This window comes from Micromonospora sp. NBRC 110009, from assembly GCF_030518795.1.
Classification (GTDB): Bacteria; Actinomycetota; Actinomycetes; order Mycobacteriales; family Micromonosporaceae; genus Micromonospora.
On the sequence record NZ_CP130427.1, the window covers coordinates 4,968,254 to 5,023,308 of the forward strand.

Annotated in this window: 55 protein-coding genes and 2 pseudogenes (2 of these 57 running past the window's edge); 25 read left to right on the forward strand and 32 right to left on the reverse strand. The window is 75.6% G+C overall.

Annotation, left to right across the window (positions count from 1 at the left end; all coding sequences use genetic code 11):
- From Q2K19_RS23575 to Q2K19_RS23655, 17 genes are all read right to left on the reverse strand, one after another.
- Positions 1-862 carry the 5' portion of a LacI family DNA-binding transcriptional regulator gene (locus Q2K19_RS23575; RefSeq protein WP_302763788.1) on the reverse strand. 146 nt of this gene lie to the left of the window's left edge, so 862 of the gene's 1,008 nt are visible here — the first part of the coding sequence; the start codon lies at positions 860-862; its stop codon lies beyond the left edge, outside the window.
- 109 nt (positions 863-971) lie between these two features.
- Positions 972-1,742: a hypothetical protein gene (locus Q2K19_RS23580; RefSeq protein ID WP_302763791.1), complete on the reverse strand. Its 771-nt coding sequence runs from the start codon at positions 1,740-1,742 to the stop codon at positions 972-974.
- Positions 1,743-1,760: 18 nt separating this feature from the next.
- The gene (locus Q2K19_RS23585) at positions 1,761-2,237 is read right to left on the reverse strand and encodes a hypothetical protein (RefSeq protein WP_302763793.1); all 477 of its coding nucleotides are present in this window, start codon (positions 2,235-2,237) and stop codon (positions 1,761-1,763) included.
- The gene (locus tag Q2K19_RS23590; RefSeq protein WP_302763796.1) at positions 2,234-3,157 is read right to left on the reverse strand and encodes a carbohydrate-binding protein; all 924 of its coding nucleotides are present in this window, start codon (positions 3,155-3,157) and stop codon (positions 2,234-2,236) included. Before Q2K19_RS23590 ends, Q2K19_RS23585 begins: the two co-directional genes overlap by 4 nt.
- A 10-nt stretch (positions 3,158-3,167) precedes the next feature.
- The gene (locus Q2K19_RS23595) at positions 3,168-3,782 is read right to left on the reverse strand and encodes a phage tail protein (protein WP_302763799.1); all 615 of its coding nucleotides are present in this window, start codon (positions 3,780-3,782) and stop codon (positions 3,168-3,170) included.
- Entirely contained in the window at positions 3,763-6,450 is a 2,688-nt protein-coding gene (locus tag Q2K19_RS23600; RefSeq protein WP_302763800.1) for a putative baseplate assembly protein, read from the reverse strand. The genes Q2K19_RS23595 and Q2K19_RS23600 overlap by 20 nt, the downstream gene beginning before the upstream one ends.
- Positions 6,447-6,890, reverse strand: coding sequence for a GPW/gp25 family protein (locus Q2K19_RS23605; RefSeq protein ID WP_302763801.1), 444 nt, complete (start codon positions 6,888-6,890; stop codon positions 6,447-6,449). The genes Q2K19_RS23600 and Q2K19_RS23605 overlap by 4 nt, the downstream gene beginning before the upstream one ends.
- On the reverse strand, positions 6,887-7,225 hold the full coding sequence (locus Q2K19_RS23610; protein ID WP_302763802.1) for a hypothetical protein: 339 nt from the start codon (positions 7,223-7,225) through the stop codon (positions 6,887-6,889). The genes Q2K19_RS23605 and Q2K19_RS23610 overlap by 4 nt, the downstream gene beginning before the upstream one ends.
- Complete coding sequence (locus Q2K19_RS23615) at positions 7,225-8,796, reverse strand: phage baseplate assembly protein V (protein ID WP_302763803.1); 1,572 nt, start codon at positions 8,794-8,796, stop codon at positions 7,225-7,227. Before Q2K19_RS23615 ends, Q2K19_RS23610 begins: the two co-directional genes overlap by 1 nt.
- 58 nt (positions 8,797-8,854) lie before the next feature.
- Positions 8,855-9,622, reverse strand: a complete 768-nt coding sequence (locus Q2K19_RS23620; RefSeq protein WP_302763804.1) for a CIS tube protein — start codon at positions 9,620-9,622, stop codon at positions 8,855-8,857.
- Positions 9,622-10,782, reverse strand: coding sequence for a hypothetical protein (locus Q2K19_RS23625; protein WP_302763805.1), 1,161 nt, complete (start codon positions 10,780-10,782; stop codon positions 9,622-9,624). The genes Q2K19_RS23620 and Q2K19_RS23625 overlap by 1 nt, the downstream gene beginning before the upstream one ends.
- A 424-nt stretch (positions 10,783-11,206) precedes the next feature.
- Positions 11,207-11,689, reverse strand: coding sequence for a phage tail protein (locus tag Q2K19_RS23630; RefSeq protein ID WP_302763806.1), 483 nt, complete (start codon positions 11,687-11,689; stop codon positions 11,207-11,209).
- Between the two features lies 1 nt (position 11,690).
- Positions 11,691-12,917: a phage tail sheath family protein gene (locus Q2K19_RS23635; protein ID WP_302763807.1), complete on the reverse strand. Its 1,227-nt coding sequence runs from the start codon at positions 12,915-12,917 to the stop codon at positions 11,691-11,693.
- 17 nt (positions 12,918-12,934) lie between these two features.
- Entirely contained in the window at positions 12,935-13,615 is a 681-nt protein-coding gene (locus tag Q2K19_RS23640; protein ID WP_302763808.1) for a peptidase associated/transthyretin-like domain-containing protein, read from the reverse strand.
- Positions 13,612-14,220 (reverse strand): glycine zipper family protein, encoded by a 609-nt coding sequence (locus Q2K19_RS23645; protein ID WP_302763809.1) that lies wholly within the window; start codon positions 14,218-14,220, stop codon positions 13,612-13,614. The genes Q2K19_RS23640 and Q2K19_RS23645 overlap by 4 nt, the downstream gene beginning before the upstream one ends.
- 13 nt (positions 14,221-14,233) lie before the next feature.
- The gene (locus Q2K19_RS23650) at positions 14,234-14,578 is read right to left on the reverse strand and encodes a hypothetical protein (RefSeq protein WP_302763810.1); all 345 of its coding nucleotides are present in this window, start codon (positions 14,576-14,578) and stop codon (positions 14,234-14,236) included.
- 102 nt (positions 14,579-14,680) lie between these two features.
- On the reverse strand, positions 14,681-15,454 hold the full coding sequence (locus Q2K19_RS23655) for an LppM family (lipo)protein (RefSeq protein WP_302763811.1): 774 nt from the start codon (positions 15,452-15,454) through the stop codon (positions 14,681-14,683).
- Between the two features lie 212 nt (positions 15,455-15,666).
- On the opposite strand from Q2K19_RS23655, the gene Q2K19_RS23660 reads away from it, so the two are divergent.
- The 3 genes from Q2K19_RS23660 to Q2K19_RS23670 all read left to right on the forward strand — a co-directional run bounded on the left by Q2K19_RS23660 (position 15,667) and on the right by Q2K19_RS23670 (position 18,402).
- Positions 15,667-16,584, forward strand: a complete 918-nt coding sequence (locus Q2K19_RS23660) for an aminoglycoside phosphotransferase family protein (protein ID WP_302763812.1) — start codon at positions 15,667-15,669, stop codon at positions 16,582-16,584.
- Positions 16,585-16,634: 50 nt separating this feature from the next.
- Complete coding sequence (locus Q2K19_RS23665; RefSeq protein ID WP_302763813.1) at positions 16,635-17,054, forward strand: NUDIX hydrolase; 420 nt, start codon at positions 16,635-16,637, stop codon at positions 17,052-17,054.
- A 169-nt stretch (positions 17,055-17,223) separates the two neighbouring features.
- A complete protein-coding gene (locus Q2K19_RS23670) occupies positions 17,224-18,402 on the forward strand; it encodes an FUSC family protein (protein ID WP_302763814.1) in 1,179 nt (392 codons plus the stop codon).
- 8 nt (positions 18,403-18,410) lie between these two features.
- Here Q2K19_RS23670 and Q2K19_RS23675 read toward each other — a convergent pair whose 3' ends face one another.
- Together Q2K19_RS23675 and Q2K19_RS23680 are read right to left on the reverse strand one after the other, a co-directional pair.
- A complete protein-coding gene (locus Q2K19_RS23675; protein ID WP_302763815.1) occupies positions 18,411-19,103 on the reverse strand; it encodes an alpha/beta hydrolase in 693 nt (230 codons plus the stop codon).
- A 129-nt stretch (positions 19,104-19,232) separates the two neighbouring features.
- Positions 19,233-20,222, reverse strand: coding sequence for a LacI family DNA-binding transcriptional regulator (locus tag Q2K19_RS23680; RefSeq protein WP_302763816.1), 990 nt, complete (start codon positions 20,220-20,222; stop codon positions 19,233-19,235).
- Between the two features lie 117 nt (positions 20,223-20,339).
- On the opposite strand from Q2K19_RS23680, the gene Q2K19_RS23685 reads away from it, so the two are divergent.
- Together Q2K19_RS23685 and Q2K19_RS23690 are read left to right on the forward strand one after the other, a co-directional pair.
- Positions 20,340-21,557, forward strand: a complete 1,218-nt coding sequence (locus Q2K19_RS23685; RefSeq protein ID WP_302763818.1) for an MFS transporter — start codon at positions 20,340-20,342, stop codon at positions 21,555-21,557.
- Positions 21,558-21,657: 100 nt separating this feature from the next.
- Positions 21,658-21,990 carry a hypothetical protein gene (locus tag Q2K19_RS23690; protein WP_302763820.1) on the forward strand — a complete coding sequence of 111 codons (333 nt, stop codon included), beginning with the start codon at positions 21,658-21,660 and terminating at the stop codon, positions 21,988-21,990.
- Positions 21,991-22,003: 13 nt separating this feature from the next.
- On the opposite strand, the gene Q2K19_RS23695 is transcribed toward Q2K19_RS23690, so the two are convergent.
- A complete protein-coding gene (locus Q2K19_RS23695) occupies positions 22,004-23,596 on the reverse strand; it encodes a glycosyltransferase 87 family protein (protein ID WP_302763822.1) in 1,593 nt (530 codons plus the stop codon).
- A gap of 45 nt (positions 23,597-23,641) precedes the next feature.
- Complete coding sequence (locus Q2K19_RS23700; RefSeq protein WP_302763823.1) at positions 23,642-24,262, reverse strand: LysE family translocator; 621 nt, start codon at positions 24,260-24,262, stop codon at positions 23,642-23,644.
- A gap of 105 nt (positions 24,263-24,367) precedes the next feature.
- Between Q2K19_RS23700 and Q2K19_RS23705 the strand changes: the two genes are divergently transcribed.
- Positions 24,368-25,300: a LysR substrate-binding domain-containing protein gene (locus Q2K19_RS23705; protein ID WP_302763824.1), complete on the forward strand. Its 933-nt coding sequence runs from the start codon at positions 24,368-24,370 to the stop codon at positions 25,298-25,300.
- A 34-nt stretch (positions 25,301-25,334) separates the two neighbouring features.
- Positions 25,335-25,556, forward strand: a pseudogene (locus tag Q2K19_RS23710) (hypothetical protein); the annotation flags it as partial.
- A gap of 3 nt (positions 25,557-25,559) precedes the next feature.
- Here the strand turns inward: Q2K19_RS23710 and crcB are convergent.
- The 3 genes from crcB to Q2K19_RS23725 all read right to left on the reverse strand — a co-directional run bounded on the left by crcB (position 25,560) and on the right by Q2K19_RS23725 (position 27,768).
- Positions 25,560-25,922, reverse strand: a complete 363-nt coding sequence (crcB, locus tag Q2K19_RS23715) for a fluoride efflux transporter CrcB (RefSeq protein WP_302763825.1) — start codon at positions 25,920-25,922, stop codon at positions 25,560-25,562.
- The gene (locus Q2K19_RS23720; RefSeq protein WP_302763826.1) at positions 25,919-26,398 is read right to left on the reverse strand and encodes a FluC/FEX family fluoride channel; all 480 of its coding nucleotides are present in this window, start codon (positions 26,396-26,398) and stop codon (positions 25,919-25,921) included. Before Q2K19_RS23720 ends, crcB begins: the two co-directional genes overlap by 4 nt.
- A gap of 149 nt (positions 26,399-26,547) precedes the next feature.
- A complete protein-coding gene (locus Q2K19_RS23725; protein ID WP_302763827.1) occupies positions 26,548-27,768 on the reverse strand; it encodes an MFS transporter in 1,221 nt (406 codons plus the stop codon).
- Positions 27,769-27,902: 134 nt separating this feature from the next.
- On the opposite strand from Q2K19_RS23725, the gene Q2K19_RS23730 reads away from it, so the two are divergent.
- From Q2K19_RS23730 to Q2K19_RS23750, 5 genes are all read left to right on the forward strand, one after another.
- Positions 27,903-28,352: a MarR family winged helix-turn-helix transcriptional regulator gene (locus Q2K19_RS23730; protein WP_302763828.1), complete on the forward strand. Its 450-nt coding sequence runs from the start codon at positions 27,903-27,905 to the stop codon at positions 28,350-28,352.
- Between the two features lie 130 nt (positions 28,353-28,482).
- On the forward strand, positions 28,483-29,808 hold the full coding sequence (gene paaK, locus Q2K19_RS23735; protein WP_302763830.1) for a phenylacetate--CoA ligase PaaK: 1,326 nt from the start codon (positions 28,483-28,485) through the stop codon (positions 29,806-29,808).
- Between the two features lie 37 nt (positions 29,809-29,845).
- Positions 29,846-30,232 (forward strand): hydroxyphenylacetyl-CoA thioesterase PaaI, encoded by a 387-nt coding sequence (gene paaI / locus Q2K19_RS23740; RefSeq protein ID WP_302772728.1) that lies wholly within the window; start codon positions 29,846-29,848, stop codon positions 30,230-30,232.
- 46 nt (positions 30,233-30,278) lie between these two features.
- Positions 30,279-31,385: a nucleotide disphospho-sugar-binding domain-containing protein gene (locus Q2K19_RS23745; protein ID WP_302763831.1), complete on the forward strand. Its 1,107-nt coding sequence runs from the start codon at positions 30,279-30,281 to the stop codon at positions 31,383-31,385.
- 66 nt (positions 31,386-31,451) lie between these two features.
- Entirely contained in the window at positions 31,452-32,018 is a 567-nt protein-coding gene (locus tag Q2K19_RS23750; protein ID WP_302763833.1) for a dienelactone hydrolase family protein, read from the forward strand.
- A gap of 136 nt (positions 32,019-32,154) precedes the next feature.
- Here the strand turns inward: Q2K19_RS23750 and Q2K19_RS23755 are convergent, their stop codons facing one another.
- Entirely contained in the window at positions 32,155-34,464 is a 2,310-nt protein-coding gene (locus tag Q2K19_RS23755; protein ID WP_302763835.1) for an AAA family ATPase, read from the reverse strand.
- 240 nt (positions 34,465-34,704) lie between these two features.
- On the opposite strand from Q2K19_RS23755, the gene Q2K19_RS23760 reads away from it, so the two are divergent.
- From Q2K19_RS23760 to Q2K19_RS23770, 3 genes are all read left to right on the forward strand, one after another.
- Entirely contained in the window at positions 34,705-37,647 is a 2,943-nt protein-coding gene (locus Q2K19_RS23760; protein WP_302763837.1) for a helix-turn-helix transcriptional regulator, read from the forward strand.
- A gap of 115 nt (positions 37,648-37,762) precedes the next feature.
- Complete coding sequence (locus Q2K19_RS23765) at positions 37,763-38,533, forward strand: DUF5995 family protein (protein WP_302763839.1); 771 nt, start codon at positions 37,763-37,765, stop codon at positions 38,531-38,533.
- Positions 38,534-38,610: 77 nt separating this feature from the next.
- Complete coding sequence (locus Q2K19_RS23770) at positions 38,611-38,832, forward strand: hypothetical protein (protein ID WP_302763840.1); 222 nt, start codon at positions 38,611-38,613, stop codon at positions 38,830-38,832.
- A gap of 4 nt (positions 38,833-38,836) precedes the next feature.
- Here Q2K19_RS23770 and Q2K19_RS23775 read toward each other — a convergent pair whose 3' ends face one another.
- Positions 38,837-39,385 carry a CGNR zinc finger domain-containing protein gene (locus Q2K19_RS23775; RefSeq protein WP_302763841.1) on the reverse strand — a complete coding sequence of 183 codons (549 nt, stop codon included), beginning with the start codon at positions 39,383-39,385 and terminating at the stop codon, positions 38,837-38,839.
- Positions 39,386-39,505: 120 nt separating this feature from the next.
- On the opposite strand from Q2K19_RS23775, the gene Q2K19_RS23780 reads away from it, so the two are divergent.
- From Q2K19_RS23780 to Q2K19_RS23790, 3 genes are all read left to right on the forward strand, one after another.
- Positions 39,506-40,372: an alpha/beta hydrolase family protein gene (locus tag Q2K19_RS23780; RefSeq protein ID WP_302763842.1), complete on the forward strand. Its 867-nt coding sequence runs from the start codon at positions 39,506-39,508 to the stop codon at positions 40,370-40,372.
- Positions 40,373-40,536: 164 nt separating this feature from the next.
- Positions 40,537-40,971, forward strand: coding sequence for a hypothetical protein (locus Q2K19_RS23785; protein WP_302763843.1), 435 nt, complete (start codon positions 40,537-40,539; stop codon positions 40,969-40,971).
- A gap of 99 nt (positions 40,972-41,070) precedes the next feature.
- A complete protein-coding gene (locus Q2K19_RS23790) occupies positions 41,071-43,176 on the forward strand; it encodes an APC family permease (protein WP_302763844.1) in 2,106 nt (701 codons plus the stop codon).
- A gap of 20 nt (positions 43,177-43,196) precedes the next feature.
- Here Q2K19_RS23790 and Q2K19_RS23795 read toward each other — a convergent pair whose 3' ends face one another.
- The 6 genes from Q2K19_RS23795 to Q2K19_RS23820 all read right to left on the reverse strand — a co-directional run bounded on the left by Q2K19_RS23795 (position 43,197) and on the right by Q2K19_RS23820 (position 48,403).
- Positions 43,197-44,156, reverse strand: coding sequence for a TIGR03557 family F420-dependent LLM class oxidoreductase (locus Q2K19_RS23795; RefSeq protein WP_302763845.1), 960 nt, complete (start codon positions 44,154-44,156; stop codon positions 43,197-43,199).
- Between the two features lie 181 nt (positions 44,157-44,337).
- Positions 44,338-44,544 carry a hypothetical protein gene (locus tag Q2K19_RS23800; RefSeq protein WP_302763846.1) on the reverse strand — a complete coding sequence of 69 codons (207 nt, stop codon included), beginning with the start codon at positions 44,542-44,544 and terminating at the stop codon, positions 44,338-44,340.
- 117 nt (positions 44,545-44,661) lie between these two features.
- On the reverse strand, positions 44,662-45,867 hold the full coding sequence (locus Q2K19_RS23805; RefSeq protein ID WP_302763847.1) for a low temperature requirement protein A: 1,206 nt from the start codon (positions 45,865-45,867) through the stop codon (positions 44,662-44,664).
- 213 nt (positions 45,868-46,080) lie between these two features.
- Positions 46,081-46,824 carry a helix-hairpin-helix domain-containing protein gene (locus Q2K19_RS23810; protein WP_302763849.1) on the reverse strand — a complete coding sequence of 248 codons (744 nt, stop codon included), beginning with the start codon at positions 46,822-46,824 and terminating at the stop codon, positions 46,081-46,083.
- 246 nt (positions 46,825-47,070) lie between these two features.
- Positions 47,071-47,430, reverse strand: coding sequence for a TcmI family type II polyketide cyclase (locus tag Q2K19_RS23815; protein WP_302763850.1), 360 nt, complete (start codon positions 47,428-47,430; stop codon positions 47,071-47,073).
- A 160-nt stretch (positions 47,431-47,590) separates the two neighbouring features.
- Positions 47,591-48,403, reverse strand: a complete 813-nt coding sequence (locus Q2K19_RS23820; protein WP_302772730.1) for an AfsR/SARP family transcriptional regulator — start codon at positions 48,401-48,403, stop codon at positions 47,591-47,593.
- 432 nt (positions 48,404-48,835) lie between these two features.
- Here Q2K19_RS23820 and Q2K19_RS23825 point away from each other — a divergent pair, with 432 nt between their 5' ends.
- The 7 genes and pseudogenes from Q2K19_RS23825 to Q2K19_RS23855 all read left to right on the forward strand — a co-directional run.
- The gene (locus Q2K19_RS23825; protein WP_302763852.1) at positions 48,836-49,168 is read left to right on the forward strand and encodes a TcmI family type II polyketide cyclase; all 333 of its coding nucleotides are present in this window, start codon (positions 48,836-48,838) and stop codon (positions 49,166-49,168) included.
- On the forward strand, positions 49,165-50,865 hold the full coding sequence (locus Q2K19_RS23830) for an acetyl-CoA carboxylase carboxyltransferase subunit alpha (RefSeq protein WP_302763854.1): 1,701 nt from the start codon (positions 49,165-49,167) through the stop codon (positions 50,863-50,865). Before Q2K19_RS23825 ends, Q2K19_RS23830 begins: the two co-directional genes overlap by 4 nt.
- Positions 50,866-50,967: 102 nt before the next feature.
- Positions 50,968-51,444: an acetyl-CoA carboxylase biotin carboxyl carrier protein gene (gene accB, locus Q2K19_RS23835; RefSeq protein ID WP_302763856.1), complete on the forward strand. Its 477-nt coding sequence runs from the start codon at positions 50,968-50,970 to the stop codon at positions 51,442-51,444.
- Positions 51,444-52,787, forward strand: a pseudogene (locus Q2K19_RS23840) (acetyl-CoA carboxylase biotin carboxylase subunit); the annotation flags it as partial. The gene accB and the pseudogene Q2K19_RS23840, both read left to right, overlap by 1 nt.
- A gap of 515 nt (positions 52,788-53,302) precedes the next feature.
- On the forward strand, positions 53,303-54,010 hold the full coding sequence (locus tag Q2K19_RS23845; protein ID WP_302763857.1) for an SRPBCC family protein: 708 nt from the start codon (positions 53,303-53,305) through the stop codon (positions 54,008-54,010).
- Positions 54,007-54,414, forward strand: a complete 408-nt coding sequence (locus Q2K19_RS23850) for a cupin domain-containing protein (protein WP_302763859.1) — start codon at positions 54,007-54,009, stop codon at positions 54,412-54,414. The genes Q2K19_RS23845 and Q2K19_RS23850 overlap by 4 nt, the downstream gene beginning before the upstream one ends.
- Positions 54,411-55,055 carry the 5' portion of a beta-ketoacyl-[acyl-carrier-protein] synthase family protein gene (locus tag Q2K19_RS23855; protein ID WP_302763860.1) on the forward strand. 624 nt of this gene lie beyond the right edge of the window, so the window shows 645 of its 1,269 coding nt (coding positions 1-645); its start codon is at positions 54,411-54,413; its stop codon lies off the right edge, out of view. The genes Q2K19_RS23850 and Q2K19_RS23855 overlap by 4 nt, the downstream gene beginning before the upstream one ends.

Consider the following 55,055-nt stretch of genomic DNA (forward strand, 5'->3'; position numbering starts at 1 on the left):
CCGGGGACACGTCGGCGGCGATCGGCATGTCGTCGAAGCCGACCACGGAGACCCGCTCGGGCACCGGCACCCCGCGGTCGCGGAGCACGCCCAGCGCGCCGACCGCCATCGAGTCGTTGAGCGCGACGACCGCGGTGAGCCCCGGCACGGCGTCCAGCAGCTCCGCGCACGCCCGCGCCCCGCCGTCGCGGGTGAAGTCGGCGTACCGGATCCACTCCGCCGGCAACGGCGCCGACAGGCCGTCGTGGAGGCCGGCCAGCCGGTCGGCGGTGGTGGTGAGCACGCCCGGGCCGGAGATCACGCCGACCGTCCGGTGCCCGAGCCGGCGCAGTTCCCGGCCGAGCAGCCGGGCGCCCTCCTCGTTGGCCGGCAGCACCGCGTCACCCCGGTGCCGGTGCCGGCCGACCACCGCCACCCGCCCGCCGGTCGCCGCGTACGCGCCGAGCCGCTCGTCGATCAGCGCGTTGACGCCCGGGTCGTGGTAGCCGGAGCCGGCCAGCACGATCGCGGCCACCTGCTGGGCGCGGAGCATGTCCACGTACTCCAGCTCCCGTGCCGGATCCCGGTAGCTGTTGCAGATGATGACCAGCCGGCCCTGCTCGGTGGCGACCCGTTGCAGCCCCCGGGTCACCTCGGCGAAGTACGGGTCGGAGACGTCGTGCACCACCACGCCGACCACGCTGCGCTGCGGCCGGGCCAGCAGTTGGGCGTGCGCGTTCGGCACGTACCGCAGCTCGGCGACGGCCTTGAGCACCCGCGCGCGCAGCGCCTCCGCGACCGGCTTGCTGCTGCCGTTGATGACCCGCGACGCGGTCGCGGGGGAGACGCCCGCCCGGCGGGCGACGTCGGCCAGCGTCGGCATGCCACTCCCTTGCTCACCCGGTCGCCGAGAGGCTACCGCAGCAGCCCCCGGAAAGCCCTTGCCGCATCGGTGGACCTCGCTCCGTCCGTCCGACGGGCCACCACCGGCATCACCGGGTCGAGGCGGTGGGCCGGGAGGTGGTGGCGGTGGCCCGGCCGGCCTTGACGATCGCGGGGATCGAGCCGATCAGCAGCACCAGGGCCCAGATGATCGCCACCACGGCGAAGAGCAGCGCGCCGAGGTCGTCGGTGATGCTGACCAGGATCCCCGGCACCAGCCGGTGCAGGAACTCCAGCACCACCGTGCAGAGCAGCGTGGTCAGCGCGAGCAGCACCAGCCCCTTGTTCTGCAGGAAACGCGGCTGGGCGAGCAGCAGCAGTCCACCCCAGACCAGCTTGAGCAGCAGCACCAGACCGAGCAGGCCGGCCGCCTCGCCGACCGGGAAGAACCCCCACACCGCCAGGTACGCGAGGGTGCCGAACGGCACCGCCAGGAACAGCGACACCATGACGGTCAGCTCGACGAAGGCCACGATCAGCAGGACGACGGAGACGATCAGCAGCACGATCGAGAAGACCAGGGTGGCCACGCCCTGCACCCGCCCCTGGATCCGGTCCGGCACCACCAGGCTCAGGCTGAACAGCCCGGTGGTCCAGAGTGCCACCACGTCGATCAGCGCCAGGTAGCCGGTGCCCCGGCCGGATGGCTCGCTGACCGCGCCGACGTCGCCGAGCTCGACGCCGAGCCGGCCGGCGCTGTCCCGCAGCGCGCCGCCGGCGTCCCCGCCGCCGGTGAGCAGCGCCGCGCCCAGTTCCAGCCCCACCACCAGCGCCACCGCGAGCAGCGCCAGCAGCAGGAACGGTTTGCGCAGCTCACCCATGGCGTACCTCCCCGCCGGTCAGGACCGGGCGACGGTGACCGTGCATCCGCCACCTCCCGGGCAGCCCAGGGCGACCTCGGTGGCCCGGTCCACGGCCACCTTCGCCACCGCCGTACCGTCGTCGCCGGGCTCCACCTCGTCCCGGACGGTGACCTTCGCGTCCCCCGGCGCCGGGGCGGCCACCGCGAAGGGCGCCCCGCTGCGCAGCACCAGCGTGCGTAGCCGGCCCGGGTCGGCGACCCGCAGCAGGCAGCCGGTGCTGAAGCTGACCACCGTGCCGTCGGCGGACGCGCGGGGTGCCGGGGCGGGCGGTGCACAGTCGACCCCGACCGTGGCCGGGTCGACCGTGCTGTTCCCGCCGCCCAGCCGGGTCAGCCAGCCGGGCCGGGCGGCCGGGTCCCCGCGGTCGTGCCGGCCCCCGCCGACCGCCACCAGGTAGAGCACCACCAGCAGCCCGGCCAGCGCCGCCAGCAGCAGCTTCTGCCGTCCGCTCACGGCTGGAGCACCTCGGTGAAGCGGAGCTGGTCGACGCCGGCGAAGTACCGGTCGGTGCCCTGCGTCTTGCTGACCGCCACCAGGGTCACCGTGTGCGGGCCCTTGCTCAGGCGGACCGTGCCCACCTCGATCCAGTCGGTCTTCACCACCGCCGGGGTGAAGCCGAAGAAGGTGTCGCCGACCTGCCGGCCGTCCACCAGGAAGATGGTGTTGGCGTAGTCGAACGACGTGGTGCGCACGGTGGAGAACCGCCAGGTCCCGTCGGCCGGGACGGTCACCGTGACGGTCACCCGGTCGCCGACCGACCGGCCCTGGAAGAAGAGCTGCGCGTCGCCGGACCAGGTGACCAGGCAGCAGTTCTTCTGTTCGACGACGGTCGCCGCCACCGGTCCGGTCGACTGGACCGTCGCGCCCGCCACCAGGCTCTCCGCCTCCAGGGTCACCTCCTGCGCCTGCGGCGGTGCCGGCGGCGGGTCGTCGCCGCGGGTCACCAGGAAGACGACCACCCCGGCCACCACCAGCACCAGCGCCGCCGCGGCGGCGATCCACGGCCACGGGGTGCGCTTCGGGACCACCGCCGCCTTGACGTCGTACGTCACCCGGCCGCTGGAGCGGGAACTCTCCTCCGGCGCGGTGTTCGCCGAGTACGCGAACCCGGTCATGTCGTAGCGCCGGGGCGGGGTGCCGGCCGGCACGACCAGCCGGACCAGGAACGAGACCGAGCCCTGCCCGGGCACCACCCGCTGCGGCTCGGCGACCGTGAACCAGCTGCGCTGGCTGCCCTCGCCCGGTGCGACGTCGAAGACCACGGTGTCCGGCGCCGCGCCCGGGTTGGAGACGGTGAAGGTCAGCTCGCCGTTGTTGCGGGCGTCCAGGGTGAACTGCTCGGCGGCGGCGACGACGGCCCATTCGGTGGTCATGACAGCTCCTCTACGGCTGCTCACGGGGGACGGGGGTGGGTACGTGCGCCCGGCCGACCGCGCGGACCTCGGCGACTCCGGTCGCCGGCCCGGCGGTCGGGTCTGCGGCGGGGTCCGCGGGCGGCCCGGCGACGATCTCGACGGTGACGGCGGCGGGTTTCTCCGCCTCGACGATGCGGGTGATCACGGCGAGCTGGTCGGCGGCCGCCGGCGGCACCCGGACCACCACGTGGAACGGCCGCTCCGCCGGCTCGTCCAGCACGAAGCCGGTCACCCCCGTGGCCAGCTCCAGCGCGGTCCGCATGCCGTACGGGGTGCCGCGCCAGCGGGCCAGCAACGCGCCGTGCGCGACCAGGTCCCGCAGCCGCCCGACCGGCAGCGGCAGCGGCGCGTCCGTCCGGGGCGCGGCGACCACCTGGTCCATCGCCACCCACCGGGTCAGGTACGCCACGAACCCGTCCGGCGTCCGGTACGGCGCGAAGAGCGCGTCCACGTCGGCGAGCACCGCCTCGTCCGGGGCGTGCAGCGCCTCCATCACGTCCAGCAGCGCGCCCAGCACGCTGCCCGGCCCGGCGGCCCGCTGGTAGGCGGCGGGCAGCAGCCGCTCAATCGCCGCTCGGCGCATCCTGCCGCACCACCTCGATGTCGTGCTCGCCGGAGCAGAGCAGCCAGGTGTCGGGGACGGTGACCACGTCGGCGGTGGCCTGGTTGGCGCTGGCCGTCCAGTCCACGGCGTCGCCGCTGCGGTACACCCCGCGTTCCCCGCCGGCGAGGATCAGCCGTCCGGCGCCGCCGGGGCCGGACGGCGCCGTGGCGGCGATCGCGTCCACCGGGACGAACCGGGTCCGGTCCCGCAGCGGCAGCCCGCAGTTGACCATCACCGGCTGCCACTGCGGCTGGGCGGCCAGGGTGTCCAGCCGCACCACCCCGCCGCTCTGCGTCGCGGCGACCGCCAGGCTGCCGCTGAAGGCGAGGTCCCGGCAGGTGCCGCCGATCCAGCCCGCCTGCACCGCCTGCCACTTCACGTCCGACTCGAACAGTCGGGTGCGGTGGCAGCCCTGCCCGGGCTTCTTCGGATCCGGCTCGCCGGCGCCGCTCCACAGCAGGGTGGCCGGGCCGTCGTACTGGACGGCGAGGACCCGGTTGTCCACGTTGGCCAGGCCGACGTGGGTGAAGGTGCCGGGGCGGCCGGAAGCGGTGGAGAGGTACACCCCGAACCCGGCCTGGGCGGCCACCGCCACCCCCGGTGCGCCGCGCTCGGAGACGAACGCCCGGACGGCGTAGAAGCCGCGGTCGGCGTCGGCCGGATCGACCAGGATCTGCAACGGCACCGCCCCCGGCAGCAGGGAGACCTCGTAGAGCCCGGTGTCGGTGGCGAGCAGCAGCGCCCCCGCGCCGTCCCGGTCGATCCAGGCCAGGTCCTGCACCCGGGAGTCCAGGTCGGTCAGGAGCGTCCAGGTCTCCCCGAGGTCGGTGCTCAGGTGAACCCGGGAGCCGCCGGAGTCGCGGGCGGTGGCCACGGCCACCGAGCCGGCCCGGGGCACGATGCCGGGGCGGGCCGGGGCGGGGGCGGGGACCACCCGGACCACGCTCTCCCCGTCGAACCGGCCGGCCGGCTCCCAGCCGGCCCCGGCGTTGGTGGAGCGGAACAGCGTCGGGCCCCGCCCGGCGTACCAGGTGCCCGGCTGGTACTGGTCGACGGCGAGGGTGCGCACCTGCGCGTCGGGCGCCTCGTCCACCACGAACCGGACCGACTCGACGTAGCGCACGCCCGGCTCGGCGTGCTCCAGCATCCGGTACACGTTGGAGGCCCGCAGCGGCTCGCCGAACGCCCAACCGGCCGGGTTGAGCGGGGTGGGCAGCGGGCTGAGCGTCTGGTGCAGCCGGTCGTGGATGCGGCGGCGCACCGCGTCGACGTCCTCCTCCCGGCGGACCACCACCCGGGCCCGGATGGAGACCGCCTTGTAGCGGGCCCAGCCGGCCCGCACCGCGGTGCCCAGGGCGCGCCGCCGCTCCAGGTCGGCCGCCACCCCGCGGCGGGCCTCCTCCACCTCGTGCTCACGCAGCACGCGCACCGGCAGCCGCCCGCCCGGGCGGGCCTGGTCCGGCACGTACGGCACCAGCACCACCTCGACCTCGCCCGGACGGGCGAAGCTGTAGACGGCGGCCCGGGTGAACGCCCGGGCCCGGGCCACCGCCCCGGAGCCGGCGGCGAGGATCTCGTAGTCCCGCGCCGTGACGGCCCGCTGCTGGGCGAAGAACTCGTACGGCCCGCGCGCCAGCGCCGACTCCAGCGCCTCCAGGTCCCGGCCGCCGCCGGCCGGCTCCGGGTTGTCCACCTTCACTCCGGGCAGCGGGTCGCGCAGGCTGGTCAGGGTGCCCGCCGCGACGTTGCCGGCCGGCCCGCCGCCGCAGCGGTACCAGAGCCGGATCTGCCGCCCGGCCGGCGGCACCGCCGCCACCGTCGTCGGCCCCGCCGGCCCGCCCGCCGCCGCGCCGGGGATGCCCGCCGGACCGCCCGGCTCCGGGCCGGGCGCCCCCTCGACGCCCGGCCCGGCCCCGGATCCGCCCGGCGGCCGCAGGTCCAGCGCGGGCGCGAAGGTGACCACCCCGGAGGCGCGGTCGACCAGGAAGACCTTGGCCTGCGGGCCGACGCCGGCGAAGCTGTCCACCGGCCGCCAGATCTCGTACGTGCGGCCCTCGTGCTCGCGGGCCGCCGCGCCCAGCTCCACCGAGCCGGTCGGCACCTCCACGCCGAGCAGCAGGTCCAGCGCCTCGGCGGTACGCGCCAACGGCGGCCGGGCCGCCCGGAAGACCTGCCCCGCCTGGCCGGTGCCGGTACCGAGCAGTTCGGCCTCGACCACCTCGCAGTGGTGCATGCGGACCGTCACTTCGGTCTCCCCGGCGGGCAGCAGGGCCGGCTCGGTGGTGACGAAGACGACCGGCCGAGGATCGGCGCCGCGGGCGGCGGCGACCCGGGTGCCGGCGGGGATGCGGACCGGATCCCGGTCCGGGCCGGTCCGGCTGAACCGGACGTCCACCCACGCGGCGGTCGGCGGGTGCCGGCTGACCCCGAGCAGGTTGAGGAACGCCACGTACGCCTTCTCCGGCAGCTGGTTCAGCCGGTAGATCATCACCTCGGTGAGGTACGCGAACGCCTCCAGCAGCGCCATCCCCGGATCGTGCGCGGAGAGATCCGTCCAGTCGGGGCAGGACCGGCGGATCCGTTCCCGCGCCTCGGTGACCAGGTCGAGGAAGGCACGGTCGTCGAGGTGCGGCACCGGCAGCGTCATGGCGTCTTCTCCTCGGCGTGGTCCCCGGCGTCCGCGTCCGGCAGCAGGTCGACGGAGAAGACCAGCTGGCCGGGGGAGAGGCTGGCCCGGACCCGGTAGTCCAGGCGGATCACCAGGCGCCACGGGTCGTCCGGGTCCGGCCCGGCGTCCACGTCGATCACCTCGACCCGGGGCTCCCACCGGCGGATGGCCTGCTGGACGTAGTGGATGGCCAGCCCGGCGGTGGTGTCGTCGTTGGGCGCGAAGACCAGCCGGTGCAGCCGGGAGCCGTACCCGGGGCGCATCAGCCGCTCGCCGGGCGTGGTCGACAGCAGCAGGTACAGCGCCTGGCGTACGGTCTCGTCGCCGTCGGTCATGGCCAGGCCGCCGGCGGCGGTCAGCGCGAGACCGCCGGCGCGTCCCGCGTCGAAACCGGCGCCGACGAAGCGGAAGGCCCTCATTCGTCCGCCCCCAGGAAGGTCTGCCGCGGATCGCGGACGGTGTGGTGGACCAGCCCGGGCGGAGTGCCGTCGGTGAGCCCGTCCAGATGGGACAGCACCACCCGGCGACCGTCCACCCGCAGCCAGGAGCTGTAGCCGACGGTGACCTTGAGCGTCTTGGCGCAGGGTTTGATGGTCGGCCCGTAGTTCGGGCAGGCGGTGATGTCCCGCCCCTCCGGGTCGGCCTCCACCAGCACCGGCACGCCCTGCACGGTCAGCCACTGCTGGGAGGGGCGGTTGGCCACCCGGCCGTCGTGGTCGCAGGCGATCAGCGAGTCGCGGTGGATCCAGCGCATCAGCCACCTCCGTGGGCGCGGGCGAGGGTACGGGCCTGTGCGGCGGCGGTGTCGGTGTCCTCGGCTGCCGGCGCGTGCCGGAAGTCGACGGTCCGGGCGCGGACCACCATGGCCCGGCCCGGCGCGGAGAGCACCAGGTCGCCGGCCGCGTGCACGGTGGTCAGTTCGGGGCGCAGCTCGACGAAGCTGCCCGCGTCGGTGGCCAGCCGCAGGGTGCGCCCGTCGTCGTCGATGACGATCGACTGGCCGGTGCCGGTCCGCATCGACCAGCGGCGGGACCGCCCGGACACGATCCCCGCGTCGTACGGCTCGACCGCCCCGAAGAGTGAGCCGAGCACGATCCCGGACGCCGGCTCACCGCCGGGCAGCGCCACCAGCACGGTGTCGTCCGGGTCGGGCAGCGCCACGATGCCCTTGCCCCGGCCCGCGCCCGGGCAGACCACGGCCAGCCAGCCGGCGTCCAGGTCCCCGTACGCCGGGAGCGTCACCCGGGCCCGCCCCAGCCGGTCGGGGTCGTCGACGTCGGTGACCGTGCCGAGGGTGACCGTGGCCGGGGCGGGCGCGGCGGCCGGCGGCGGCTCGGGCGGGGCGGTGGAGAAGCGGGTCAGGTGGCCGTTCGCGTCGACCGTGTGCACCACCTCGGTGAGCACGTACACCCCCGCCACCGGGGCGGGGACGCCGGCCAGGGCGACCCGCCGGCCGGGACGCAGCGCCGGGTCGCCCTCGGCCGTCCCCTCGGCGGTGACCAGCGCGGCGACCCGGGCGTCCAGCCGGGCCTGGGCCAGCGCGGCCAGTTCGTCGTCGCTGCGGCCCGGCTGGTCCACCGCGGTACGCACACCGTCGGCGCCCACCTCGCCGGGGTCGGGGCGCAGCGGCACCTGCCGGCCGGAGCGGGCCTGGTCGGCCTGCTGGCGCAGCGGCTCGGCCCGCTGCGGGTGCCAGCCGAGCGCGACGCTCTCCCCACCGGCCCGGTCCAGGTTCTCCGCGATGCGCAGGGCGTGCACGGTCGCGCCGAGGGTCAACGGCACCGGCTCGCCGTACCCGTCGAGGGTCAGCAGGCGCAGCCGGTCGCCGTCCACGGCCAGGTGCAGCCCGGCCCGACCGGTGACCTCGCGCAGCAGTTCCAGGTCGGTGTGCCGGTGCTGGAGCAGCCGGTCCAGGCGGGGCCCGTCGGTCTCCGCGTCGACGGTGAGGCCCAGGTCGGCGCAGAGCGTCCCGGCCAGGTCGGCGGCGGTCACCGACTCGAAGACCCGCAGCTCCTGCCGCTTGCGCAGCCGGTGCAGCGGGTCGTACGCCCGGACCCGCAGGAGGGCGGCGCCGTCGGCGGCGTACTCCACCTCGACGCAGGTCACCTCGCCGGTGAACAGGGCGTCGGGCTGACCGTTCAGGCGTACGTCGAGGTCGGCGCCCGGGCGTACCGACGGGTCGAGGGCGGCGCCGCCCGGCGCGGTGGCGAGGGTCAGCTCGCACTGAGTGGGCTGGTCGAGGCGGGCGGCGACCCGGACGCCGCGCAGCCGACCGGCCCCGGCGAGCGGGGCACCGTCGACGGTCACGGTGGCGGCCCGGTTCACGGCGCACCGCCCGTCCCGGCCCGGCGGCCCCGGCTGTGGCGGCGGTGGGGGTGCGCGGTCACGGCGTCCCACCTCCCGGCCCGGCGGGGCCGGCGGGCGGCGTGGGGGCGGTGGCGGTGACCGGCGGGACCGCGAGGGCGGTGCCGGCGGGCACGGTCAGCGGGTCGATGATCCGGTTGTGCTCGGCGAGCAGCCGCCAGCGGAGCGGCGACCCGAGCGCGTCGTGGGCGAGCAGGTCGAAGCGCACCCCGGAGAAGCCCGGCTCGGCCGCCCCGTCGGCGGCGGCGACCACCGCCGAGCCGGGTGGCACGGTCGGGGTGCTCGCGGCGGCCAGCTCCTCCTCGAACCCCTCCCGGGCGGACTCCGCGGACTCGGCCACCCGGACCAGCTTCAGCCGCAGCCAGGAGCGGCGCGGCGTGCCGGTGAGGGTGAACGCGTCGAAGCGTTCGGCGATCGCCACGACGACGCCCGGCACGTTCCAGGTCTTGCCCCACACCAGCCGCACCAGCGGCGGACGCAGCCAGCCGTGCTCGCTGGCGGAGTTCTCCGCCAGCAGCCACAGCGGACGGGTGAGCGCGCGGACGTCCTCGGGCCGTACCTGGGACTCCACGAAGTCGATGTCGAAGAGCAGGTCCAGCACCAGCTCGGTACGGCCGCCGCCGGTGAAGACCAGCGGGTCGTCGGCCAGGCCGGCGCCGGTGAGCCGGCCGTCCGAGGCGCCCCGGGGGCGTACCCCGGCCAGCCGGGTGACCTGCACGGTCTCCGGGTTGAGCAGGCAGTCCACCCGGGTCCCGGACTCGTCCACGAGGAAGGCGACGCGCTCCATCAGTCGCCCGCCTGTTCACGGTCGAGCCGGCGCAGGTGCGCGGCGTCCGCGGCGCCCGCCGCCGGCAGCCACAGCTCCCGGTCGTCGGGCAGCGCCGGCCACGGATCACGCCGGCGCCGGCCCTCGGGTACGGCCGGATCGTCATCCGGCAGCGCCGGCCAGTGCCCGGCGGGCGTGCCGCTCCACTCCGGGAGCCCCGACCGGCCGGCCAGGCCAGGGTCGCCGGCCGGCCGGTTCGGGTGCGTTTGTTGTTGCCCCGGCGACAACAAACGCACCCGAAGGTCTGCCCTCCCGGCCGCGCCGGGTGCGCTCGGGGTGGGGTCCGCGCCGCGAGGCCGGCCGCGCCGGTCCGCCCGGGCGTGCCGCGCGTCCCCGTCGGGCCACCCGGACTCCCACTCGCCGATCGCTGACCCGCCGTCGCGTCGCGCGCTGCCCGCCCCGGATGCGGCTGCTCGGTCCCCGGTGAAGGTCGCCCCGTCCCGAGCCGTTCCATCGCCGGGCCAGCGCCGGCCATCGCCGAACCGGACCGCTCCGTCGCCGTGCCGGCGTCCGCTGTCGCCGGGCCGGGCCGCCGCGTCGCCGGGCCGCGCCGCTGCGTCTCCGTGCCAGCGTTCGACCCCGCCGGGCCGGACGACTCCCTCGCCGGGCCGGGGTCGGGTGTCGCCGAACTGGATTGCTCCTTCGCCGGGCGAACGTCCGGTGTCGCCGAACTGGACCGCGCCTTCGCCGGGCCAGCGTCCGGTGTCGCCGAACTGGACCGCTCCGCCGCCGGGCGGGCGTCCGCTGTAGCCAGGCCGGGCCGATGGGTCGCCGGACCAGGGTGCGCCGTCGCCGCGTCGTGCCGCGCCCTCGATGTCCCGGCGCCCGCCGGTGCCGGGCTGCGTGTCGCCCTGGCCGAGCCGGCGCTGGCCGGCTCCGGACCGGACCTGCCCGGGTGCGCCGTCGCCGGACCCGGCCCAGCCGCCGTCGCCCGGCCGCCGCCCGCCCGCACCGATCCGGGCGGCACCCCCGACCGGCCCCGGCCAGGCGTTCCCCCCGCCGGGTCCGCCCGATGCGGTGCCCTCGGCGAGGTTCGGTGGGGCCAGGAGGTGGTCGTTGCCGTCCCGCAGGCCGGTCCCGTCGCCGCCACCCGGGCCGCGCCGTCGCCGTGACCCGGGCATCCCGCGACCAGTGCCCCGACCGGCGCCGTCGGACGCCCGACCCCCCGCCGCCGCGCGCCACCCGCGCCACCCGCGCCATCCACCGCCCCGCCAGCCCGCGTCCCGACCACCCCCGCGCTCCGCCCCACCGTCGTCCAACCCGGACCTCCCACCCAGCCCGTCCCGCCCCCCGCCCCTCGCGTCCCCGTCGATCAAGAGGTTTGCGTCGTCCCCGGGCTCGGATCCGACCAGAAGCTCTTGATCAACAAGGTCGTGGGGGGAGTGGGGAAGGGAGTGGAGGAGGCCGGGGGCGTGCGCGGCGACCAGGCGCAGCCAGTGCTCCGGGGGGTCGCCGGGGCGGCGGGGTGCGGGGTCCGGGGTGGCGGCGGGACCGGCGGACGCGGCGAGGCGGTCGGCGGTCGCCCGCAGCGCCCGGGCCAGCAGGTCACGCGGCCGTCGGAGCGGCGGCACTGCCGGACTCCAGTTCCAGCCCCTCGTAAGCCAGGGTCAGCGCCTCGATGGCGATCTCCTGGGCGAGGGTGTTGAGGTGGGCGCCCCGCCACCGGGTCGGCCACGCGTTGATCATGTTCCAGCGCAGCACCTCGGCCGTGCCGGCCGGGTCCAGCAGCACCACCGAGACGTTGCGCCGGCTCACCGTGCCCTTCGCGGCCGCGTTCACCCAGTCCCACAGCTCGCGGGACTGGGTAAGGCCGAAGTGGAGGGTGACCGGGGCGTACTCGACCTGGCCCGGCACCGCCCGGATCCGCTCGTTGCCGGCCTCCTTGTAGGTCACCGAGGGGATGTACACCTCCAGGCCGCTGACCTCGGTGAAGTGCCCGTTGGTGATCCCGTTGATGAGCAGCTTGAAGTGGTACGCCCGGTACGGGTCGATGGGGGCGCCCGGTTGCGGGGTGGCCGTGGTCGGCATGTCAGCCTCCGATCGTCTCGGTCTCGGTGCCGCCGGCCCACTGGCTCAGCTTGAACACCACGAACTCCGCGGGCTTGACCACCGCGATGCCGATGTGCGCGACCACCATGCCGGCGTCGCGGACGTCGGCCGGGTTGGTCTCCTCGTCGCACTTGACGAAGAACGCCTCCTCCGGCGTACGACCGAGCAGCGCGCCGTCGCGCCACACCCGGGTCAGGAACGCCCCGATGTCCCGGCGGATCGACCGCCAGAGCGTGTAGTCGTTGGGCTCGAAGACCATCCACCGGGTGCCGTTGGCGATGGCCTGCTCGATGGCGATGGAGAGGCGCCGGACGTTGAGGTAGCGCCACTCGCTGGCCTCGGCGGCGAGGGTACGGGCGCCCCAGAGCCGGATTCCCTCGCCGGCGAAGTAGCGGATGACGTTGACGCCCTTGGGGTTGAGCACGTCGTGCTCGGGCCGGGTGACCAGGTACCCGAGGTCCACGGCGCCGCGTACCGGCTCGTTGGCCGGGGCCTTGTGCACGCCGCGCAGCGCGTCGGTGCGGGCCCAGATGCCGGCCACGTGCCCGCTCGGCGGGGTGAGCACGAGGTCGCCGCTGATCGGGTCGCGGACCTTGATCCACGGGAAGTAGAAGGTGGCGAAGTCCGACTGTCGGGGCCGGTCGGCGCCGGGCCCGTCATCGTCGTCGGCGGGCTTCGGCGTACCGTCGGCGGGCTTGCCGGCGGGTTTCGCGGCGCCCGGCGTGGCGACCCGGGTGAGGGTGGAGATGTCGTCGATGTCCGGCCGTGGATCGCAGATGGCCACCATGGTGCGCATTCGCTCGGCCATGCTGATCAGCGCCTCGTGCGACACCGGGTCGTGGTAGCCGGGGGCGGCGAGGATGGAGATCTCGTCGACGGCCTCCAGCAGTTGCAGCCCGCTGCGCCGCCCGCCGGTGCCGGTGAGCTGGCCGCCCTCCCCGACGTTGACCACCCAGCAGCGGGTGCCGCCGTTGTCGAGGAAGCCGAAGACCGCCCGGGCCAGGGGCGTGCTCTCCAGGTGCTCGCCGTCGGCGTAGCGGCGCAGGAACTCCGACCAGCTGTTCACCGCGAGGGCCTGGTTGACGTGGGCGGTGCGGTCCGGCGCGACCCCGACGAAGGCGGCGGTGCTGGTGCCGACCGGGCCGATCGGGCGCGCGCCGCTGGGCACCTCCTCGACGTAGATGCCGGGGGAGAAGTAGGTGGGCATCGGTCCTCCTTGAGGAGTCAGTCGGGGGCGCAGACGATGACGAGGTCGGGGTCGGCGGGGTCGAGATCGGCGGTGAGGGTGCGGCCCCGCCCGACCAGCCGCACCCGGACCGGCCGGTCCGGGGCCTCCGGGTCGTGCGGGAGGCCGACCAGCCGGAACCGGCCGGCGTGGTCGGTCTCCGTGGCGTACGGGGTGCCCACCACCTCGACCCGCATCGCGGCGAGCGGCTGCCGCTGCGGGCCGACCACCTGCCCGTCGAGGGTGCGCATGGCCAGCTGCCGCAGCCGCAGCGGCTGCAGCACGGGCGGCGCGGCGGGCAGCGGCCGGGCGAGCTGCGCCGGCACGTCGAGCAGCAGCGCCGGCCGGGGCGGGACCCCGAAGGCCCGCCAGAGTTCCGGGTCACCGGCGGCGAGCACCACCTCCGGCTCGCCGGCGGCCGCCGCGGCGGCCAGCACCCGGTCCAGCGCGGGCAGCGCGTCCGGCCCGGTGCCGGCGACCAGCAGCCGGACCACGAACCGGTACGGTTCGCGGGCCGCGCCGCTGGGCACGGTCTGGCGGGCCGGCCGCAGCTCCAGCGGCCACACGGTGAGGCCGCCGTCGGGGTCGTCGCGGGGCGGGCCGACCGGGACGGGCGCTCCGGCCGCCCCGGCCAGCCAGGCCGCGACGTCGGCGACGGCTGCCTCGATCGCGCCGGTCATCGCGGCGGCGTCCCCTGGATCCGGTACGCGATGGCCTCGTTCCACACGTGCGGGTAGACGCCGATCTCGAAGTACCGGGTGAACCGGTTGATCGGCGCGTTGGTGTGGTCGTGCCAGAGCAGCCACACCGGGGCGATGGTGAACAGGACGTAGTTGAGCATGACCAGCGGCAGGTAGAGCGGGCCGAGCAGCCGGGCCTGGAGGATGTGCACGTCCTCGTGGCGCTGGATGCCGGGGCTGGACCCGGCGCAGACCGTGCCGATGGTGGTGGCGTACCGCGGGGAGACCCCCTCGACCACGTTGACCCGGCCGCTGGCCTGGGAGATCACCCGGTCGAGCTGGTGCCCGAAGACCAGGTGCAGGGTGAGGTAGAGCGCGCCGACCGCGGTGTTGAGCAGGCTCCAGGTGTGATCGACGACGAAGAGGAGGATCCCCTTCGCGTCCGTGCCGTAGGTGCCCGCCTTGGCGACCGCCCAGCCGAAGGGCGCGCCGATCAGCAGCCCGACGACCGCGCCGACGAGCAGGCCGATGGGACCGCCGGCGAGCTGGCCGAGCAGGGCGCCCAGGACGATGTGGACGGCGGCGCTGATGATGCCGAAGACCATGGGGTCACCTCTCTCAGACCCACGAGCGGATGTAGCGGGGCTCGCGTCCCTCCGCGAGCTGCGTCGGCGACGCGCTCGTCGCCTGCCGGTTGCCGGGCGGCAGCTGGTTGATGCCGAGGGCGGCGGAGAAGATGACCAGCCCGTTGAAGAACGCGATGATCCACTTTTCCGGGCCGGCGTCGTCGGCGAACGCCGCCGTCAGGTACGACAGCACCAGGGCGACGCCCAGGGCGATCCACTTGCGGACCTTGTCGCCGTTGGGGCCGATCAGTCCGCCGATGACGTTGGTGGCGAGCAGGGTGGCGGCGCTGGCGCCGGTGAGGCTGCCGAGGGCCGCCCAGGTGAAGAGATCGTTCACGGCGATCTCCCTTCGGCTGTTGCGGTGGTGCGTTCGGGGTGGGTGAGGTGCGGCGGCCGGGCCGGGCGGGCCCGTCCGCCCGAGGGGCGGCGCCGCGCCGGGTCAGGCCGGATGGTCGGCCTGGGGGGCCGGCGCGGGGGTGGTGGGGCCCGGGGTGGTGGCGGCCGCGCCGCGCGGGCGGCGGAGCAGGAGTACGACGACGACGGCGACCAGCAGCAGGACGACCAGGCCGCCGACCACCAGGAGCCAGGGGAAGCCGCCGGAGGCCGGGTCGGCGGCGCTGGCGGCGGTGGCCGCCGCCGGCGCCTCCGCTTCGGCGACCAGTTCGGTCGGCTTGGTCTGGTTGCTGTCCACCTTCCAACTCACCGACCGGCCGTTGATCGTGCCGTTGGCGTTGATCACCCGGCCCGGGAAGGTCACTGATATCTCGAACGACATCAACTTCACGAACGCGCGCCGGGTGTCCGGATTCTGTTCGGGCACTTTCCCGGCGTAACTGTCCGGGTCGAGCGGAAATGAGAAGCGGTAGCGGTCGCCGACGCGGACCAGTTTCACGGTGTCGCTGGTGAATTGCGACAGCGGCTTTTTCCGGTACGCGACCTGCACGCCGTAGAACTTGGCGTCCTCGTAGTGGCTCTCGTCGCCCGCGGGGAGGGTCGGGAGTTGCCGCCGCATGTCGGCGAAGGCCGTCTGGAGGTCCGGGTTCCGCCCCTTGAGCAGGCCCTTGTCAGCGGTCACCAGGAGCTGGCCGGTGACCGTGTCGTCGGGGTTCACGGTCAGCCCGAGATTGAGTTGCATGCAGCCGCTCAGCGCCGTCACGAGGGCGAGACACACCGCGAGGCGAAATGCCTGGCTGCGGCGGAGTCTCGTATTCATGCGCACAGTGTGTGTGATCGCTATCACTCCGAGCAGTCAGCGATCAGTCATAAGCATGTCGCCGATCTTACCGGCCGTCTCTCCCATTCGGACGACGCCGGAAAGTCAGCCGATCGATATTCTGAAAGGTTGACCACTTCTGCCCTTCCGCCGGAGTCCCGGCGGCCCTAATCCGGTTGTGGCGGTGAGCGTCGCCGGTGATGCTGGCCGGGATGGCGCGACAGGACGAGACGACGGTGGTGGCGCGGGACCGGGTCCCGACCATCGACGTGGCGCTGGTGCGCCGGCTGGTGGCCACGCAGTTCCCACCCTGGGCCGACCTCCCGGTCCGGCCGGTCGCCGTGGACGGCTGGGACAACCGCACGTTCCATCTGGGCGACGAGCTGACCGTGCGGCTGCCCAGCGCGGTGGGGTACGTGCCGCAGGTCGAGAAGGAGGATCGCTGGCTTCCGGTCCTCGCGCCGCGGCTGCCGCTGACGGTGCCGCGCCCGGTGGCGAGGGGCGTGCCGGGCGAGGGCTACCCCTTCCCGTGGTCGGTGCGCCGCTGGATCGACGGGGAGACCGCCACGATCGCGCGGATCGGCGACCAGGTCGCGTTCGCCGAGACGCTCGCCGACTTCCTCCTCGCCCTGCACCGCACGGAGCCGGCGGGTGGGCCGCCGGCCGGCGCGCACAGCGCCTTCCGGGGCGCTCCGCTGGCCACGTACGACGGGGAGACCCGCCGGGCGCTCGCGCACCTCGGCCACCGGGTCCCCGGCGGCGAGGTCAGGGAGATCTGGGCGGCGGCCCTGGGCTCGTCGTGGACCGGCCCGCTGGTGTGGTTCCACGGTGACGTCGCCTGGGGGAACCTGCTGGTGCGGGAGGGCCGGCTCGCCGCGGTCATCGACTTCGGCTGCTGCGGGATGGGCGACCCGGCGTGCGACCTGGCCGCCGCCTGGACGCTGCTGTCCGGGGCGGCCCGACGGGTCTTCCGCGCCGCGCTCGGCACCGACGACGCCACGTGGGCGCGGGGGCGGGGCTGGGTGCTCTGGAAGGGCCTGATCACTCTGGACAATCCCGATCCGGTCCGCGCCGCGGAGGGCCGGCACATGCTCGACGCGGTCCTCGCCGACTGGCGGGCGACCGGCTGAGCCGGACGGCCGGGGCCGGCCCGGCCGGCGGCGCGTACTAGGTTGGGCGGATGCATCCCGTCGCCGCCGTCATCCTGGTCGACCGCGCCGGCCGGCTGCTGCTCCAGCTCCGCGACGCGCACGCGCCGTTCCACCCCGACGTGTGGGGCCTGCCGGGCGGGCACTGGGAGCCGGGGGAGACCGTCGACGAGACGGCGGTCCGGGAGCTGTGGGAGGAGACCGGACTACGGCCGGACGAGCCGCTGCGGCTCTTCGCCGTTCAGGAGATCCCCGAGGTCGGCCGGGTGAAGCACTACTTCTGCGGCGCGACCGCCGCACGCCAGGAGGACGTGGTGCTCGGCGAGGGCGCGGCGATCGTCTTCACCGACCCGCAGGAGGTGCTGGACGGGCGGCCATACACCCCGGGCACCGCGGCGGTGCTCGCCGACTTCCTCGCCTCACCCGCGTACGCCGAGCTGGCCGCGGGCTGAGCCGGCGGTCCCGCCGAGGGCCGCCGCCGGCCGGCGCGCCGGCCGCGCGATCACCGGCTCCCGGCGCCGAACGTCCGGGTGACCGCCGCCACGGCTGCCGGGTGGCCGCCATCGCTGCCGAGCGGCTCGTCGCGTCGCAGGATGATGGGCGAGGCGACGGGAGGCGACCATGAGGTGGTGGGGCAGGGGCCGGGCACTCCGGCCCGGCGGGTCCGACGCCGCGCCGCGACCCGGAGCGGTCGTCCGGGAGGCCGCCGGGCGGTTGCGCCGCAGCTGGCTGCCGGTGGTGGAGGCGACCCTCGCCGCCACCATCGCCTGGATCCTCGCCACCCGGCTGATGGGCCACCCACAGCCCTTCTTCGCCCCGGCCGCCGCGCTGATCGTGCTCGGCCAGGCCCGTGGCCAACGGATCCGCCGGGCGGTCGAGGTGGTGCTGGGCGTCGCCGCCGGCGTGCTCGTGGCCGACCTGGTGGTGCAGGCGCTCGGCCCGCGTACCACCTGGACGGTGCTCACGGTCATCCTGCTCACCGTCTCCCTCGCGGTGGCGATCGGCGCCAGCTCGGTCACCGTCGTGCAGGCCGCCGTCTCCGCGCTCTACCTGGTGGTCGTCGCGCCCCCGACGGAGGCGCTGATCCCGTTCCGGTTCGTCGACGCGCTGATCGGCGGCGGGGTGGCGGTGGTGGCCAGCCAGCTCGTCGACGCCCGCCGCCCGCTCGCCCCGCTGGTCACCGAGTTCCGGCACACCTTCCAGGAACTCGCCGCGGTGCTCGACGAGGTGGCCGCCGCCCTGGACACCGGCGACGACGACGCGGCGCTGGCCGCGCTGGACCGGGCCCGGCACGCCGACGCCGGGGTGGAACGGCTGCGCGACGCCGTGCAGGCGGCGGGCGAGGCGGTCCGGCTCAACCTGCGCCGCCGCGAGCACCTCGGCCGGTTGCGCTCGGTCGAGGCCTCGATCCGGCAGATCGACTACGCGGTCCGCAACGTCCGGGTGCTGGCCCGCGCGGCGGTCACCCTCACCCGGAGCCCCGCGCCGGTGCCGCCCGACCTGGGGGCCGCCGTACGCACCCTCGCCGAGGCGGTCCGCTCGGCCGGCGACGCGCTCGCCGGCGACCTCGTCGGGCAGGACGGCGTCGCCGACCGCCACGCCGAGCGGGCGGACGTCGCCGCGCTGGAGTCGGTCCGCGCGGCGGGACGCCTCTTCACCGCGGGTCAGACGCTGCCCCTGGCCATGATCATCGGCCAGATCCGGGCCACCGCCATCGACCTGCTGCGCGGCGTCGGCGGGGACGACGACGCGACGGTGCTCAGCCGGGTCGACGCGGCGGTCACCGGGCCCGCGCACTGACCCGGGGCTCAGCCCACCAGCCAGTTCACGGCCCGCCGGCGGATCTCCTCCGGCACCTCGTGCCCGCCGGCGAACTCGGCGTACTCGGCCGGGTAGCCGAGCGCGTGCAGGCGGGGGACCAGCCGCCGGCTGCACACGTCCACGGGCAGCACCCGGTCGTCGGTGCCGTGCGAGACGAACAGCCGCGGCCGGCCGTGGGTCACCAGCGGCGCGGCGAAGCCGGGCGAAAAGGCCAGCACCGCGTCGACCAGGTCGCCGTTGGTCAGCCCCAGGGAGAGGGCGTACGACGCGCCGTCGGAGAAGCCGCCGACGGTCACTCCGGCCACCGGGTACGTCCCGAGGGCCTCGGCCAGCAGCGCGTCGATCCGGGCGACGTCCGGACCGTATCCCTCGGCGATCAGATCCCAGGTGCTCGCCGTCGCCTGCGGGGCGAGCAGCAGCAGCCGGTGCGCGTCGGCGAGCGGCAGCAGCAGGTCCAGGCCCTGCCGGGCTTCGCCGCCCGCGCCGTGCAGCAGCACCACCAGCCGGTACGGCCCGTCGCCGGGCGGCACGTGCCGCAGCCCCGGTCGGCCGCCCCACGGGTCGGCCAGCGGCGACGTCCCAGGCGGAGTCGGCTGGGCCACCACCGTCGCGCGGGCGCTCAGCCGGCCGTGCCGGTGGCCCTCCTCGGGCTGCTGGTGCGGCGGCGCGGGCTCGGTCACCTCGTCCTCGCCCCCTCGTCGTCGGTCGGGTCGCCGGCGCTTACCCCGCTCCCGCCCGCCCAACCGTCGACCGGACCGGCCGCTTCCCGGCGCCCCCGCCGGTGTCGCGCCTCCGGCGGCCCGGCCGGGTCAGGCGCTCTCCCGGGCGACCAGCGCCGACGGGAACGCGGTCACCGGGGGCGCCGGCCGGCGCTCCAGCACCGCCGTGGCCGCCGCGCCGGCGATCCGGGCCACCGGGTGGGTGGCGGTGGTCAGCGCCGGGCTGCTCACCGCCGCGTACGGGATGTCGTCGAAGCCGGCGACGGCCACGTCTCCCGGTACCCCGATGCCGCGCCCGCGCAGCGCGGCGATCGCGCCCAGCGCGGTGGCGTCGCTCGCCGCGTAGATGGCGTCCGTGTCCGGCCAGCGGTCGAGGGCCTCCAGCGCCGCCCGGCCGCCCCGCTCGGCGGTGAAGTCCCCGGTCACCAGGCGCACCGGCAGGCCCGCCGCCCGCATCAACGCCCGGTACGCGGTCACCGACCGCTCGGCGCAGGCGAGCCAGCGAGGTCCGGTGATCATGACGATCCGCCGGTGGCCCCCGGCGTACAGGTGGCGCAGCACCGCGTCGGCGCCGCCGGCGTTGTCCACGTCGAAGGAGGGGACGGCGGGCGAGCCGATGCCGATCGAGGCGACCCGGCCGCGCAGCCCGGCGGGCAGCGCGTCGAGCACCGGCTGCGTGGTGTTGACCAGCACCATCCCGCAGACGCTCCGGTCGTCGCCGAGCCGCCGCAGGCCGGCCGGGGTGGTCCGGGACAGCCACTGCAGGGCGACGCCGACGCCGTGCGGGGAGCAGACCCGGGCCGCCGCGCTCACCACCCGGTCCACGTACGGGTCGTCGAGGACGGTCTCGTCCCGGCCGGCGACGGCCACCACGAGGCGTACCCCGGCGCCCCGGACCAGCGCGCGGGCGGTGGTGTTCGGCACGTAGCCGAGGCGGTCGGCGGCGGCGGTGACCCGGTCCCGGGCGTCCGGCGAGGCGAAGCCGTAGCCGCCGAGCACCCGGGAGGCGGTGGCCCGGGAGACCCCGGCGGCCCGCGCGACGTCGTCGAGGGTGGCGGGTCGGGTGGTCGGCGTACCCATGTCGGCATCATGCCCGCTCGGGACGGCCGGCGGTAAGGGGTGGGAGCGCTTGCAGTGAGAGCGCTCTCGGGTGTGCGATGCTCGTCGGACCACCCCGAGCGAGAGGACTACGCCACGGTGAGCAGCACCATCGACACGCCGGCCGTCGACCGGCGGGCCGTGCCGCGGCCGGTCCTGGCCGCCCGGAACGGGGTGGCGGTCGTGTTCGCCCTCAACGGGCTCGCGGTGGCGACCTGGTTCTCCCGGGTGCCCGCGATCCGGGAGACGCTCGGGCTCAGCGCCGGGCGACTCGGCCTGCTGCTGCTGGCCATGTCGGCCGGCGCGCTGGCGGCGATGTCCACCGCCGGGCTGGTCACCCTGCGGCTCGGCCCGGCCCGCACCGTGGCCACGTCGACCGTGCTGGTCGCGCTCGGCCTGACCGTCGCCGGCCTCTCCGCCAGCCTGGCCGGCTCGCTGGTCGGCGTCGTGGTCGGGCTCTTCGCCGTCGGCTACGGCTCCGGCACCTGCGACGTGGCGATGAACGTCGAGGGCGCGGCGGTGGAGAAGCGGCTCGGCCGGACGATCATGCCCCGGTTCCACGCCGCCTGGAGCCTCGGTTCGGTGGCCGGGGCCGGGATCGGCGCCGGCGCGGCCCGCCTGGGCGTACCGGTCGGCTGGCACCTGCCCGTGGTCGCGGCGGTGGTCCTGGCCGGCACGCTCCTCGGCGCCCGCGCCTTCCTGCCCGCCCCGGCCGAGCCGACCGGCCCGGCCGACCCGGCCGCGCACCGGCGGGCGCTGCTGGCCACCTGGCGGGAGCCGCGCACCCTGCTGATCGGCCTGTTCGTGCTGGTGATGGCGTTCACCGAGGGCAGCGCCAACGACTGGCTGGCGGTGGCGTTCGTCGACGGGTACGGCGTCAGCGAGGCGGCCGGCGCCACCGTCTTCGGGGTGTTCGTGGTCGGCATGACCCTCGGCCGGACCGCCGGCACCGTGGCGATCGACCGGTGGGGCCGGGTGCCCGTGCTGTTCGGCACCATCGGGCTGGCTGCCACCGGGGCCACCTGCGCCGTGCTGGCCGGCTCCGGGCCGCTCGCCGTGGTCGGCGTGGCGCTGTGGGGGATCGGCGCGTCGCTCGGCTTCCCGGTCGGGATGAGCGCCGCCGCCGACGACGAGGACCGGGCGCCGACCCGGGTCAGCGTGGTCGCCATGATCGGCTACAGCGCCTTCCTCGGCGGCCCTCCGCTGCTCGGCTTCCTCGGCGACCACCTGGGCATCCTGCCCGCCCTCGGGCTGGTCCCGCTGCTCCTGCTGCCCACCTTCGCGCTGGTGCCGGTGCTCCGCCCGCCGGCACGCTGACGAGCCGGTCACCGACGGTCAAAAGACTCCCACCGGGCTCGCAGCCGATTCCCAGGTGAGGGTGCTGCACTGGGAGGGACGCCGAGGAGAGGAGCCGGAGATGGGCTGGTTCAGCCGCCGGGCCACCGACCCCACCACCCCGACCAAGCTCGACCGCGAGGCCAACCGGGACGACCTGGCCGCGCTGGAGGCCTTCGTGACCAGCCGGCGCGGCGTGGAGTTCTATCTGGAGCCGGAGACCACCGCCACCGACACCACCGTGGTCGCCGTCGCCCACGACGGCGAGTGGATCCGCCGCCGCACCGGCACGCCCCGGACCGCCGCCAAGCTCGCCCAGCGACACGCGGTGCCGCTCTACGAGGCGGCTCGCACCGGCTACCCGGAACGGATGCGGGCCTGGAACCGCGCCCACCCGGAACGCCGCGCCCGCTGAGCCGCCGTGGCGGTCAGCGCCGGAACGCGGCGGCGAGCTCGTCGTCGTACGTGGCGATCGGGCGCCCGTCCGTCCCGTACGCGACCAGGCGGCCGTGGGTCATCGTGGCGGACCGGAACGAGAAGAGCCGTGACCCGGGCCAGGCGGCGAGCAGCGGGACCACCCGGGGCGCGCCGCCGGGCGCCCAGTAGTACTCCAGCCGGCTCACCGCCGCCGACACGACGCCGTTGACCCGGACCTTCGTCGGCTCGACGGCGGTGCCGAAGGTCACCGGCGCGTCCCCGCCGTAGCCCGCGCACTCGGCGGGGCCACGGCAGACGAAGAAGTATCGCGGGTTCGCCACGTCGGCCAGCGAGTAGGCCTTGAAGGTGGGATCCGCGCCGGCCGGCAGCGGCTGCACGGCGAAGAACGCCAGCGCCGCCGCGGCCGCGACGCCCACCCGCAGCCGGGCCCGGCCGGCGGTGACCCGCCGGTGCGGCCGGGTCGCCACGACCGCGGTGCCGCCGAACCCGGCCAGGCAGAGCGCGCCGACGCCGATCGCGCGCGCGTTCTCGAAGAGGAACTGCACGCCCGGCCGGGTCGACACCGGGCCCAGCACCGCGCCGAGCGACACCACCATGGCCACCAACAGGGCGGCACCGGCGGCCTTCCGGGCGACGCCGGTCGCGCCGACCAGCAGCATCGCGGCCAGCACCGGCCAGATCTGGTGATGGGTCCAGGAGACCGGGGAGGCGGCCACCGTGGCGCAGCCGACCAGCACCGCGGCGTGCCCCGGACGGCCCTGCGCGGCGAGCTGCCGGGCCCGCAGCAGCGCGGCCAGGCAGACGGCGCCCACCAGCGCGGCCCAGACCACCGGCAGGGACGCCGGGTCGACGCCGACCCGCAGCAGCATCCCGTGCACCGACTGGTTGCCGAGCGACGCCAGGTTGCCGATCCGGGAGGTCTCGACGACCGTGCCGGTCCAGTAGGTCCGACTCTCGGCCGGCAACACCACGGCGGCGACGGCCGCGCAGGCCACGAAGGCGCCCGCCGCGCGGGCGGCGTCACGGTACCGCCGGGCGACGAGAAAGTACGCCACGAAGAGCAACGGGGTGAGCTTGACCGCCGCGGCCACCCCGACCAGCGTCCCGCGCCACCGGGCCGGACCGATCCCGATGCCGTCGAGCAGCGCCAGCAGCACGATGAAGATGCTCACCTGCCCGAACCGCAGGTTGCTCTGCACGGGCGCGGAGAGCATCAGCACCACGGCCACCGCCGCCACGGCCATCGGCCGGCGGGACCGGTCGGCCGTCAGCACGGCACCGACCGGTAGGGCGATGGCGACCACGGCCGCGACCGTCGCCAGCAGCCAGAGCGCGCCGAGCACCGGCTCCGGGACCGCCGTGACCGGCCAGAGCACGAGCGCCGCGAACGGCGGGTAGGTGAACGGGCCGCCGTTCTCCGCGACGTAGCCGTACAGCGGCCGTCCGGCCCGCAGGTCGGCCAGGGCGCCGTAGTAGATGTGCAGGTCGGAGAGGCTGTCGGGGCGCCGGAGCACCAGCCCGATGGAGATCGCGGCGGTGAACGCGAACACGGACCACAGCAGCATCACCCGGCGGTCCCGCATCCGCTGAGGATAGGACGGCCGACCCGGGCGCGGGGGCCCGTCGGGTCAGGCGCCGGCGGCCACCCCGGCGCCGATGCAGAGCAGGGCGCAGCCGGTGACCAACTGGAGGCGCCGGTGCACCGCCGGCGTGGACACCAGCGTGCGCCCCCGGTCGACGGCCCAGGTGAACAGCAGGTACCAGCAGCCGGTGACGGCCGCCCAGAGCGCCCCGAGGGCGAGGCTGGAGAGGAACACCGGCCCGTCGGCGGTGAGGAACTGCGGCAGCAGGGAGACGGCGAACACGCCGGCCTTCGGGTTGCCGAGATTGGTCGCCAGGCCCGCGGCGTACGCCCGCCCGCGGCCGGTCCGCTCGGCCGGCCGGTCGGACGTGGACGGTGCGGGCCGGCGCAGCGAGAGCAGCGTGGTCACCCCGAGGACGGCCAGCAGCGCGCCACCGGCGACCCGTACGGCCGCGTAGGCGTGCGGGTTGGCCAGCAGGACCGCGGACAGGCCGGCCGCCGCGGCGGTGGTCCAGATCAGCAGCCCGGTGCACGTGCCGGCGATGCTGGCCCAGGCCCGGGGCCGGCCGCCGTCGAGGGTCTGCCGCAGCATGAGCGCCTGCCCGGCCCCGGGCAGCATCGCCAGCAGCCACGTCGTGGCGACGAAGACGGGCAGGTGAATGGGCATGTCGGGGCCACCTCGGGGTCGCGGTTGCGGGGTTCACCGCAAGCCTGCCCAGGCCCGGCGATGCAGAGAAGTAAAAGATCATTGCTCCGGCAGTAAGCTGGCTTAATGCTGCTGGAGCCGGCGCAGTTGCGGCTGCTGGCCCTGATCGAACGCCACCGGTCGCTGTCGGCCGCCGCGACGGCGTTGGGCGTCACCCCCGCCGCGGTGACCCAGCAGGTCGCCCGCGCCGAACGCGACTGCGGCGCGGCGCTGGTGCGCCGCGGGCCCCGAGGCGCCACCCTGACGGCGGCCGGCGCGCTGCTCGCCGCGCACGGACAGGTGATCGACCAGCACACCCGGCAGGCCGCCGAAGACCTGGCCGCGCTGCTCGGCGAACTGTCCCTCCGGCTGCGCATCGGCGCGTTCCAGGCGGCCGCCCTGCACCTGCTGCCCCCGGCGCTGACCGCGCTGCGCCACCGCCATCCCGACGCCGACCTGTCGGTGGTCGACATCACCTCCGAGCGCGGCATGCCCGCCGTGGCCGCCGGCGACCTCGACCTGGCCGTCATCGCCTCCTGGGACGAACCGCCCGCCCCACCCGAGCACGTCCGGGTGCACCCGCTGCTGACCGACCCGATGGTCGTCGTCCTGCCCGACGACCACCCACTCGCCGTCGCGCATCCGCCCGACGTCGCCCTCCGCCTCGACCAGCTCCGCGACGAGGCCTGGGTCACCATCCTGGCCGGGCACGCCGCCCGGGCCCAGTTCGATCGCGCCGCGGCCGCCGCCGGCTTCGCCCCCAGGGTCCGCTTCCAGACCGCGTCCTACGACGTCGCCCAGGCCCTCGTCGGCACCGGCATCGGCGTCGCCCTGGTGTCCCGCCTCGCCCTCACCGACACCCCCGGCACCACCCATCGCCAACTCACCCCGCACGGGCTGCACCGTCGGCTCTCCGCCGCGACCCGCACCGACAGCAGCCTCACCCCGCTGGTGGCCGCGTTCCTGCGGCTGCTGGACGACGTCGCGCGGGACGCCACCGCCGGCTGGCCGGCGGGCTGACCCGGGGTCAGCCGGCCAGCGCGTCGCGAAGATCGCGGCGGCGCTGGTCGAGCACGGCCGCGCCCCGGACACCCCGGTCCTGGTGGTCCGGGATGCCGGGCACCCGGGCCAGCGGGCCTGGTCGTCCCGGCTGGACGAGGTGGCCGGGCTGGTCGCCCGGGAGGAGGTCCGCCCGCCGGCGGTGTTCGTGGTCGGCCCGGTCGTGGACCTGCGCCGCTCAGGCGGATCGGCCGGCCCTGCTCCGGCCGGCCGGTGACGGTCAGCCGCTGGAGGCGCGGGCGAGCGCGTACCCGAGGGTGGCCGCGCTCAGCCCGGCGACCACGCTGGCCAGCACGTTGGCGTACGCGTGGAGACGGCCGCCCGCCCGGCTCAGCCGCAGCGTCTCGTAGCTGAGGGTGGACCAGGTGGTCAGCGCGCCGCAGAAGCCGGTGCCGATCAGCGCGGTCACCGCCGGGGAGGCCGGGATCGCGGCGACCGCGCCGAGCAGCAGCGACCCGGCCACGTTGACGGTCAACGTGCCCCAGGGGAACGGCGAGTCGTGCCGGGCCTGCACCGCCCGGTCGGTCAGGTAGCGCAGCGGGGCGCCGAGCGCCGCCCCGATCGCAATCAGCAGGACGGTCATCGGCCCTCCCCACCGGAGCGGGCCAGCAGCCGGCCGGCGACCGCGTCCCCGGCCCAGACCGCCGCCAGGGCCCCGAGCACGGTCGCCGCCAGGTACGCCAGCGCGGTGCCCGGCGCCCCGGCGGCCAGCGCCCGCTGCGCGTCGACGGCGTACGTGGAGAAGGTGGTGAACCCGCCGAGCACCCCGACGCCGAGGAACGGCCGGACCAGCGGGCCGGCCGGGCGGGCGGTGATCACCGCCATCAACACGCCGATCAGCAGGCAGCCGGTGACGTTGATGCCGAAGGTGGCCCACGGGAACCCGGTGGGCGGGTGCGGGAACGCGGTCTGCAGGCCGGCCCGGGCCAGCGCGCCGAGGACACCACCGGCGGCGATGACGCCGAGCACCGCCGGTGGTTGGGCGGCCAGCTCGCCGCGGTCGGCCGGTACGTGCAGGTCGACGTCCGGGTCGACCCGGCGCTCGGGCGGTCGTGTCACGGTGCCTCCCCACCAGCCAGGGCATCACTGGCAGGGACCGTTGGCGACGTCACGCGGTTCTCCCGGCGTGGCCCGGGACGGCGGGCCCCCACCGCCGGTCTGCGCCGAGGATAACCCGCCGCCCCGGGCCGGCCGTCCGGGCGGGCCGGTCAGGCGGCGTCGACCAGTTCGCGGGTGGGCACGGCGGCGGCCGGCGCGCGCCGGGCCCGTCCGTCGGCGAACAGCAGCACGGCGAGGCCGAGCAGGGTGAGCCCGGCGCCGGCCCAGATCGGGGCGGTGAAGCCGAGCCCGGCGCTGATGGTCACCCCACCGATCCAAGCGCCGAGCGCGTTGCCCAGGTTGAACGCGGCGATGTTGGCGCCGGAGGCCAGCGTGGGGGCCTGGTGGGCGTACCGCATGATCCGCATCTGCAGGGGTGGCACGGTGGCGAAGCCGAACCCGCCCATCAGCACCAGGGAGGCCACGGTCAGCCCCGGGCTGGCCGCGGTCAGCGCGAAGCCGACCAGCACCACGGTGAGCACCGCGAGCACGGTGACGAGCGTGCCGGAGAGCGAGACGTCGGCCGCCCGCCCGCCGGCCAGGTTGCCGACGAACAGCCCGAGGCCGAAGAGGACCAGCAGCCACGGCACGGTCGCGGTGGCGAAGCCGCTCACCTCGGTCAGCGTGTACGCGATGTAGGTGAACGCGCCGAACATGCCGCCGAACCCGAGGATGGTGACCACCAGCGAGTACCAGACCTGCGGCCGGGTGAACGCGCGCAGCTCGCCGCGGAGCCCGCCGGCGGGGGCGTCGGCGGTGGCCGCCCCGCGCCCGGGCACCAGCAGCGCCAGCCCGACCAGCGCGACCAGCCCGATGCCGGTGATCGCCCAGAAGGTGGCGCGCCAGCCGAGGTGCTGCCCAAGGAAGGTGCCGAACGGCACGCCGAGCACGTTGGCGATGGTCAGGCCGGCGAACATCATCGCGATCGCGCCGGCCCGCCGGGCGGGCGGGACCAGTCCGGCCGCGACCACCGCGCCGATGCCGAAGAACGCGCCGTGGCACAGCGCGGCGACGATCCGGCCGGCCAGCAGGGTGGCGTAGTCGGCGGCGACGGCGGAGAGCAGGTTGCCGGCGATGAAGAGCACCATCAGGCCGAGCAGCACGGGCTTGCGGGGCAGCCGGGTGACGGCGGCGGTGAGGGCCACCCCGCCGACGGCGACGCTGAGCGCGTATCCGGAGATCAGCCAGCCGGCGACCGACTCGGTGACCGCGAAGTCCGCGGCGACCTGGGGGAGCAGCCCCATGATCACGAATTCGGTCAGCCCGATGCCGAACGCCCCGATCGCGAGGGCGATCAGGCCGCCGGGAAGGGCGGAGGTGCGCTGAGACATGAGATACCCGTTTCCCGATGGAAGATAGCGGGCGTGTGCAACTACCCGCGCGAACAACAAAATAGTTGCACGCGCGGGATACCTGCGCAAGCGTGCTAACCTGGGGGACGTCCAGATCACACCGAGGGGGCGTCATGGGGATCGGCGACGACGCGGTCGAGGTCCGCGCGCAGGGCTGGCGGACGCTCGCGGCCCTGCACGGCCTGATCGAGACCGCCCTCGAGCGTGCCCTCCAGGCCGAGCACGACCTCTCCGTCGTCGAGTACACGGTGCTCGACGCGCTCTCCCGCCAGGACGGCTGGCACATGCGGATGCGCCAGCTCGCCCGCGCCGCCGCGCTCTCCGGCAGCGCCACCACCCGCCTGGTCACCCGCCTGGAGGACCGGGGGCTGCTCACCCGGGTCCTCTGCGAGGACGACCGGCGCGGCATCTACACCGAGCTGACCCCGGCCGGCTCGGACCTGCTGGCCCGGGCCCGGCCGACCCACGACCGGGTGCTCGCCGAGGCGCTCGCCGAGGCCGAGCGGACCCCCGAGCTGGCCCCCCTCGTCGACGCCCTGCACCGGCTGCCCGCCCCGAGCTGAGCCCGCCCCCCTCGGGGCGCCCCGCCCACCCGGGACGGCCGCCGGGTGCCCGGGCCGAGGTCGCAGGTCCGCAGGCTGGGGGCGTACGGTACCCACCGTCGGTCGGCGCGGACCCGCGCCAGGTGGCCGGGTGAGCGCAGGAGGCATCGTGCAGGACCGCACCCCTCGTCGCGAGGAGCTGGACCCCGTCGAGCGGATCGGCGTCGACGAGCTGCGGGCCCTTCAACTGGAGCGGCTGCGCTGGTCCCTGCGGCACGCGTACGACAACGTGCCGCACTACCGCCGGGCCTTCGAGGCGGCCGAGGCGCACCCGGACGACCTGCGCGAACTGGCCGACCTGGCCCGCTTCCCGTTCACCGGCAAGGCCGAGCTGCGGGAGAACTACCCGTTCGGCATGTTCGCCGTGCCCCGGGAGCGCGTCGCCCGGCTGCACGCCTCCTCCGGCACCACCGGCCGCCCGACAGTGGTCGGCTACACGAAGGACGACCTGGCCACCTGGGCACGGCTGATGGCCCGCTCGATCCGGGCCGCCGGCGGCCGCCCGGGCGACCGGGTGCACGTGGCGTACGGCTACGGGCTGTTCACCGGCGGCCTTGGCGCCCACTACGGCGCCGAGGAGCTGGGCTGCACGGTCATCCCGGTCTCCGGCGGCATGACCGAGCGGCAGGTCATGCTGATCCGCGACTTCGAGCCGGACGTCATCATGGTCACCCCCAGCTACATGCTGGCGATCGTCGACGAGATGGAACGCCAGGGCGTCGACCCCCGCTCCACCTCACTGCAGGTGGGCATCTTCGGCGCCGAGCCGTGGACCGAGGACATGCGCCGCGAGATGGAGCAGCGCCTCGACATGCACGCGGTGGACATCTACGGGCTCTCCGAGGTGATGGGCCCCGGCGTCGCGGTCGAGTGCGTAGAGACCAAGGACGGCCTGCACCTCTGGGAGGACCACTTCTACCCGGAGATCATCGACCCGGTCACCGGCGCGGTGCTGCCCGACGGCGAGCAGGGCGAGCTGGTGCTCACCTCGCTCACCAAGGAGGCGGTGCCGGTGGTCCGCTACCGCACCCGCGACCTGACCCGGCTGCTGCCCGGCACCGCCCGGCCCGTGCGGCGGATCGAGAAGATCACCGGCCGGACCGACGACATGATGATCGTCCGCGGGGTGAACGTCTTCCCCACCCAGATCGAGGAGCTGATCCTGCGTACGCCGGCGCTGTCCCCGCACTTCCAGTGCGTGCTGGACCGGCAGGGCCGGATGGACACCCTCACCGTCAAGGTGGAACGGCGGGTCGGGGTGGCCGCCGAGGAGGCGGAGCGGGCCGGCGCCGACCTGGTGCAGCAGGTGAAGAACACCATCGGGGTCAGCGTGGCGGTGCAGGTCATCGCGCCGGACGGGGTGGAACGGTCGATGGGCAAGATGCGCCGGATCGTGGACCAGCGGCGGGGGCACTGAGGTGGGGGAGCGCGAGGGCCGCACCGCGGCCCACGACATGTTCGACGCCGACGTCGCCTCCAAGGGGCTCGGCATCGAGCTGGTCTCGGCCGGCGACGGCGCGGCGGTGGCCCGGATGCGGGTCACCCCGGCCATGCTCAACGGCCACGCCATCGGCCACGGCGGGTTCGTCTTCCTGCTCGCCGACACCGCCTTCGCGCTGGCCTGCAACAGCCACGGCCCGGCGACCGTGGCCGCCGGCGGCGAGATCAGCTTCCTGCGTCCGGTCCGCGAGGGCGACCTGCTCGAGGCCCGGGCCACCGAGCGGGTCCGCTACGGCCGCAGCGGCATCTACGACGTCACCGTGTGGCGCGACGACGAGGTGGTCGCCGAGTTCCGGGGCCGCAGCCGCACCATCGCTCCGAAGCCCGGCGCGCGGAGCTGAGCCGGCGGGGCCACACCGACCGCCGCCCGCGCTCTAACATCGGGGGATGCGTGTGCTGGTGGCCTCCGCGCCGCTGGTCGGGCACGTCCGTCCGCTGCTGCCCCTCGCCCTCGCCCTGCGCGACGCCGGGCACGCCGTGCTGCTGGCCACGGCCGCCGACGGCCTCACCGCGGCTCCCGCCGGCCTGCCGGTGCGGGACGTCGCGCCGGGCTTCGACTTCGGCCGGATCGCCCGCCGGGTCCTGCTGCGGCATCCGCTGATCGCCCGCGCCGAGCTGGCCGGCACCGCGGGCACCCGCGGTGCCGCGCTCCTCTTCGGCCAGGTCAACGACGAGCTGGCGGACGGCCTGGTGGCGGTGGCCCGGGACTGGTCGCCCGACCTGGTGGTGCACGAACCGTTCGCCGTGGCCGGCGCGCTCGCCGCCGCCCGGGTCGGCGTGCCGGCGGTACGCCACGAGAACTCGCTCTTCGACGGGCGCGAGCTGGTCCGGGTCACCACCGGGCGGCTCGCCGCGGCGCTGCGCCGCCACCGCGTCGCCGAGCTCCCGCCCCCCGCCGCCGCGATCGCCGTGGCCCCGCCCAGCGTGGCCGTCCAGGACGGCTGGCCGATGCGGTACGCGCCACACACCGCCGGCGAGCTCCCGCACTGGCTGCGCGAACCGGCCGACCGGCCCCGGGTGCTGGTCAGCCGCAGCACCGTGGCCGGCCCCGGCGGGGCGGGCCCGATGCGGGCGGTGGTCGCCGCCGCCGACCGGGTGGACGCCGAGTTCGTCCTGGTCCGCCCGGACCGGCGACTGTCCCGGTCGGCGCTGCCGCCCAACGTCCGCACCGTCGACTGGATTCCCCTCGACGCGGCCCTGCCGGCCAGTGCGGCGCTGGTGCATCACGGCGGCGCGGGCAGCGTGCTCGGCGCGTTGGCCGCCGGAGTCCCGCAACTCGCCACCACCGGTCCCGGTGACCGCCGGTTCAACGCCAACCTGGCGGCCCGGCGGGGAGCCGGCATCGCGGCGCCGAGCCGGCAGATCACCCCGGGCACGCTGACCCGGCTGGTCACCGACCCGGCACTGCGCGCCGCCGCCCGGGAGGTGCGCCGGGAGATCGCCGCCATGCCGCCCCCGGCCGAGCTGGTGGCGCGGCTCGAGTCGCTCGGCTGACCCCGGGTCCGGACCCGCCGTCGGCTGGTGCCGGTCGACGTCAGGGGCCTGGGGCACGATGGCCCCATGGCACACATCCTGCTCCTGCACTCCGTCTACGGGTTGCGGCCCGCGGTGCTGGCCGCCGCCGACCGGTTGCGCGCCGCCGGCCACCAGACCACCACCCCCGACCTGTACGGGTTGCCCGCCGCCGACACCGTCGAGGACGGCTTCGCGCTGCTGGACAAGGTCGGCCGGGACGGGGTCCTCGACCGGGCCCGGGCGGCGGCGCGTGACCTGCCCGCCGAGGCGGTGCTGGCCGGCTTCTCGATGGGGGCCGGGGTGGCCGGGGCGCTGCTGGCCGAGCGGCCGGAGGCCGCGGCGCTGCTCCTGCTGCACGGCACCGGCGGCGCCCCGGAGTCGGTCCGCCCCGGGCTGCCGGTCCAGCTCCACCTCGCCGATCCGGACGAGTACGAGCCGCAGGACGAGGTGGACCAGTGGCGGCGGGCGCTGACCGCGGCCGGCGCCGAGCTGTCCGTGCACCGCTACCCGGGCCCCGGGCACCTTTACACCGATCCCGACCTGCCCGACCACGACCCGCTGGCCGCCGCGCTGACCTGGGACCGCGCGCTGGCGTTCCTCGCCGACCGCTGAGTCCCGGGCCCGGACGGCTCACCGGCGGATCCGGCCCGCGGCCCGGACCGGACCGGCGAGGCGGGCAGCACGGGCGTCGGATGGTGCGACGCCCGGGTCGGAGCGGCCCCGTGCCCACTCCGACCCGGGCGCCGGCTCAGGCGGCGAGCGCCGGCGTGCCGGCGACACCGCCGGTCCGGTCGCGGCCGGACGCCCACTCGCCGGCCGGTTCCCGCCCCGGCATCCCGCTCCGGCGTGGCGGCCGGGCGGTCGGCGGCCGACCGCCGACCGGTTCGGTCCGTTCGCCGATCGGGACCACCGCCGCCCGCCCGTCCCAGGCCGTGGCCGCCGCCGGCCGGTCGCCCGACCGGTCCACCGGCACCCGGCTCGCCGTGGGCTTGGCGGGAAGGGCGGTGCCGCCGGCGTCCGCCGGTCGACGTGGGCTCGCCACGGCCGGGTGGTGCGTCCGGCCGCCGGTGCCCCGACCCGCCACGGTGGTGCCGGCCGCCCGAGCGCCGTGCGGGCCGACCACGGTGCCGGCGGCGGTCGTCGACGAGGTCGTACTCCACACTGGAGCGGCCGCCGGGCCGCCGTCCGGGGCGGTCAGGGTGGGAGCGGCCGTCGGGTCGCCGTGCGGGTCGGCCACGGTGGGCCGGGCTACCCGGTGGTGGTTCCGGGGGGCCGTCGCCGTGAGGCGGGCCGCCGGGCTCCCGGTGCGCGAGGCCGCCGCTCTGCCGGCGAGCGCCGGGCGTGCGGGGACGTCAGCCGGACCCGGGTCGACGGGGCGGGTCACCGGGCTCGGCAGCCGGCGGGTGAACTCCGCCCCCAGCGCGCGGGGCAGCCGGTGGCGCGCCACCCGGGCCACCACGGGTTCGGCGACGAGGTACCGGTCCGCGGCGGTCCGGCGCAGCAGGCCGGCCCCGGCCAGGCTGCGCAGCACCGGTTCGGCCCGGCCCGCCGGCCAGTCGAGCAGCCGCTGCGCCGTGCCGGCGTCGACCGCCGCCCCGTGGTGCGCGGCCGCCATCAGCACCGCCCGCTGCGCGCCGTCCAGCCGGTCCAGCCGGACGTCCACCATGCGGCGCACCGGCTCCGGCACGCCGTCCGGCGGGCCGTCGTGGTCGAGCGCCGCCACGTACGCCCGCGCCGCGGCCGGGTTCCCGCCGACCAGAGACAGCAGCTCCCCGGCCAACGCGGCCGGCCGACCGGCCCGGCCGAGCAGGTGCCGCAGCAGTCGTCCGGTTTCCACGCTGCCCAGCGCGGGCAGCGGCACCCGGCGCCGCCGGTCGGCGGCCCCCGGCAGCAGGTCGGCCCAGCCCGGACCGTGGGTGGCCACCACCGCGAGGGGCAGCTTCCGCTCGGTGGCGGCGGCGAAGAGCCGGTGCAGGAACCGGTTCAGCGGTGGGGCGGCGCGGTCCAGGTCGTCCACGGCCACCACCACCGGCCGACCGGCCGCCAGGTCGAGGAGCACCTCCCGCCACACCTCGGCCCCGCGGGCCGCCGCCCCCTCCTCCGGCGGCGCCGCCACGAACTCGGCCAGGGCGTGCGCCGCCGCGGCCCGGCGGGCCGGTGGCAGCAGTCCGTCCAGCGCGGCGGCCAGCCGCCGGCGTACGGTCGGCGCGGGGTCGGTGTCGCGGACCCCGGCGAACGCGCGGACCATGTCGGCCAGCGGCGCCAGCTCGCCCTGGGGGTACGGCGGGCAGTGCGCCACGCACCAGCGCACCGGCACACCGTCCACCGTCGACACCGCGCGGGTCAGCTCGTGCAGCAGCCGGCTGCGCCCGCTGCCCGCGGGGCCGACCAGGGAGACCCAGCGCGGCCGGCGCTCCCGGACCGCCCGGGCGATCTCGTCGCCGGCGGTGGCCAGCTCCCGCCGCCGGCCCACCAGGGGGCCCCGGTGGCGGATCGGCCGGGGCCGGGCCGGCCCGATGACCCGCCAGACGTCCGGCGGCACCGTCCTGCCGGCGACCGTGAGGGCGGCCAGCGGCCGCAGGTCGAGCAGCCCGGCGGTGGCCCGGCGGGTGGCCGCGCAGACGACCACCCCGCCCGGCGGCGCGTACTCCTGCAGGCGGGCCGCGGCGGTGATCACCGCGCCGCTGGCGGTGCCGTGCCCGCCGTCCCGGGTGGCGGCCAGGTCGACCAGGACCTCCCCGGTGGCCACCCCGACCCGGACCCGCAGCCGGGTGCCGGCCGGCGTCCGCCGGTCCAGCGCCTCCTGGATCTCCAGGCCGGCCCGCACCGCCCGGTACGCGTCGAAGCCGTCCGCGCCGGGCACCCCGAACAGGGCCATCACCGCGTCGCCGATGTACTTCTCCACCACGCCGTTCCACCGCCGCAGCACCCCGGCCACGGTGCCGAAGTACGCCTGTTGCAGCGTCCGGACGTCCTCCGGGTCGAGCCGTTCGACCAGCTCGGTCGAGCCGACGATATCGGCGAAGAGGACGGTGACCGTGCGTCTCTCCTCGGGCACCGGCCACCGCGTGACGACATCCTGACAACCCACGGTCGCGGTCACTGGCATCGCACCCACCCTTTCCCCGGTCCGCTGCCTGACGACCTCCGGAGACTTTCACCACCGGGTTGTCGGGGGATCGGTAGGACGACGTATGTCGACCACCCGCAACCTTTAGTCGCAATGTCGACGCGAGAGGTACCACAACCGCGCTGAGCCCGTAGAACGGTGCGGGAAGCTGTGACTAGGCTGCGTTCCATGGGCAGCGATGTGGACACCGCACCGCTCGTCGGCCGTGCCGACACCATCGCGTTGCTCCGGTCGGCCCTGCTCGACGACGTCGCGCCTGACAACACGGCGGCGGTCTTCCTCACCGGCGAGAGCGGGGTGGGCAAGACCCGCCTGCTGGCCGAGGTCAGCGAGCGGCTGCGGGACGCGGGCGCGGTGGTGCTGACCGGCTCCTGCCTGGACATCGGCGACGCGTCCCCGCTGCATCCGCTGCGGCAGGCGCTGCGCCGCTTCGACGCCGAGCTGACCGAGGCCCGCACCTCCTCGGCGGTACGCGGCCTGCTCCAGGTGTTCGACGAGGAGACCCCCGGTCCGGACGGCGCCGGCGCGCTGCTCGAGCGGGTCTCCCGCGGGCTGCACCTGGTCGCCGGCGGCCGCCCGCTGGTGCTCGTCCTGGACGACCTGCAGTGGGTCGACCGGAGCACCCGGCAGCTCCTGCTCTACCTGCTGGCCGGGCTCGGCGACCTGCACCTTTCGGTGCTCGCCGCGATCCGCGCCGAGTCGTTGCAGGGCGCCCACCCGCTGCGCCGGGTGCTCACCGAGCTGCGCCGGCTGCGTTCGGTGCGGGTGGTCGATCTGGCGCCGCTGGACCGGGCCGGCACCGACGAGCTGGCCGCGGCGATCGTCGGCGCCCCGCTGCCGCCCGAGGCCGCCGACCGGATGTGGCAGCGCAGCGGCGGCAACCCTTTCGTGGTCGAGGAGCTGGCCCGCGACCTGCGGGACGGCCACGACGGCCTCTCCGACACGCTGCGCGAGGTGTTCCTGTCCCGGGTGGACGCGCTGCCGCAGCACGCGCACGCGGTGGTGCACGCCGTCGCCGCCGGCGTCGAACCGGTCGAGCACTGGCTGCTGACGCAGGTGGTGCGGCTGCCGGAGGAGGAGCTGATCGAGGCGGTCCGGGCGGCGGTGGCGCACCGGCTGCTGGTCGGCGCCGACGACGGCTACCGGCTGCGGCACCGCCTCGTCGCCGAGGTGCTGGCCCACGAGCTGCTGCCCGCCGAGCGGGCCGTGCTGCACCGCCGCTACGCCGAGGCGCTCACCTCGGCCACCGGGGACCTGCACCAGGCCCGGCTGGCCCACCACTGGCGGCTGGCCGGCGAGCCGGCCCGGGCGCTGCCCGCCGCCATGGCCGCCGCCCGCGAGGCCGAGCGGCTGCACGGCTACGCCGAGGCGCACCGGCACTGGTCGGTGGCGTTGCAGCTGGCGGCCCCGGCCGGGGCCGCCGCCGACGCCGAGCGGCCCGCGCCGGCCGGGGTGAACCGCGCCGAGCTGTTGACCCACGCGGCCGAGACGGCGCACCACTGCGGCGAGCACGCCCGGGCGCTGGAGCTGCTGGAGGAGCTGGCCCGGGAGCCGGCCGGCCCGCCGGCCTGCGCCCTGCACATCCGGCGGGCCCGCTACCTGGCGGCCGCCGGCCGCTCGGCGCCCGCCGAGGCCGAGTACCGGCAGGCCCTGGCGGCCCCCGACTGCACGCCCCGGGAGCGGGCCACGGCCGCCGCCCACCTGGCCGAGCTGCTGCTGCACCTCGGCCGATACGCGGAGGCCGGCGCGCAGGCCCGGGAGGCCCTGCTGCTCGCCGCGGCGGTGGAGGGGTCCACTTCGGAGGTGGTGCTGGCCAGCGCGGCGCTGGGCTACAGCGAGGCGTACCTGGAGGACCCGGAGGCCGGGCTCGCCGTGATGCGGCGGGCCCTGGAGACCGCCGAGCGGTCCGGCCGGCCGGAGGACGTGGCGTGCGCGTACCTGCACCTGGCGGAGCTGCTCACCGGGCCGCTGAACATCCTCGAGGAGGGGGTGGTGGTGGCCCGCCGGGGCGCCGAGCGGGTCGCCGAGCTGGGGCTGGGCCGCACCTGGGAGACCCGGCTGCTGGCCATCGCCACGAACGGACTGTTCCGGGTCGGGCAGTGGGCCGAGGCGGAGAAGGTGGTCGCCGCCGCGCTGCGCCACCGCCCGTCCGGCGCCGACGCGGTGGAGCTGCTGCTCGCCCGCTGCCGGCTCTCCGTCGGGTACGGCGACATCGAGGCCTCCGACCGGGACCTGGAGGCGGTGGCCACGGTGCTCGCCGGCGGGGGCGCCCGGCATGTGCTCCCGATGCTCATCCTGCGCGCCGGGCTGGCCATGTGGCAGGGCCGGCACGACCTGGCCCGGCAGGCCGTCCAGCGGGGTCTGACCGAGAGCCGCTCCGACGACGTCATCGTGCTCGCCACCCTGGCCTGGCACGGGCTGCGCGCCGAGGCGGAGGCGTCCGCCAGCCGGACGGTCGAGGTGGACCCCACGGCGGTGCGCCGGCTGCGCGAGGTGGTCGACCGGGTGGCCGGCAAGAGCGAGAAGGCGGGCGCGCCGGTGCGCTACGTCGCGGACGGGTTCCTGGCGCTCTGCGCGGCCGAGGTGAGCCGGCTCGACGACGGCCGGGGCGACCCGGAGCTGTGGGCCCGGTCGGCGGCCGAGTGGGACCGCCGCAACCACCCCTACCCGGCGGCGTACTCCCGGCTGCGGCAGGCCGAGGCGCTGCTGGCCCGGCGCAGCCGGGTGGCGACCGCCGGCAAGCTGCTGCGGCAGGCCCACCGGATGGCGCAGGCGCTGGGCGCGGTGCCGTTGAGCTCGGAGATCCGTACCCTGGCCGGGCGGGCCCGGGTGACGTTGGACGAGCAGCCGGCGGAGGCGCGGTCGGTGCCCCGCCCCCGGAGCGCCCCGCCGGCCGCCGTGCCGGCGGTGGACGAGTTGGCGGCGCTGACCGCCCGGGAGCGCGAGGTGCTCGCCGCGGTCGCCGAGGGCCTGACCAACAAGGAGATCGGCCAGCGGCTGTTCATCAGCGAGCGGACCATCGGGGTGCACGTGTCGCACATCTTCGACAAGCTCCACGTCCGCACCCGGGTGCAGGCGAGCGCGATCCACCTGCGCAGCCGCCCCGAGTAGCCGTACCGGCTCCGCGCCGAATACGTCGTTCTACTGATCCGGCCCCGGCGGGCCGGCTGGAAGGCTGTCCGAGGTCGATGGGCGCTGTGGGGGCGCCGGCCACAGTGGAGGAGACATGACCGAACCGGTCTGGGGTCCTGTGCACCAGGACATCGTCGGGCTGCTCGCCGACCACCCCGCGGACGTGCCGGCGGTCGTCGACCACCTCACCAAGCTGCAGGACCTGCTGGTCCGGCTGCCTCCGCTGGAGGAGAGCTGCCCGCTGGCCGACTTCAACAAGCTCTACCTGGTGATCACGAGCACCGTCCTGGACGGCCTGTACGACGACCGGTTCGTCGACCCGGTCTTCCTGGCCCGGTTGGACGTCGAGTTCGCCGCCCGCTATTTCGACGCGTTGCGGTACTGGACCGAGTCCAGCCCGAGCACCCCGAAGGCGTGGTCCTGCCTGTTCCACCGGATGCGCGGCCCGGACGCCCGCCCGCTGCCCTCGGCGGCCGCCGGGGTGAACGCCCACATCAACTACGACCTGCCGTTCGCGCTGGTCACCACGTTGGAGAGCCTGGAGTCCGAGCCGGTCGACGGCAGCGACCAGCACCGCGACTACCTGGAGATCAACGAGATCTTCGCCGAGCGGATCCCCGAGCTGCGCCGGGGCTACCTGGACCACTGGCAGCTCATGATCGACATGGTCAACGGCGACATCGACGACTGGTACCAGGGCGAGCTGGTGGAGTACACCCGGAACGTGGCCTGGCGCAACGCGCAGAAGATCTGGCGCTGCCGGCACGACCCGGAGGCCCGCGAGTGTGAGCGGACGCGGTTGGACGACAACGCCGCGCTGCTCGGCCGGCTGCTGCTGTCGCCCCTCGGGGCGTTCCTCCAGTAGCCGGGACGGGGGGTCCCCGCGTTCCGCCGCGGAGCGCGGGGACGCCGTCCGCGCCGCCCGGGTGCGAGGATGGCCCGGTGGAACAGGCGCTGACCGGCAACGTCACGACGGGCGACCGGCCGGCCCTGGCCGCCCTGCTCGGCCGCCGGGCGCGGGCGATGGGCGACCTGCTCCGCCGGGGTGCCCGGGACGGCGTGCAGCCGTGGGCGCGGATCCACGCCGAGGACGGGGCGTACTGGCGGGCCACCGCGGAGTTGCTGGAGGCGCATGTGGACCGGTGGGCGGCGGCGCTGGCCTGACGTCTCAGCCGCGCCGGGACCGGCTCCGGTAGGCCGCCGCGGCGGCCCGGTTGTTGCACAGCTCGCAGCAGTACCGCTGCCGGCCCGCCCGAGTGCGGTCGAGGTAGGGGGCCCGGCAGGGGTCGGCGGCGCAGACCCCGAAGCGGTCCGCCCCGCCGGTCGCGGCGGCCCGGGCGAGGGCCCCGGTGACCAGGGCGGCGAACGGCCCGACCGGTCCGGGCCGGGGCAGCGGGGTCAGCCGCAGCGTGCCGTCCGGGGTGGACTCCACCGTGGTGCCGGCGCTGACCTCGGCCAGCACCGCGTTGAGGCTGGCCACCCGGGCGGCCGGGTCGGGGGCGGCGAAGACCTGGTACAGCCGCTCGCGCAGCTCCTTCAGCCGGGGCAGGTCCGGCTCGCCGAGCGGGTCGGTGGCCGCGGCCAGGCCGAGCTCCCGACCGGCGGCCCGGATCCGGGCCACGGACAGCTGGTCGACCGGGTCCTGGAGCACCCAGTAGCTGTGCAGCAGCGCGACAGCCAGCCGCAGCGCGGGTTCCAGGGGTGGCACCGCGCTCATCCGCGCCCGCTCCGCCGTCCGGTTGCCGACACGCCCGTCCCTCCGCCCTTGACCGATCGCCGTCCGCCATCCTAGCGTCATCAGTTGTAAAACACGTTTAAAAACTTATGGAGGTGTGTGATGCGACGACTGCCTGTACTCCTGTCCACGGCAGTGCTGCTGGTCACCGGCGCGTTCGTCGGCGCCGGCGGGGCCAGAGCGGAGGCGCCCGCCGGGGCCGTACCGGCCGCCGGCCGGTCCCGGGAGGTGGTGCTGGTCCGGGACATCGAGATCCCGGTGCCCGGGCAACCGGCCGTCCGGGCGTGGCTGGTGCGGCCGCAGGGGACCGCCGCCGGGCTCGCCGGTGTGCTGGACCTGCACTGGTTCGAGCCGGGCCGAGCCAGCCAGGACCGCAGCGAGTTCCTCGCCGAGGCGACCGCCCTGGCCGGGCGTGGCGTGGTCTCGGTGCTGCCCCAGCTCACCTTCCCGTGGGCCGGCGACCCGGTGGGCGACGCCCGGGACCGGGCCGCGGTGACCGCCCAGCTCGACGCCGTGCGGCACGCCTACCGGCGGCTGCTCGCCGAGCCGGGGGTGGACTCGGCCCGCACCGCCGTGGTCGGCCACGACTACGGCGCCATGTACGCCGCCGACCTCACCGCCGCGGAGCCCGGGCTCCGCACGGCGGTGCTCCTCGCGCCGGACGCCACCTGGGCGAACTGGTTCGACCAGTACTGGCTCCAGCTGCCGGAGGGGGAGCAGGCGGCGTACCGGGCGGTCTTCGCCGGGCTCGACCCGGTGGACCAGGTCGGCCGGCTCGGCGCCGGGGCGTACCTCCAGTTCGCCGGCGCCGACCGGTTCGTCGGCGCGGAGACCCGCGCGGCCTTCGCCGCCGCGGCGCCGCAGGCGCGGGTGTCGCTCTACCCGCGCGAGGAGCACGACCTCGGCGCGACCGGCGTCCGCGACGACCGGATCGCCTGGCTGGCCGACCGCCTGGGCCTGCACGGATGATCCGAGGAACAGGGGACCGGCCGGCCCGGGGGGTGCCGGCCGGTCCCGGCGTACGGGGAAGCGACTGGGCCGGCCCGACCTGCCGGCCCGGCGGCGCCCCGGCCGCGCGGGGGTAACGGCCGCCGGCCGGGTGTCGGGCCGGCCCGGCCGGGTACGTCGCCGCCATGGCGCAGAGTGAACCGGCCCGTCCCGGGCCGACCCCGGGCGGCCCGGTCCGCCGCTTCCCCTTCCGGTTCGACCCGGCGTTCCGGCTGCCCCTGGCGCTGCTCGGGGTGCGCCCGGAGACCGCCCGGGTCGAACTCGGCCCCGACGAGCTGACCGTCCGGTTCGGCCCCTGGCTGCTGCGGGCCGAGCGGGACAACGTCGCCGAGGCGGAGCTCGGCGGGCCGTACCGCTGGTGGCGGGCGATCGGGCCGCACCTGTCCCTCGCCGACGGCGGGGTCACCTTCGGCAGCAGCGTGGCCGCCGGGGTCTGCCTGCGCTTCGCCGCCCCGGTGCCGGCCCTCGCCCCCGGCCCGTGGCTGCGCCACCCGGCGGTCACGGTGACGGTGACCGACCCGGAGGCCCTACGCGACGCCCTGCGCCTCCCGCCCGGCTGACCGGCCGCCGGCCCTGACGATCTTTTCCGGCTTGTCGGGTTCCGCCGGGAAGTGTTCGGGGTACCGCCTACGGTCGATCGAGGGCCTGGAGGGGTGTAGATGGCGGACAGGCGGGACGGGGCGCAGCCCCGGCGTACGCGGGGGCGGCGCAACCGGGCGCAGTCCGCCGCGGCGGAGCGGGCGCTGCGCGCGGCCCGCGACCCTGAACTGGGCGACCCGGACGGCCGGGGCCTGGCCGCGATCCCGGCCCGCGTGGACACCCCGGTCCGGCCGCCCGAGCCGGCCACCCGGCTCGCCCGGTGGCTGTTCGAGCACCGGGTGCAGCCGGTCGGCCCGGAGACCCGCGAGCACCAGGCGCCGGCGCACCCCTGGTGGCAGGTGATGTGCCTGACCGGCGTGGACTACTTCTCCACCCTGTCCTACCTGCCCGGCATCGCCGCGGTGGCGGCCGGCGCGCTCTCCCCGCTGGCCACGCTGCTGATCGTGGCGCTCACCCTGCTCGGGATGCTGCCGATGTACCGGCGGGTGGCCCGGGAGAGCCCGCACGGGCAGGGCTCGGTGGCGATGCTGGAACGGCTGCTGCCGTTCTGGCGGGGCAAGATCTTCGTGCTGGTGCTGCTGGGCTTCGTGGCCACCTCGTGGATCATCACGATCACCCTGTCCGCCGCCGACGCCACCGTGCACCTGCTGGAGAACCCGTACCTGCCGCAGTCGTTCCCGCACGGCACCGGCGCCGCGGTGCTGGTGACCGTGGTGCTGCTGCTGATCCTCGGCGGGGTGTTCCTGATGGGCTTCCGCGAGGCGGTGCAGGTGGCCATCCCGCTGGTCGCGGTCTTCCTGGCGCTGAACGCGGTGATCGTGGTCGCCGCCCTGGTCGAGGTCGCCCGCGACCCCGCGGTGCTCTCCGGCTGGACCTCCCGGCTGACCTCGCTCGGCGGGGCCGGCGACGTGCTGCGCACCAGCGTGCTCGCCTTCCCGCTGCTGGTGCTGGGCCTCTCCGGCTTCGAGACCGGGGTGAGCATGATGCCGCTGGTGAAGGGGGCGGGTCGGGACACCGAGGAACGCCTGCAGGCCCGGATCCACAACACCCGCAAGCTGCTCACCACCGCCGCGTTGATCATGTCGGTCTACCTGATCACCACCACCTTCGTGACCACCCTGCTGATCCCGGCCCGGGAGTTCCAGCCCGGCGGGGCGGCCAACGGGCGGGCGCTGGCCTGGCTGGCCCACGAGCACCTGGGCGAGGCGTTCGGCACCGTCTACGACATCAGCAGCATCTTCATCCTCTGGTTCGCCGGGGCCTCCGCGATGGCCGGCCTGATCAACATCGTGCCCCGCTACCTGCCCTCGTACGGCATGGCCCCCGAGTGGGGGCGGGCGGTCCGCCCGGTGGTGCTGGTCTACACGGCGATCAGCGTCGCCATCACGGTCGCCTTCCGGGCCGACGTCAATGCCCAGGCCGGGGCGTACGCGACGGGGATCCTGGCGATGATGGTCTCCGGCGCGATCGCGGTGACCATCTCCGCCTACCGGGCGCGGCACCGGATCGCCGGGGCCGGCTTCGCGGCGCTCACCGTGGTGCTGCTCTACGCGCTGACCCAGAACGTCATCGAGAAGCCGGACGGCATCGCCATCTCCGGCCTGTTCATCGCCGGCATCATCGCCGTCTCGCTGATCTCCCGGGTGTCCCGGACCACGGAGCTGCGGGCCGAACGGATCGAGTTCGACGCCGCGGCCCGGCGGTTCGTCGCCGACTCGATCGCGCACGACGGCCAGCTGCACGTGATCGCCAACAAGCGGCAGAGCGGCTCGGTCAAGGAGTACCGGCTCAAGGAGCGCGCGCAGCGCGGGATGAACCCCGTCCCGGGCGCCGCCGACGTGCTCTTCCTGGAGATCGACATCTCCGACCCGTCGCAGTTCAGCGACGTCCTGCGGGTGCGCGGGGTGGAGGTCGGCGGGTACCGGATCCTGCGTGCCGGCAGCCCGGCCGCCCCGAACGCGATCGCCGCCATCCTGCTCGCGCTCCGGGATGCCACCGGGGTCCGGCCGCACTGCCATTTCGAGTGGTCCGAGGGCAACCCGATCGCGCACCTGCTGCGCTACCTGATCCTCGGCCGCGGTGACACCCCGCCCGTGGTCCGGGAGATCATCCGCAAGTCCGAGCCCGACCGCGCCCGCCGCCCCGGCATCCACGTCGGCGGCTGAGCCCGCAAGGAAGGGCTGGCTCAGGCGAGGGCGCGCAGCCGGGCGTTGAGTTCGCCGGCGAAGAAGTCGAGGAAGCCGTCCGGGTCCGGGCCGGCGTTCTGCAGGACGATGTGGTCGTAGCCGGCCTCCACGTACGCCCGGGCCTTGGCCAGGTGCGCCTCGGGATCCGGCCCGACGGAGAACTGCCGCCGGATGTGCTCGTCCTCCACCCAGACGGTCGCCGCGTCGAAGTTGACCGGGTTGGGCAGCTCGCTCATCACCTTCCAGCCGGTGACCGCCCACCGGCTGGTTTCCTTCGCGGCCCGGACCGCCTGCTCCTCGTCCGGGGCCCAGGCGAGGGGCACCTCCGCGTAGCGGGGGCCCTGCCCGCCGGCCGCCCGGTAGTCCTCGACGATGGCCGCCTTCGGCTCGGTGGCGAACAGCCCGTCGCCGAGTTCGGCGGCCATCGCCGCGGAGTCCTTCCCGCTGGCCGCGACGGCGATCACCGGGGGCGTGTCCGGCAGGTCGAAGACGCGGGCGTCCTCGAGCTGCAGGTGCCTTCCCTCGTACGACTGGTAGCCGCCCTGCCAGAGCAGCCGGATGATCTCCAGCGCCTCTCGCAGCCGCTCGTGCCGGCCGCGGACGCTCGGGAAGCCCTGCCCGACGACGTGCTCGTTGAGCCGCTCGCCGGCGCCCACCCCGAGGGTGAACCGCCCGTCGGAGATCAGCGCCAGGGTGGCGGCGGCCTGCGCGATGATCGCCGGGTGGTAGCGGACGCTCGGGCAGGTGACGCCGGTGGCCAGGCCGAGCGTGGTGGTCTTCGCCGCGATGGCCCCGAGGGCGCTCCAGGTGAAGCAGGAGTGACCCTGCACCTCCAGCCACGGGTGGTAGTGGTCGCTCATCTCGACGAAGTCGAATCCGGCCTGCTCCGCGCGGATCGCCTGGCGGATCAGCTCCTGCGGACCGAAGGCCTCCGAGGCCAGCTTGTAGCCGATCTGCATGCCGGTACTCCCGTTCCCTGAGCGGCTGGACCGCTGCCCTTCCCGGCAGACGGCCGGACAAACGCCGCCCGGCCCGGGGAAGTCCAGCCTCCTAGGACGGCCTACGGAGCGTGACCCGCTGCCGTCCGGACACGACGAGGCCCGCGCCTCGGGGGAGCGGGCGCGGGCCAGGGGGGGTGACCTACTTGGACGGTTCGGGGAGCGTGCAGTCCACCTTGGGGTTGGCGCCGATGTAGTTCAGCGGACCGGCCACGATGGTGACCAGAATGGTGCCGGCCTCGGCGCAGTTGGTGTCGTCGTTGGCGTAGTAGCCGCGCTGACCGGCGGCGATCGCGCCGATGATGAGCCAGATGACGACCAGGACGCCGAGTATCGAGGTGCCGCGCATGGGTTGCCTCCACGGGGTTGTGGTGGATTCGAGGGTGGAGGTCATGTACCCAGCACGGGGGAACGGTCAAACGACGGCCGATATCGGCGCGGCTGATTTCGACCATCGCGGATCGGGTCAGTGCGGCGGGTCCGGGTCCTCCGGCGGCTTGCCCCGGCTGCGCAGATAGTCGGCGACCGCCACCCCGACCAGCACCAGCATGGCGCCGAGCGCGGCGAACAGGGGCGGCAGGAAGAGGACGGCCGGCGCGATGGTGAGCAGGGCCAGCAGCCCGCCGGGGCGGGACAGCGACACCCGGCTGAACACCTCGTACTCGAACGCGGCGCGACCGACCAGGAACATCGCCGGCCCGCCGAGGATGACCGCCATCCAGGCCGGCGGGGTGTGCCCGGTGGGCTCGAGCAGCACCAGGTCGAAGCCCGCGGCGGTGGTCACCACCCCGGCCACCATCAGCAGGTGGGTGTAGGGCGCGGTGTTCAAGAACCGGCTCGGTTCCTTCGACCGGGCGATGGCGTGCGGCAGCAGCTCCCCGGACTTGTGCACGTAGATCCGCCAGAGCAACAGGGTGGTGCTGAACGCGACGGCGAAGGCGACGAGGTTCTCCACCTCGGAGTGGTGGAGGCTGAAGACGGTTCCGGTGACCAGGATGGCGTCGCCCAGCGCGATGGTGAAGAACTGCTGGTACCGCTCGGAGAGGTGCTCGGCCGTGACGTTGCGTTGGGCGTCGGGCACCACGCCCAGGCCGGGCACCGGGTAGGCCAGCCGGAAGCCGACGTAGTCGATGGTCAGGGCCAGGGCCCAGAGCCACTCCCGGGCATCATCGTGGGTCAGTGCGCCACCGATCAGCCACGGCACCGCGGAGACGGCGAACCAGATGAAGATCCGGGCCGCTCGCCGCTGGGTCTGCCGGTGGTGCCGGACCGCCGGCATGAGGAACAGCCCGCGTCCGAGATGGATCGCCACGTACGTCCCGGCGAAGACCAGCCCCCGGGCGCCGAACGCCTCCGGGATGGCCGTGGTCATCAGCAGCGCGCCGAACATCACCGCGATGATCAGCAGTTTGATCTGCGGGCGCTGCGGGTCGTACATGTCGGTGACCAGGGTGGTGATCGCCCAGGTCCACCACATCGCCATCAGCATGATCAGGGCCTGGACGGCCCGTTCCCAACCCAGGTCGGTGATCAGTCCGCGGGAGATGAGGGCGAGCGCGACCACGTACACCAGGTCGAAGAAGAGTTCCAGCAGGGTCACCCGGCGGGGTGACTCGGCGTCGCGCACCGGGGGCCGCCGGCTGGCGGGTTGCTCCGGCGTGGCGAAGGGCACGAGCTGCTCCTGCGGTGGCGGATCGGCGCGGCGGGCCGTCCGGCCCCTCACCGAAGGTAGCGACGGCCACCCGGAACTGTGTCCGGTTTCATCCTTTTGGTCGGATCCCTGCGGCGGGCCCCGGGCCCGCCCCGCGGCCATGCGGTCCCGGAACGGCCCGGGCCGGTGGTGACGGTCGGTCACCACCGGCCCGGCACGGCCTCGGGGCGCCCGTCAGGGAAGCACCTCGTCCGCTTCGGCGCGGGCCCCGGCCAGCAACTTGGCCTGCTGCGGCCAGGTCGCCAGGCTCGACGTGGCGCGCAGACCGGCGGCCTTGATGGTCTCCCGCAGCGCCGCCTCGTCCAGTTCGGCGAGCTGCTGGTAGGTGCGGATGCCGGCGCTCTGCAGTGCGGCGGCCATCTTCGGCCCGATGCCCTGGATCCGCCGGAAGTCGTCCGGGGCACCCTGGTCGGCGGCACCGTCCAGCTCGGCCGGGACGGCGTCCGCCACCGCGTCGCGCGGCGCGGGGACGACCACCGGCGCCACCTCCGGCGTGTCCGTCGTCGCCGGCTCCTCCGCCACTACGACCGGCGCGGGCTCGGCCACCGCCGGCTCGACATCGGCGTCGGCGGGCTCCGCCTCGGCGGCGCGCGCCGCCACCGGCGCGGTGCTCCCGGCCGGCTCGGCGGACGGCAGCGGGGTGGCCTCGGCGGCCAGGGTGGCGGCGGCCGGGGGAGCGTCCTGCTCGGCCGGCACCGGCTCCTCGGTCACCGCGGCGGGCGGGGGGACCTCGTCGACGACGGCCGTCGGCCGCTCCTGGTCGACGACGGCGTCCGCCTCGGCGGCGTCGGTGGCCGGTGCACCCTCCACGGTGGGCGACGCCGGGCCGCCGGCGCTCCGGCGGCCCATCACCACCCAGCCGACCACCAGGCCCACGAGCAGGACCAGGATGACGACCAGCCATTGCCCGAAACTCACGGCCAACCTCCTCGTATGTGTGTGCACGACAGTCGCGGTAAAAACTCGGGGCAGCTTCGCACACCCACGCCGGGGACGACAGAGAGGTCGGCGGGTTCGATCGCTGGTGGGACGGCGTCGTGTCGCCGGGTGGCGGTGGGATGACCGAGCGTGTGCCGCGACCGCTGGGAAAGGAGGCGTCCCGGACCCCCCGTGGCGTGAGCGGGGTCCGGGACATCGGTCCGGTCGCCGGGGTCCGAGGCGGCGTCAGCAGAGCGGGCGGCGGATCGGCGCGTCGAGCGCGTCCCAGCTCGCGTCCCAGCTGTAGAAGCAGGCGGCGACGGCGTCCCGCGGCGAACGCCAGGTCGGCAGGTACGGCGATGTGTGCGCCGAGAGCCGCTCGTTGACGCGGCGGTACAGCGGGTGGTCCCGCGCCTCGGCCGCCACGTCCGGGTCGACGTCGGTGGTTTCCATCAGGTGTACGCAGAGGTCGTGCAGCGAGTACAACGACCGGTGCCGGACCCCGGTCAGCCGGGGGAGCTCGGTCGCGTCGGACTCGGCGAGGATCTGCGCCACCCGTCCCTCCGCCCCCGGCACGATCCGGCTGACCACCAACAGTCGACTCATCGGGACCCCTCTCGCCGGTGACGCCCCTGACCTCGGGGTCGAGGGGGCGTCGGAGACCGTGTGGGCCACACCCTGCCCGAGTCGCTGTTACCTGGACGTCACCGCCTGTCGGCCGGCGGTGACACCGGTCGTGACGTCCCGTGTGGGTGGTGCCGGCGGCTCAGCGCGAGCCGGGCGCGGTGGGTGCGTTCGGGCCGCGCTGCGGGGCCGGGCCGGCCCGGTCGGGCCGGCGCGGGGGCGACTCCCGCCGGGTGGCGCGCCGGATCGGGGCGAGGGTCTCGGCGAGCAGCGCCGACATCGCCGGAGAGGGCTCCAGCCGCAGCTCGCGCAGGAGCAGGTCGCGATAGACGTAGAAGGCGTGCACCGCCTCGAACGCGTTGCCCTCGGCCAGGTGGATGCGGACCACCAGGCGGTGCGGGGTCTCCCGCAACGGCTCGGCGGCCATCGCCTCCAGGGCCGCCTCCAGGGCCTCGCCGTGCCGGCCGGCCGCGAGGTGGTTGCCGGCGAGGTCCTCCAGCATGTGCAGGCGGAGCTGGCGCAGCCGTTCCCGCTCCAGCAGCACCCAGTCGTCGTACCAGCCGGGCAGCAGGTCGTGCCGGCCGGTGACGCCGCCGGCGCGGGGGACCTGGCCGTCGCGGACCTGGGCGGCGGCCTCGACCAGCTCGTCGACGTCGAGGTGGACCGAGGTGCCCAGCCGGACGGTGTCCCCGTCGGTCAGCAGCGGGCAGCAGGGGTCCTGGCGCAACCGCCACAGCGCGGTGCGCAGCGACGACAGCGCCCGCTCCTCGGAGGTCTCCGGCCAGAGCAGGCCCGCCAGATGACTGCGGGTGGCGGCCGGTTGCAGTCCGATCAGAGCGATGACGCGTTGCAGGCCCCGGGGCACCACCACCGGGGCATCGTCGTGCAGCAGCCGGAAGCCACCCAGCAGGTGCAGTGACACCCGCGGCGTGAACGGGTCGCCGGCCGTCGGCATCCTCGATTGACCGGACACGGGCGCACCCCCTGCACCGGAACCTTCGTCCCTAGTCTCCCCTGATGCCCGGCTCGGCTGCCCGCGACCACGGTGTCGGAACGGCTCTGCCCCGGCGGCAGACGCCGCGGTCGCCGGGCTCCCTGAACGGAGATTAACAACGGCGGTTACGCTGGGTCAACGGCTGATCGTCAATGTGACCATCCCGGTAGGAGCTTCGAAAAGCAGCGCTGAACTGCGAAAAACTGTCGCTATTCACATACGGCAGATGATCTTTAGATAGCTGGCGCACAGGTTGCGTCAACGCAGCGTCACGACTTTCCAATCTGGATAGCGGCGGGGTGACGCGACGTAGACGCTGCCGGCGGCACCGTGGCGGGAGTCGTCTGGCGGGACCGTGGCACACACCCGGTCACGCCCCAGGGGAGGCCGTCCATGGAGCGCTCACTCATCGTCGCCAAGGTGATGCCGACCGCCGAGGATCGGGTTGCCGAGATCTTCGCGGAGTCGGACGCGACCGACCTGCCCGGCCTGGTCGGCGTCCGGCACCGGTCGCTCTACCGGCTGCACGACCTGTACGTCCATCTCCTGGAGACGGAGCTGCCGGCCGAGGGCGTGGTGGAGGACGCTCGGGGGCACCCCGAGTTCATCCGGGTCAGCGAGCGGCTGCGGCCGTACGTCTCGCCGTACCTGCCGACCTGGCGCTCGCCCCGGGACGCGATGGCCCACTGCTTCTACCGGTACGACGCCCCCGGGCGGCGGCCGTGACCACCACCGCGCCCCGCGACGAACAGCTCTGGTCACGCTGCGACGGCTGCGCCTCGCTGCTCTACCGCAAGCGGCTGCGCCGCAACCTCGACGTCTGCCCCGAGTGCGGGTCGCACGCCCGGCTGGACGCCCCCGACCGGGTGGCCCAGCTGGTCGACCCGGACTCGTTCACCCCGCTGCCGGACCCGCCGCCCCGGGTGGACCCGATCGGCTTCGTCGACGCGCTGCCGTACCCGCACCGGCTCAGCGCCGCGCGCGCCGGCACCGGCCTGGACGAGGCGGTGCTCTGCGGCACCGCCCGCATCGGCGGGCACCCGGTGGCGCTCGCGGTGATGGACTTCCGGTTCCTCGGCGGCAGCCTGGGCTGCGCGGTCGGCGAGCTGATCACCCGCGCCGCGGAACGCGCGCAGGCGGACGAGGTGCCGCTGGTGCTGGTCACCGCCTCCGGCGGCGCCCGGATGCAGGAGGGCGCACTGTCGCTGATGCAGATGGCCACGGTCAGCCAGGCCATCGCCGGGCTGCGCGAGGCGGGCCTGCTCACGGTCAGCGTCATCACCGACCCGACCTACGGCGGAGTGGCGGCTTCCTTCGCCACCAACACCGACGTGGTGCTCGCCGAGAGCGGCGCGCGGATGGGCTTCGCCGGACCCCGGGTGATCCGCCAGGTCACCGGCGCCACCCTGCCCGAGGGTTTCCAGACCGCCGAATTCCTGCTCCGGCACGGCCAGATCGACATGGTGGTGCCCCGGCACGCGCTGCGCGGCCGGCTGACCGCCCTGCTCGCCGCGGCCCGCGCCGGCAGGGCGGGGCGGCGTCCGCCCGTACCCCGGCAGGCGCCGGCGCGGCGGCCCGCGCCCGCCGCCGGCGCCACGACGGCCGGCCCGCCGCCGGACGCGTGGGAGACGGTACGCACGGCCCGCCACCCCGGCCGACCCACCACTCTGGACTACCTGGAGATCGCCTTCGACGGCTTCGTCGAGCTGCACGGCGACCGCCTGGGTGCGGACTGCCCGGCGGTCATCGGCGGGCTGGCCCGGCTCGACGGCCGGCCGGTGATGGTGATCGGCCACCAGAAGGGACACACCACCGCCGAGCTGGTGGCCCACAACTTCGGCATGGCCAGCCCCGCCGGGCACCGCAAGGCGTTGCGGCTGATGCGGCTGGCGGCCCGGCTCGGCCTGCCGGTGGTCACCCTGGTGGACACCCCCGGCGCGGACCCCGGGGTGGGCGCGGAGCAGCAGGGGCAGGCGGCGGCGATCGCCGAGAACATCCTGGCGCTGAGCGTGCTGCCCACCCCGGTGGTGGCGGTGGTCACCGGCGAGGGCGGCAGCGGCGGGGCGCTCGCCCTCGCCGTCGCCGACCGGGTGCTGATGCTCGAACACGCGGTCTACTCGGTGATCAGCCCGGAGGGCTGCGCCGCGATCCTCTGGCCGGACAGCTCCGCCGCCCCGCAGGCCGCCCGCGCGCTGCGGCTCACCGCCGCCGACCTGTGCCGGCTCGGGGTGGTGGACGAGGTGGTGCCCGAACCGTCGCCCGCCGCCCACGGCGATCCGACGGCCGCCGCCGACCTGCTCGGCCGGGCGGTCGCGGCGAACCTCGCCGGGCTGCTCGACGTGCCGCCGGCCACCCTGGTGCGCCGCCGCCGGCACCGGTTCCGGGGCTACGGGGCGGCCCGCACGGTGGGGGTGGCCCGGTGAGCGCGAGGAGTGAGCCGGTTCTGCGAGCCCCGCGGTCGCGAAAGGAGGTGACGCGGTGAGCGCGATTCGGCGAGCCCCGCAGCCGCGAACGGGGGTGGCACCGTGAGCGCGGCGGAGGGTTCCGACGCGGTGCTGAAGGGGCTACGCCGGCAGGCCCGCAAGCTCGTGGCCGAGCTGACCGGCCCGGTGCGCCGGGTGCGGCTGCGCAGCGGCGCGACGATGCTGGAGGTGGAGTGGCACGGGCCGGCCCAGCCGGCGCCCGCGCCGCGTACCGACCCCGAGCCGGTCCCGGTGCCAGCGGTGGAGCCGACGACCGGGGTGGACCGGCTGGCCGTGCGAGCGCCCGTGGTGGGCACCTTCTACCGGTCCCCGGAACCCGGCGCGCCGCCCTTCGTCGCCGTCGGCGACCTGGTCCGGCCCGGCCAGGTGGTCGGCATCGTCGAGGCGATGAAGCTGATGAACGAGGTCACCGCCGGCCAGGCCGGCCGGGTGGTCGAGCTGCTGGTGGAGGACGGCAAACCCGTCGAGTACGACCAGCCGCTGATCGCCCTGGAACCGACGAGCGGGCGGGGTGACTGATGTTCGAGAAGGTGCTGATCGCCAACCGGGGCGAGATCGCGCTCCGCGTGCTGCGCGCCTGCCGGGAACTGGGGGTGCGTACCGTGGTGGTGCACTCCAGTGCCGATGCGGACTCGTTGCCGGTGCGGCTGGCCGACGAGACCGTCCGGATCGGACCGGCGGCCAGCCGGCAGAGCTACCTCAACGCCGCCGCCATCGTCGAGGCCGCCCGGCAGACCGGCGCGCAGGCCGTGCACCCCGGCTACGGCTTCCTCTCCGAGGACGCCGACTTCGCCGAGATCTGCGCGGAGAACGGGCTGACCTTCGTCGGCCCGCCGCCGGAGGTGATGTCCGCCCTCGCCGACAAGTCCATCGCCCGGGCACTGATGAGCAAGGCCGGGCTGCCGTTGCCCCCGGGCAGCGTGCGTACCCTGCCGACGGCGACCGACGCGCTGGAGGTGGCCGCCGACATCGGGTACCCGGTGATCGTCAAGGCCGCGGCCGGCGGGGGCGGGCGCGGGATGACCGTGGTCCGCTGCGCCACCGAGCTGCCCCGCGCGTACGCCCGCACCCGCGCCGCCGCCCAGCTCGCCTTCGGTGACGACCGGGTGTACGTCGAGCGATACCTCACCGACGCCCGGCACGTCGAGGTGCAGGTGCTCTGCGACGGCCACGGCAACGGGATCCACCTGGGCACCCGGGACTGCTCGGTGCAGCGCCGCCACCAGAAGCTCGTCGAGGAGGCCCCGGCCCCGGCGCTGCGCCAGTCCACCCTGGACACCCTCGCCGAGGCCGCGCTGCGGGGCGCCCTGGCGGTCGGCTTCACCGGCGTCGGCACGTTCGAGTTCCTGGTGGACGCGGCGGAGGAGTGCCACTTCCTGGAGATCAACTGCCGGATCCAAGTGGAGCACCCGGTGACCGAGATGGTGACCGGCGTCGACCTGGTCCACGAGCAGCTGCACGTCGCCGCCGGTACGCCGCTGCGCCTGCGCCAGGAGGACATCCGGCTGCGCGGGGTGGCGGTGGAGTGCCGGGTCAACGTGGAGGACCCGGACCGGGACTTCGCCCCCGCGCCCGGCCGGCTCGACCGGTTCCGCCCCCCGGGCGGTCCGTTCACCCGGGTCGACACCCACGGGCACCCCGGCTACCTGGTCAGCCCGCACTACGACTCGCTGCTGGCCAAGGTGGCCGTCTGGGCGCCGGACCGGGACGGGGCGCTGGCCCGGCTGGACCGTGCCCTCGGCGAGTTCGACGTCGGCGGGCCCGGCGTGCGCACCACCATCCCGTTCGCCCGGCGGGTGCTGCGCGACCCGGCCTTCCGCGCCGGCCGGCACACCACCGGCCTGGTCGACCGGCTGCTCGCCGCCCCCGCCGACACCGCCCCGACCAATGGGGCCGCCCCGACCAATGGGGCCGCCCCGGCCAAGGCGGCCGCCCCGGCCGCGGGGACCGCTCCGGCGAATGGAACCGCCCCGGCCAACGGAAAAGCCCCGGCCAAGGTAACCGCGTCGGCCAACGGGACCGGCCCGGCCAACGGGACTGCCACGGCCAAGGGAACCGTGTCGGCAAACGGGACCGCGTCGGCCAACGGGGTCCGTCCCGATCACGGCGCCGCAGCGGCCAACGGGAACGGGTCCGCCGCCGCGGCCGTACCTGCCGACGCCAACACCGACGCCGGGGCCCCGCCCGGTCCCGCCGATGCCGCCCCGGTCAGCGGAGCCGTCTGCCCGCCCGGCGCCGCGGAATCCGTACCCGGGGCGGGCACCGCCGCCCCGACCGCCGCCGACCCCGTACCTGTTGCTCGAGCCGACGCCGACCCGGCCGGCCGTACCCCCGTCACCGCCGCGCCCGCCGCCGGCCCGACCGCTTGGAGGACCCGATGACCGTAGCTCCCGATCGACCGCTCGCCAGCGAGATCACCGACATCCTGGTCACGCACTGCGGCCTGGACGCCGAGGCCGCCGCGCGGACCCCGGCCGCCAGCCTGGAGGAGCTCGGCATGGACTCGCTGGCTCTGCTCGAACTCTCCGCGGTCGTCGCGGACCGGTGGCGGGTGAAGATCCCGGAGCAGGCCGCGCAGCTCAGCATCGGCGGCGTGGCCGAGCTGGTGGCCCGCCAGGCCGACCCGCCGGGCCACACCGAGAACAGCGTCGACATCGCCGCGCCGCTGCCCCTGGTCTGGGACGTCACCAACGACGTCGCCCGGTGGACCGAGCTGTTCACCGAGTACGCCGTGGCGGAGATCCTGGAGCGGGACGGCGACACCGTCCGGTTCCGGCTCACCATGCACCCGGACGAGAACGGGGTCTCCTGGAGCTGGGTCAGCGAACGTACCGCCGACCCGGTCACCCGGCAGGTCCGGGCCCGCCGGGTGGAGACCGGCCCGTTCGAGTACATGCGCATCCACTGGCGCTACGACGAGATCCCGGGCGGCACCCGGATGACCTGGGTGCAGGACTTCGCCATGAAGCCCACCGCCCCGGTCGACAACGCCGGCATGACCGAGCGGATCAACACCAACAGCAAGGTCCAGCTCGCCGTCATCAAGGAGCGGATCGAGCGGGCGTACGCGGGAGGCGCGCGATGACCGACACCACGACCGCCCGGGTCTCCGTCCACGACGTCACCGCCGACCGGCGGCGCGGCGGCGAGCTGCGGGTGCTGCTCGGCCCGAAGACCGTCGGCAGCACCTCCGGCTTCCTTGGGGTGGCCACCCTCGCGCCGGGGGAGCGGATCGCCGAGCACTACCACCCGTACAGCGAGGAGTTCCTCTACGTCGCCCGCGGCGCGATCACCGTCGACCTGGACGACCGGCCGGTGCCGCTCGGCACCGGGGAGGCGCTCTTCGTGGCGAAGGACGTCCGGCACCGGCTGCGCAACACCGGCGACGAGCCGGCCGAGGTGGTCTTCCACCTGGGGCCGCTCGCCCCCCGCCCGGAGTTGGGCCACGTCGACACCGAGGTGGCCCCACCACCCCGGGAACCGTCGTGACCGGCCGGCGGACCGTGGTCACCGGGGTGGGCGTCGTCGCACCCGGCGGCGCCACCCGGGACCGATTCTGGAAGACCATCACCGAGGGGCGCACCGCCACCCGGCGGATCAGCTTCTTCGACCCGTCGCCGTTCCGCTCGCAGATCGCCGCCGAGTGCGACTTCGACCCGGACGCCGCCGGGATCACCCTCGCCGAACGGCGACGCGCCGACCGGTACGTGCAGTTCGCGCTCGCCTGCTCCACCGAGGCCCTCGCCGACAGCGGGCTGACCCTCACCGACGCCGAACGCGAGCGCGCCGGCGTGGTGCTCGGCACCGCCGTCGGCGGCACCATGGCCCTCGAGCGGGAGTACGTCCGGGTCAGCGACTCGGGCCGGCACTGGCTGGTCGACCACGCGCTCGGCGGGCCGTACCTCTACCAGGCGCTGGTGCCCAGCAGCCTGGCCGCCGACGTGGCCTGCCGGCACGGCCTGCACGGCCCGGCCCAGGTCGTCTCCACCGGCTGCACCTCCGGCATCGACGCCATCGGGTACGCCCACCAGTTGATCGCCGACGGCGAGGCGGACGTGGTGCTCGCCGGGGCGTCCGACTCGCCGATCTCCCCGGTCACCGTCGCCTCCTTCGACGCCATCCAGGCCACC

Excerpts from the sequence above, each read along its gene's own strand:
- Q2K19_RS23640 (WP_302763808.1), bottom strand. The coding sequence starts at position 13,615 with ATGACCGGCGCGATCGAGGCAGCCGTCGCCGACGTCGCGGCCTGGCTG.
- crcB (WP_302763825.1), bottom strand. The coding sequence starts at position 25,922 with ATGACCGTCCTGCTGATTGCGATCGGGGCGGCGCTCGGCGCCCCGCTG.
- Q2K19_RS23780 (WP_302763842.1), top strand. The coding sequence starts at position 39,506 with ATGCGACGACTGCCTGTACTCCTGTCCACGGCAGTGCTGCTGGTCACC.
- Q2K19_RS23665 (WP_302763813.1), top strand. The coding sequence starts at position 16,635 with ATGCATCCCGTCGCCGCCGTCATCCTGGTCGACCGCGCCGGCCGGCTG.
- Q2K19_RS23680 (WP_302763816.1), bottom strand. The coding sequence starts at position 20,222 with ATGGGTACGCCGACCACCCGACCCGCCACCCTCGACGACGTCGCGCGG.
- Q2K19_RS23690 (WP_302763820.1), top strand. The coding sequence starts at position 21,658 with ATGGGCTGGTTCAGCCGCCGGGCCACCGACCCCACCACCCCGACCAAG.
- Q2K19_RS23760 (WP_302763837.1), top strand. The coding sequence starts at position 34,705 with ATGGGCAGCGATGTGGACACCGCACCGCTCGTCGGCCGTGCCGACACC.
- Q2K19_RS23725 (WP_302763827.1), bottom strand. The coding sequence starts at position 27,768 with ATGTCTCAGCGCACCTCCGCCCTTCCCGGCGGCCTGATCGCCCTCGCG.
- Q2K19_RS23730 (WP_302763828.1), top strand. The coding sequence starts at position 27,903 with ATGGGGATCGGCGACGACGCGGTCGAGGTCCGCGCGCAGGGCTGGCGG.
- Q2K19_RS23625 (WP_302763805.1), bottom strand. The coding sequence starts at position 10,782 with ATGCCCGGGTCACGGCGACGGCGCGGCCCGGGTGGCGGCGACGGGACC.
- Q2K19_RS23670 (WP_302763814.1), top strand. The coding sequence starts at position 17,224 with ATGAGGTGGTGGGGCAGGGGCCGGGCACTCCGGCCCGGCGGGTCCGAC.
- Q2K19_RS23695 (WP_302763822.1), bottom strand. The coding sequence starts at position 23,596 with ATGCGGGACCGCCGGGTGATGCTGCTGTGGTCCGTGTTCGCGTTCACC.
- Q2K19_RS23825 (WP_302763852.1), top strand. The coding sequence starts at position 48,836 with ATGGAGCGCTCACTCATCGTCGCCAAGGTGATGCCGACCGCCGAGGAT.
- Q2K19_RS23645 (WP_302763809.1), bottom strand. The coding sequence starts at position 14,220 with ATGGTCTTCGGCATCATCAGCGCCGCCGTCCACATCGTCCTGGGCGCC.
- Q2K19_RS23795 (WP_302763845.1), bottom strand. The coding sequence starts at position 44,156 with ATGCAGATCGGCTACAAGCTGGCCTCGGAGGCCTTCGGTCCGCAGGAG.
- Q2K19_RS23635 (WP_302763807.1), bottom strand. The coding sequence starts at position 12,917 with ATGCCCACCTACTTCTCCCCCGGCATCTACGTCGAGGAGGTGCCCAGC.
- Q2K19_RS23775 (WP_302763841.1), bottom strand. The coding sequence starts at position 39,385 with ATGAGCGCGGTGCCACCCCTGGAACCCGCGCTGCGGCTGGCTGTCGCG.
- Q2K19_RS23600 (WP_302763800.1), bottom strand. The coding sequence starts at position 6,450 with ATGACGCTGCCGGTGCCGCACCTCGACGACCGTGCCTTCCTCGACCTG.
- Q2K19_RS23800 (WP_302763846.1), bottom strand. The coding sequence starts at position 44,544 with ATGCGCGGCACCTCGATACTCGGCGTCCTGGTCGTCATCTGGCTCATC.
- Q2K19_RS23620 (WP_302763804.1), bottom strand. The coding sequence starts at position 9,622 with ATGGAGCGCGTCGCCTTCCTCGTGGACGAGTCCGGGACCCGGGTGGAC.
- Q2K19_RS23605 (WP_302763801.1), bottom strand. The coding sequence starts at position 6,890 with ATGAGGGCCTTCCGCTTCGTCGGCGCCGGTTTCGACGCGGGACGCGCC.
- paaI (WP_302772728.1), top strand. The coding sequence starts at position 29,846 with ATGTTCGACGCCGACGTCGCCTCCAAGGGGCTCGGCATCGAGCTGGTC.
- Q2K19_RS23590 (WP_302763796.1), bottom strand. The coding sequence starts at position 3,157 with ATGACCACCGAATGGGCCGTCGTCGCCGCCGCCGAGCAGTTCACCCTG.
- Q2K19_RS23595 (WP_302763799.1), bottom strand. The coding sequence starts at position 3,782 with ATGCGCCGAGCGGCGATTGAGCGGCTGCTGCCCGCCGCCTACCAGCGG.
- Q2K19_RS23630 (WP_302763806.1), bottom strand. The coding sequence starts at position 11,689 with ATGCCGACCACGGCCACCCCGCAACCGGGCGCCCCCATCGACCCGTAC.
- Q2K19_RS23745 (WP_302763831.1), top strand. The coding sequence starts at position 30,279 with ATGCGTGTGCTGGTGGCCTCCGCGCCGCTGGTCGGGCACGTCCGTCCG.
- Q2K19_RS23815 (WP_302763850.1), bottom strand. The coding sequence starts at position 47,430 with ATGAGTCGACTGTTGGTGGTCAGCCGGATCGTGCCGGGGGCGGAGGGA.
- Q2K19_RS23850 (WP_302763859.1), top strand. The coding sequence starts at position 54,007 with ATGACCGACACCACGACCGCCCGGGTCTCCGTCCACGACGTCACCGCC.
- Q2K19_RS23785 (WP_302763843.1), top strand. The coding sequence starts at position 40,537 with ATGGCGCAGAGTGAACCGGCCCGTCCCGGGCCGACCCCGGGCGGCCCG.
- Q2K19_RS23845 (WP_302763857.1), top strand. The coding sequence starts at position 53,303 with ATGACCGTAGCTCCCGATCGACCGCTCGCCAGCGAGATCACCGACATC.
- Q2K19_RS23700 (WP_302763823.1), bottom strand. The coding sequence starts at position 24,262 with ATGCCCATTCACCTGCCCGTCTTCGTCGCCACGACGTGGCTGCTGGCG.
- Q2K19_RS23580 (WP_302763791.1), bottom strand. The coding sequence starts at position 1,742 with ATGGGTGAGCTGCGCAAACCGTTCCTGCTGCTGGCGCTGCTCGCGGTG.
- Q2K19_RS23610 (WP_302763802.1), bottom strand. The coding sequence starts at position 7,225 with ATGCGCTGGATCCACCGCGACTCGCTGATCGCCTGCGACCACGACGGC.
- Q2K19_RS23705 (WP_302763824.1), top strand. The coding sequence starts at position 24,368 with ATGCTGCTGGAGCCGGCGCAGTTGCGGCTGCTGGCCCTGATCGAACGC.
- Q2K19_RS23655 (WP_302763811.1), bottom strand. The coding sequence starts at position 15,454 with ATGAATACGAGACTCCGCCGCAGCCAGGCATTTCGCCTCGCGGTGTGT.
- Q2K19_RS23660 (WP_302763812.1), top strand. The coding sequence starts at position 15,667 with ATGGCGCGACAGGACGAGACGACGGTGGTGGCGCGGGACCGGGTCCCG.
- Q2K19_RS23765 (WP_302763839.1), top strand. The coding sequence starts at position 37,763 with ATGACCGAACCGGTCTGGGGTCCTGTGCACCAGGACATCGTCGGGCTG.
- Q2K19_RS23790 (WP_302763844.1), top strand. The coding sequence starts at position 41,071 with ATGGCGGACAGGCGGGACGGGGCGCAGCCCCGGCGTACGCGGGGGCGG.
- Q2K19_RS23750 (WP_302763833.1), top strand. The coding sequence starts at position 31,452 with ATGGCACACATCCTGCTCCTGCACTCCGTCTACGGGTTGCGGCCCGCG.
- Q2K19_RS23820 (WP_302772730.1), bottom strand. The coding sequence starts at position 48,403 with ATGCCGACGGCCGGCGACCCGTTCACGCCGCGGGTGTCACTGCACCTG.